Origin of the sequence: Ralstonia sp. 25mfcol4.1 (assembly GCF_900104095.1) — a bacterium.
GTDB lineage: Bacteria > Pseudomonadota > Gammaproteobacteria > Burkholderiales > Burkholderiaceae > Cupriavidus.
Genome location: NZ_FNJO01000010.1, coordinates 76,515 through 133,823 on the forward strand (window position 1 = coordinate 76,515; position 57,309 = coordinate 133,823).

Sequence of the window (57,309 nt, forward strand, 5' to 3'; positions counted from 1 at the left end):
AGCCGCCCGACCTGAAGCCCGACAAGATCGAACTTGACCCCAGCAAGCCCCCGCCGCCGCCGGGGGGCGACAGGATGCAGCAGGGGCTGGTGCAGCAGAACGCCGACATGTGGATGCGCGCGATCCAGACCTCGCCCACGATGCTGCTGGCGCGCAAGTTCGCGCTGCAGGCGCAGGCGCCAGAGACCCGGCCATGATGATGCGCTGGCTCGCCGTCTTCCTCCTGATACTGTCCGGCGTGGCGCAGGCCGCCGCGCCCACGGTGCGCGTGCGGGTGCTGGGCCAGCAGCCCGTGGTGGCTGGCCAGTCGGTCCAGATCGAGGTGACGATCCTGGCGCCGAACTTCTTCCTGTCGGCGCCGGCGTTTCCGGCCCTGCAGGTGCCCGGGGCCGTGGTCACGATGCCCGACGAGCGCGGCGTGAACGCCACCGAAACCATCGATGGGGCCAGCTATGCGGGCATCCGCAAGACCTACGTGTTCACGCCGCAGACCGGCGGCGATTTCACGCTGCCGACGCCCGAGATCCATTTCACATGGTCCGGCGACGATGGCAAGCCGCAAGCCGCCACCGTGACGCTGCCGCCCACCACGATCCATGCCGGCGGGCAACGGAACGCAAGCCAGGCCAACGCCGCACCGGCGTCCGCCCCGGCGCCGCTGCTGCCGGCATCGCCCATCCATATCAGCCAGACCTTCGACCAGGCCATCAGCGGCAAGGACGCCCATTTGCGGGCTGGCGATGCATTGGTCCGCACCATCACGATCTTCGCCCCCGGCACGCCCGCGATGATGATCGAGCCGCCGCAACTGGCCGCGCCACGCGGCGTGCGGCAGTTCCGCGCCGATCCGCAACTGCAGGACGGCGTGGCGGCCACTGGGGACGAGCCGGCAGGCGCCACGGGCGGCCGGCGCGTGGAAACGGTGACGTATGTGTTCGAAGGCAGCGGCCATTACACGCTGCCGGCCGTCTCCGTGGCGTGGTACGACCCGGCCACCGGCAAGCGCGCGCAGTCGTCCGCGCCGGCCGTGACCATCGACGTCGCACGTGCGGCGCCGGGGCTGGGCCTTGCGCCCACGGGTGGCGCGCCGATGCGCCTGCCTGCCTGGCTCGACTGGCGGATGGCGGCCGTGCTGGCCGGCGGGGCGCTGGCAGCGGGCTACGCGGCGTGGCGTTGGCGCAGAGGCTGGCGTCCACGCCGACAGGGCACGCACACGGGCAAGACGCGCCGCAGCAATGCATCGCCGCTGCCTCCGCTCAACCCGTAAATAACAAATCATTCACATCGACGTTCCAAAAGTTTGCATTCCGCTCTGGCAGGGACCCCGCCCATACTGGGATGGCTGGATCAGGTGATGGAGTCGTATCGTGCAAGGAGTGTCGATGGGACGGAAGCAGCAGGGCAGGGTCATTGCCACCGCCACGCCGGTGTGGCGCCAACGCGTGTGGCTGGCGGCGCTTGCACTGGGCATGGTCGTGGCGGGCGCGGGCGGCACGTGGTGGTATCACGCGAAGGACGCGCGCGCCCATGCCCCCGTCTTCCGCGTGGGCGATGGGGTGAACGGTCCGCGCGGCATGGTCCATGTGCCCGGCGGCGACTTCCAGATGGGCAGCGATCACAAGATGGCGCAGCCCAATGAACGGCCGGCGCACAAGGTCCACGTCAACGGCTTCTGGATGGACCAGCACCACGTCACCAATGCCGAGTTTCGCAAGTTCGTCGAGGCGACGGGCTACCGGACGACCGCCGAACGCGCGCCCGACTGGGAAACGATGAAGGTGCAGCTGCCGCCCGGCACGCCGCGCCCGCCCGATAGCGCGATGGTGGCCGGCGCCATGGTCTTCGTCGGCACCAACAGCCCGGTACCGCTGCGCGAGTACTGGCGCTGGTGGCGTTTTGTGCCCGGCGCCGACTGGAAGCATCCGAACGGCCCCGGCAGCCATATCGACGGCAAGGACAACCACCCCGTGGTGCAGGTTTCGTACGAGGACGTACAGGCCTACGCGCGCTGGGTGGGCAAGCGCCTGCCGACCGAGGCCGAGTGGGAATTTGCGGCGCGCGGCGGGCTGGAACAGTCCACTTATGCCTGGGGCGACCAGTTCGCTCCCGATGGCCGCCAGATGGCCAACGTCTGGCAAGGCCAGCAGGTGCAGCCATTTCCGGTGGTCAGCGCCAAGGCGGGCGGCGCGGCGGGCACCAGCCCGGTGGGCACCTTTCCGGCCAACGGCTACGGCCTCTACGACATGACCGGTAATGCGTGGCAATGGGTGGCCGACTGGTATCGGGCCGACCAGTTCCGCCGCGAAGCCCGCGTGACGACGGCCGTGCTGCAGAACCCTGGCGGGCCCTCCGATTCGTGGGATCCGAGCGAACCGGGCGTGCCGGTGTCCGCGCCAAAGCGCGTCACGCGCGGCGGGTCGTTCCTGTGCAACGAGGACTTCTGCCTGAGCTATCGGCCCAGCGCGCGGCGCGGCACAGATCCATACACGAGCATGTCGCACCTGGGCTTCCGGCTGGTCATGGATGACGGCACCTGGGCCGAAGCACGGCGACAGCCCGCACTGGCGGCGCGGCCGTAGGCCCTATCCGTCCGGACAATCGAGGAGGAACGCACAATGCCATTTGCCTTGGCAGAAAGCTGTCGGCTTGCTCACCGTGCGGCGTCCGGCCTGACGACGCTGGCGGCCATGGCCGTGCTGGTAGCGGCTCTTGGCGGGTGCGCGTCGGCACCCGCCGCCGACACCGCCGCTGGCGCGCAGCCGGCGGGCGCGGCCAATGTGGCAGGCGCGGCGGCATTGCCGTCGTGGCGGGATGGCGCGGCGCGCCAGACCATCGTCCGCTTCGTGGAGGCGGTTACCCGGCCGGGCACGCCGCAGTACGTGCCGCCTACCGAACGCATTGCCGTCTTCGATAACGATGGCACGCTGTGGAGCGAGCAGCCGCTGTACTTCCAGTTCTTCTTCCTGCTCGACCAGATTCGCGCCGCCGCGCCGCAGCATCCCGAATGGAATAGCAATCCGGCCTTCAAGGCACTGATGGCGAACGACATGGCCGGGCTGATGCGCGAGGAAAAGCGCCTGCTGCCGCTGATCGCCCAGGCCAACAGCGGGATGACGGTGGACGAGTACGACCGCACGATCCGTGCGTGGCTCGACACCGCGCGGCACCCGAAATTCAACCGGCCCTATACAGACCTGGTGTTCCAGCCGCAGATCGAGCTGCTGAACTACCTGCGGGCCAATGGCTTCAAGACGTTCATCGTGTCGGGCGGCACCATCGAGTTCATGCGGCCGTGGTCCGAGCGCGTGTACGGCATTCCGCCCGAGCAGGTGGTGGGGTCCACGCAGACGGTGACATACGAGCTGCGCAATGGCCAGCCCACGCTGGTGCGCGGCCCCAAGCTCGAATTCATCAATGACGGCGCCGGCAAGCCCGTGGGCATCTATCGGCAGATTGGCCGGCGGCCCATCCTGGCCGTCGGCAATTCCGACGGCGATCTGCAGATGCTGCAGTACACGATGGCCGGCACCGGCCAGCGGCTGGCCGTGCTGGTGCACCACGACGACGCCGAGCGCGAATTCGCCTACGACCGCAAGTCGGGGGTCGGCAAGCTGGACAAGGCGCTGGACGAAGCCGTCACGCGCGGTTGGACGGTGATCAGCATGAAGCAGGACTGGGCGCGTGTTTATCCGGCATCCCAGCCTTGATCCTGTCGATTTCCAGAATCTCCTTACGCCCTGAACCAAACCAGAGGGAGCTATCGATGAGACCAGAAGCGGGAACGCGTCTGACAAGGCTGGCCACCAGCGCGGCGATTGTCGCCATCCTGGCCGTGGCTGGCTGCAAGAAGGCCGACGAGAACAAGGCGGCGCCTGGCGCTGCATCGGCACCGGCCGCCCAGGTGCCGGCCGCGCCGCCGCCTGTGGCCACCACGCCCACCCCGCCGGTGGCCTCGGCACCGGATGCCACCGGCGCGTCGCCGGTGGTGGCGGCGCCGGCCAGCGGCACGGTGGCGCAGGGCAGCCGCGGGGGCAAGCCGAACATCCTCGTGATCTTTGGCGATGACGTGGGCCTGGGCAATGTCAGTGCGTTCAGCCACGGCGTGGTGGGCTACAAGACGCCGAACATCGACCGCATTGCCCGCGAGGGCATGATGATGACCGACTACTATGCCGAAAACAGCTGCACGGCCGGGCGGTCGACGTTTATCACGGGGCAGTCGGTATTCCGCACCGGGCTGTCGAAAGTGGGCCTGCCTGGCGCGCCAGTGGGCCTGCAGGACCGCGACATCACGATCGCCCAGGCGCTCAAGCCGCTGGGCTATGCCACGGCGCAGTTCGGCAAGAACCACCTGGGCGACCAGGACCGCTTCCTGCCCACCAAGCACGGATTCGACGAATTCTTCGGCAACCTGTACCACCTGAATGCCGAGGAAGAACCCGAGCGCCCGTACTGGCCGAAGGACAATCCCGACTTCCTCAAGTTCTACAACCCGCGCGGCGTGCTGCACAGCACGGCGGACGGCAAGATCGAGGACACTGGCCCGCTGAACCGCAAGCGCATGGAAACGATCGACGACGAAACCACGGGGGCGGCCGTCAACTACATCCAGAAGCAGGCGCAGGCCAAGCAGCCGTTCTTCGTCTGGATGAACTTCACGCGCATGCACCTGTTCACCCACGTGCGCCCCGAATACGAGGGCAAGGCCGGGCTCGGCAAGGGCCACGAGTATGCGGACGGCATGTGGGAGATGGACCAGAACGTGGGCAAGCTGCTCAAGGTGCTGGACGACACGGGCATCACCAATGACACGCTCGTGATCTTCACCACCGACAACGGGCCCAACTTCTTCACCTGGCCCGATGCGGCAAACACGCCATTCCGCAGCGAAAAGGACTCGAACTGGGAAGGTGCGTTCCGCGTGCCGGCGATGGTGCGATGGCCGGGGAGGATCCAGCCCGGATCCGTGACGAACGGCCTGATGTCCGGCCTCGACTGGTTCCCGACGCTGCTGGCGGCGGCTGGCGACGGCGACGTCAAGGACCGGCTGCTGAAGGGCACGAGCCTGGGCGGCAAGAACGCCAAGGTGCATCTGGACGGCTACAACCAGTTGCCGATGCTCACGGGCCAGACCGACAAGAGCGCGCGTAACGAGTTCTACTACTTCAATGACGATGCCGAACTGGTGGCCATGCGGTATGACGTAATGACCCAGGGCGCGACGCAGCCCACCGCGTGGAAGATCGTGTTCTGCGAGCAGCGTCAGAACGGGTCGTTCATGGTGTGGAAGGAGCCGTTCACGTGCCTGCGTGCGCCCAAGTATTTCAACCTGCGCATGGACCCGTACGAACGCGCCGACACGGGGCCGACCAACCGGTACTTCGACCTGGAGACGCAGAACCCGTACCTGTTTATCGAGGGTAACCGCCGGGCGATCAACTTCCTGCAGACCTTCGTCGATTACCCGCCGAGCCAGTTGCCGGCCAGCTTCACGATCGACCAGGCCAGCGAGAAGATCAAGCGCCAGGTGGCCGACCAGATGGCCAAGGTCCAGCAACCGCAGCAGAAGAAGTGACGGCAGCCCATCCCAAGCTGGAGCCCGGCGTGAAGCGTCAACGCGTCTCACGCCGGCCGTCGGCCTCCGCCTCCGCAGTAACGGCGGCGGGGGCGCAGGCGCGCCGCGGCACTGCCGGACTCCGGCAGGCCGCGGCCTTGCTGTGTCTGTCCGGCGTGGCCGGCCTTGTCTATCAGGTGCTGTGGATCAAGCAGTTGTCGCTGGTGGTGGGCGTGGACGTACATGCGGTCACCATCGGCGTAAGCGCATTCTTTGGCGGACTGGCGCTGGGCGGCTGGGCGGTGGGCCGGCTGGCGGACCGTACGGCATCGGCCTGGCGTCTCTACCTGTGGCTTGAACTGGCCATCGCCGTGCTCGGCATTGCCGCGACGCTGGCGTTGGCCCGTTCCGCCGCGCCGTTCGCGTGGCTGGAATTGCGGACGGGTGCCGCAGCATGGGTGCTACCGCTGGCACTGGTCGGGCTGCCAGCCATCGCCATGGGCGGCACATTGCCCGCGCTGATGCGTGCGTTGCGCGGCGACGGTGTGGCACTGGGGGCCAATGGCGGGCGGCTCTACGCGGCCAATACCGCTGGCGCCATCGGCGGCACGCTGCTCGCTGCCTTTGTCCTGATTCCGCTGCTGGGCATGACGGGCAGCGCACTGGCGGCGGCCGCGCTCAACGGGCTGGCCGCGCTGGGGGCCTGGTGGTTCGGCCCCTCCTTGACCGATCCTGCCGATGTACCGGCCGCACCGGCGAACGCCCCACGCGCAGCGGGACAGCGCGTGCTGGCGTTGACGCTGTACGCGCTGGCTGGCGCCATTGCGCTGGGCTACGAAGTGGTCTGGTCGCAGGCCATCGTCCAGTTCCTGAGCACGCGAGCATTTGCCTTTGCCGTGATGCTGGCAACCTACCTGGCCGGCCTGATGATCGGCAGCCTTGTCGTGGCCCGCCGCGTGGACCGCGCGAAAGACCCGTGGGGCGTGTTCGCGCTGCTGGTCGTGGGTGCCGGGCTGGTGGCGCTGGTTGAGTTCGCTTGGCTGGGCGAATGGCTGCCCGCCGCGCAGCAGATGGTGTCGCAACGCGTGCTGGGCGCCACCAGCAACCTGCTGGTGGCCACCTGTGCCAGCTTCGCCGTGGCGGCGCTTTGCATCGTGTTCGTGCCGACACTGCTGCTGGGGGCCGCCTTCCCGTACGTGGTCCGCCTGTCCGTCGATCCTTCGCGCACCGGGTCGGGCGTGGGTGCCGTACTGGCGCTGAATACACTCGGCGGCATCGCGGGGTCGGTGCTGGCCGGCGTCTGGCTGGTGCCGACGCTGGGCGTGATCCATACGCTCGGCGTGCTCGCCTCCGCCAGTGGGCTGGTGGCCGTTCTCGCGGTGGCCTTCGGCGACGGCACCGGACGCCGCGCCCGCCTTGCCATCCCGCTGCTGGCCGTCGTCACATTGATCGTTGCCGTGGCCACGCCCGCTGACCGGCTCGCCGCGCTGCTGGCCCGGACGCGCGGCGGCGATCTGGTGTTCTACGAAGAAAGCCGGGGCGCCACCGTGGCCGTGGTGGAGCAGGGCCGCGCCGCGCAGCGATTTCATCGACTCTACATCCAGGGCGTCTCGAATTCGGGCGACACGATGACGTCGCTGCGCTACATGCGCCTGCAGGCGTTGCTGCCGCTGATCGTCCACAACGGCACGCCCCGCGCATCGCTGGTGATCGGCCTGGGCACCGGCATCACGGCCGGCGCCACGCTGCAGTACCCGGGGCTTGAGCGGCGCGTAGTGGCGGAACTGCTGCCCGCCGTGGTGCGTGCGGTGCCCGAGTTCCAGGGCAATTTCGATGTCAGCCGCAGCCCGCAGGTCGATATCCGCCTGCGCGATGGCCGCCGCGAACTGCTGCAGAGCGAGCAACGCTACGACCTGATTACGCTGGAGCCGCCGCCCCCGTCGGCCAGCGGCGTGGTCAATCTGTATTCGCGCGAGTTCTACCGTTTGGCCGCCGCGCGGCTGCAAACAGGGGGCATCGTGGCCCAGTGGCTGCCGCTGCCGACGCAGAATCGCGACGACACCCGGTCGCTGGTACGGAGCTTTCTCGACGTCTTCCCGCATGCCACGCTGTGGACGACCGAACTGCACGAAATGCTGCTGGTGGGATCGCTGCAGCCGATGACGCTGGATGCGGCCGCCATCGCGTCGCGCTTTGACCAGCCCCAGGTGTCGGCGGCGCTGCGGGCGGTGGGCATCGCGTCACCGGCCGCGCTGCTGGCCACCTATGTCACCGATCGTGCCGGACTGGACTGGTTTGCGGGCGATGCGCCAGCCGTGACCGACGACCGGCCGCGAATCGAGTACGCCGGGTGGGTGCGGCGGCAGGACTTTCCGCCGGTGCTGCGCGAACTGCTTGACCTGAGCGCCGATCCGCCGCTGAAGGGCGCCAGCGACGCGCTGTACCAGGACATCCGCCGCGAACGCGCCACGCTGCATACGTTCTACGCGGCGGGGCTCGATGCCTATCGCGGCGACCGGGCGCAATGGGCGCGCGATATCGACACGGTGATGCGCGCGGACCCCGACAACCCCTACTACAACTGGTTCACGGGCGGACGCCCGGTTCACTAGGAGACCACGATGAGTGCGCGCGACGACATCCTGCAGCTTCAGGCGCGCATGGGCGAGTCGATCGTTGGCCAGGCACGCATGATCGAGCGGCTGCTGCTGGGCCTGCTGGCCAACGGCCACCTGCTCGTGGAAGGGCTGCCGGGGCTGGCCAAGACGCGGGCGATCAAGAGCCTGGCCCGGCATCTGGACGCCCGGCTGTCGCGCGTGCAGTTCACGCCCGACCTGCTGCCTGCCGATATCACCGGCTCCGATATCTACGTCACCGACGGCGGCAACGGCGAATTCCGTTTCCAGCCCGGGCCGCTGTTTGCGAATCTGGTGCTGGCCGACGAGGTAAACCGGTCGCCCGCCAAGGTGCAGGCGGCGCTGCTGGAGGCCATGGAGGAACGGCAGGTGACCGTCGGCGGCAAAACGCATCGGCTCGAACCGCTGTTCCTGGTGATGGCCACGCAGAACCCGATCGAGCAGGAAGGCACCTATCCGCTGCCCGAGGCGCAGATGGACCGCTTTCTGATGCACGTGAGCGTCGGCTACCCGCAGGCCGATGCCGAGGCCGAGATCATCCGGCTGGCCCGGGCCGAAGAGGACGACGGTGGGGCTGCAAATCCGCACGGGTCGCAGGCGGGCGAACAGCGCCTGTCTCCCGACGCCATCTTTGCCGCCCGGCAGGCCATTCACCGGGTGACGGTCAGCGAGCCGGTGGAACGCTACATCGTTACGCTGGTACAGGCCACGCGGGATGCGGGGCGATTCGACGACGACCTGAAGCGGTGGATCCAGGTCGGGGTGAGTCCGCGAGGATCGATCGGGCTCGACAAGGTGGCCCGCGCCATCGCGTGGCTGCGTGGCCGCGACCACGTGACCCCCGACGACGTGCAGGCGGTGGTACACGACGTGTTCCGCCATCGGCTGATCCTGTCGTACGAAGCCCACGCCGCAGCCGTGGCCGCCGACGCCGTGATTGACCGGCTGCTCGAACGCGTGGCGGTGGCCTGACCGCGCCGCAGCGCCATTACACACCCGCACCAACCAACGCGCCATGACCCGCGACATCGCCGCGCGCGCCCGCGCCCAGGCCAGCACCAGCGCCACGCCGTCGGCCTCGCAGGCCGTGCCCGGCGTCAGCGTGGACCTTGCCGCGCTGGCCGCCATGGAAGCCAGCGTACGCGACTTCCATTTCCGCACGCGGCAGCCCGTGCACAGCCTGCTATCGGGGCGGCACGGGTCGCGCGTGCATGGTCGGGGCCTGGCCTTCGAGGAACTGCGCCTGTACCTGCCCGGCGACGATGTCCGGACGATGGACTGGCGCGTCACGGCCCGTACCGGCAAGCCGCACGTGCGTCTGTATGCCGAGGAAAAGGAGCGGCCGGTGCTGCTGGTGGTGGATCAGCGCATGAACATGTTCTTCGGCAGCCGGCGGGCCATGAAATCGGTGACCGCGGCCGAGGCGGCGGCCCTGGCCGCGTGGCGGGTGCTGGCCGATGGCGACCGTGTGGGTGGCGTGATATTCGGGGATGCCGACCAGACCAGCATGGCGCCGCAGCGCGGCCGCAACGGCGTGCTGCATCTGCTGGGCGACCTGGCCCGGCACAACCAGCGGCTACGCGCCGATGCCCGGGCGCAGCGCGGCGCCGCCAAGCTGAATGGCGCGCTGGAACGGGCGCTGCGGCTGGCCCACCACGACCACCTGGTCATTGTGATCAGCGATTTCGATGGCGGCGACGACCAGACGCGGCACCTGATGCTGGCGCTGCGTGGCCGCAACGACGTGCTGTCCGTGCTGGTCTACGACCCGTTCCTGCTGGAGCTGCCGGCGTCGGGACAACTGGTGGTCAGCGACGGCGAGTTGCAGGTGGAACTGGGGTTCGGCCACGAGGCGCTACGGCGCAACGTGCGCAGCTTTGCCGATGGCCACAGCGCCACGCTGATGGACTGGCACAAGGCCATCGGCGTGCCGCTGCTGCCGTTGTCGGCGGCCGAGGACACTGCCGCCCAGTTGCGCAGGCTGCTGGGGCGGGCGGCGTCCGGCGCGCCGTAGGGCGGGGTTCAGCCTTCGCCCATCGCCGGGTCGCTGACGGTGTGCCTGCCCGTTTCCACGCGACCGGCAAAGCGTCGGTAGTACGCGGGGTCACTGCTGCACGTGACCGCGAAGTCGTACCACTGCCCGCTATCCTGCAGCTTCCAGTCGAGCGTGGAGGTGGCATTGGCCCCGACGGTGGCCTGCCACGGGCCGTCGGTACGGTAAGCCAGCGGCGTTACCGTGAACGTGCAGGCCTGGGCGCCCTTGTTGATCAGGTCCACGAAGACGTTGCCGTTGGCGATGTCGTAGCAGACGCGGATCTCGGGCGACGCGGCGGCGGCGCCCAGCCGGTTCAGGTCGCCCTTGAAATGGCGGTGGTAGCCGTTCGGGCCGAGCACCCAGAGGTCGTACTTGCCAAAGTTGTCGAGCGCCGCGTCCCAGGCGTCGATCAGTGTCTTGCCGGCTTCCACCATGTAGCGGCGCGGCACGCGGTCTAGCTTGTAGACGTCATAGACGTGGAACACAGCCGCCTGCGCGCCGGTGTTGGCGAAGATCAGTTCGACCTGGCCGCCGTTGTAGCAGCGTGCGCTGGTGTGCAGCTCGTAGGGCAGGGCACGCGACGGGCGGGTGCCCGGCGCCTGCAGCGGCAGCAGCATGTCGCGCGGCACCGGCACGGCAGGCAGGGCCTGCTGCGCCGCGCGCAACTGGTCGGCGGCGGTACGCGTGGAGCGGCCCGACAGCGTCGGCAAGGCCTCGGCGTTCGGCGTCGAGAAGTTGAAGGCGCTGGTCAGGTCGCCACAGACGGCGCGGCGGAACGGGCTGATATTGGGTTCCCGGACACCGAACCGGGCTTCCAGGAAACGCAGCACCGACGTATGGTCGAACACCTGCGAATTGACCCAGCCGCCTCGGCTCCACGGCGAAATCACGTACAGCGGCACGCGCGGACCCGGGCCGTAGACGCGGCCGTCCGGCGCGGGCTGGCCGGTGCTGCCGGCAGGCGCGCCGTGCGTGAAATACTCGGCCTTCAGGTCGGCTTCGGTCAGCGTGGTCTTGCCGGCGTAGCTCTTGTCCGGGTTCAGCGACGGCGCGGACGGCGACGGCACGTGGTCGAAGTAGCCGTCGTTCTCGTCGAAGTTGACCAGCAGGACGGTCTTGCTCCAGACCTCCGGGTTGGCGGTCAGCGCGTCGAGCACTTCCTGCAGGAACCACGCGCCCTGCACCGGGCTGGACGGGCCGGGGTGTTCGCAATAGATCGACGGGGCATTGACCCACGACACCTGCGGCAGCGTGCCGTTCGCAACATCGCGGCGGAAGGCATCGAGGTACTGCTCGGGCTGCGTGCCGGGCAGCGTGTTGGCCACGCCCTTGTAGAGCGGATTGGCCGCGTTGTCGGTGGCGGCGTCATACGCCTTGTACGGCACGGCCTGCCCGGTGTTGGTGTAGGGCACGCCCGGTGCGCCGCCGCTGGACACCGGAAAGCCCGAGTTCAGGTTGGCGCGGCGGAACGACTGGAACGCGCCGAGCATGTTGTCGCCCCATTCGTCGGGCATGTTCTGGTAGCTGATCCAGCTCACGCCGGCCTCTTCCAGGCGCTCGGCATAGGTCTTCCACGTGTAGCCCTTGGTGGCATCGGCCGCGACGCCGTTGATGGCATCCCATTCGTTGTTCACGAACGCCACGTTCTGCGGCATCGCACCATTGGTGCCCGTCATGTGGAACGACCGGTTGGCGTCGGTGCCGGTGTGCATCGCGCAATGGTAGGCATCGCAGATCGTAAACGCATTGGCCAGCGCGAACTGGAACGGCAGTTCCTTCTGCTTGAAATAGCCCATCGACGTGTCGGTCTTGGCCACCGGCCAACGCGACATGCGGCCGTTGTCCCACGCCTGCTGGCTGTCGGCCCAGGCGTGCGGGGTGCCGGACACGCGCTGGGCGTTGTTGGCCGTGCCATCGAGGTGATACGGCGTGATCACCGTGCCGTTGGCGCGCTCCTGCTGCCAGACCTTGCGGCCGTTCGGCATCGGGATCGTCATGCGGTCGCCAAAGCCGCGTACACCGCTGAGCGTGCCGAAGTAGTGGTCGAACGAGCGGTTTTCCTGCATCAGGATGACCACGTGCTGAACGTCCATGATCGTGCCGGTGACGTTGCTGGCCGGAATGGCCAGCGCGCGGCGGATGCTGGGCGGGAAGGCGGCGAGGGCTGCGGCCGAAAAGGCGGCGCCTGCGCTCGTCTGCAGGAATTTGCGGCGGGAGTTCATGTTCTTGCTGTACGAGGAAGAGAAGGGCGGTGCGTGCGATCGGCGCGCATCACGGTGCGCAGCGTTTTTCGACCGGCTGGGCGGGGGTGGACGGGTTGCCAGGCGTCGTCGGATTCGACGGTGCGGCGGGGTCGTCGTTGCCGCCACAGGCGGACAGTGCCGCGGCCGTCAGGCAGACGGCCAGCAGCACCCGGGTCAGGCGCATCGATTGCATGGGGAGTCCTCGGCTGTGATTCCGGAAATGTGCTTCCGGAGGCCCGACAAGACTAAGGACCAAACGTGACAGCGCGGTGACGTAATGGGCGCATCTGGCACCCAGATGTAAAAAGACGTCTTGTCACGGAAATGACAAAAGGGCGCCATGATGGCGCCCTCTGGCGATGCTATTTACCGCGCGTGCACGCCGCCCGCGAGCGGGCGGGGCGGCACGGCCGGGAGGCTTAGTCGGCCGTGATGTTGCCGGTCTGGATCACCTTCTTCCAGCGGGCGAATTCCGACGCCTGGAACGCCGTGAACTGCTCAGGCGTATTGGCCACGACTTCGAAGCCCAGCTCCAGCAGCTTGGGCTTGTTGGCCGGATCGTTCATTGCCGCCACCACCGCGCTGTGCAGCCTGGCCTTGATATCGGCCGGCAGGCCCTTGGGCGCGGCAATGGCCTGCCACGAATACACGGTTACACCCTTGTAGCCGAGTTCTTCCATGGTCGGCACGTCGGGCAGGATCGGCGACCGCTTGCTGCTGGTGATGGCCAGCGCGCGCAGCTTGCCGGCCTTCAGGTGCGGCACGGCGGTGTTGATGTTCATGAACGTGGCATCCACCTGGCTGCCGAGCAGGTCGTTCAGCGCCGGCGCGCCGCCCTTGTACGGCACGTGAAGGCCCGTGGTATTGGTCTGCTGCCAGAACAGTTCGGCGGTCAGGTGGTCGCTGGTGCCATTGCCCGCCGACGCAAACGTCATCTTGTTGGGGTTGGCCTTTTCGTAGTTGATGACGTCCTGCAGCGACTTGTGCGGCGAACTGGCGGGCACGGCCAGCACGTTGGGCGCCTGCACGGCCACGCTGATGTAGTCGAAGTCCTTCGTCGGGTCATAGCCGGCGTTCTTCGTCAGGTGCGGGCCGATCACGAACGGGCCCAGCGACGACACGAACAGCGTGTAGCCGTCGGCCGGCGCGCGCCTGGCGGCCGCCGCGCCGATCATGCCCGCCGCGCCGGGGCGGTTGTCCACCACGAAGCTGCCGCCGAACGTCTGCTGGAACTTGGCGCTCAGAATGCGGGCGATGTTGTCGGTCGATCCGCCCGGCGGGAACGGCACGATCATCGTCACCGGCTTTTCTGGCCAGGCGGCGTTGGCCGCCGCCATGGTGACCCCAAGCAGTAGCGATACCAGCGCTTTCTTCATCATCGTTGTCTCCTTGTGTTTCCGTTTTACTGATGTTTGCGGTGATGGTGTCTCACGACGGCGGACCGTGGATCAGCTGGCGCCGAATTCGGCCTGCTCGCGCGTCCAGGCCCGCGCCTGTTCGCTGACGGTGAGCCCCAGGCCCGGGCGGGTCGGGACGATGATGCGGCCGTTCGCAATGTCGAGCCGTTCGTTGAACAGCGGTTCGAGCCAGTCGAAATGCTCGACCCACGGCTCGCGCGGATACGCGGCGGCCAGATGCACGTGCAGTTCCATCGCAAAGTGGGGCGCGATCATCAGCCCGGCATGCTCGGCCAGCGCGCACACCTTCAGGAACGGCGTGATGCCGCCCACGCGCGGGGCATCGGGCATCAGGTAGTCGGCGGCGCGGTGGCGGATCAGATCCCAGTGCTCGGCGGCGCTGGTCAGCATCTCGCCGGTGGCGATGGGCGTGTCGAACTGCTGCGCCAGCGCGGCATGGCCTTCATGGTCGTAGGCGTCGAGCGGTTCTTCGATCCACACCAGGTTGAACGATTCGAACGTGCGGCACATGCGCTGCGCGGTGGGGCGGTCCCACTGCTGGTTGGCGTCCACCATGATGGGCACGGCATCGCCCAGCTTTTCGCGCACGGCGGACACGCGCTGGATGTCGATCTTGCCGTCCGGCTGGCCGACCTTGAGCTTGATGCCACCGATGCCGCGCTCCACCGACGCGGCCGCGTTGACCAGCAACTGGTCCAGCGGCGTATGGAGGAAGCCGCCCGACGTGTTGTAGCAGCGGACGGAATCGCGATGCGCGCCCAGCAGCTTGGCCAGCGACAGGCCGGCACGCTTGGCCTTGAGATCCCACAGCGCCACGTCGAAAGCGCCGATGGCCTGCGTGGACAGACCACTGCGTCCGACCGATGCGCCGGCCCAGCAGAGCTTGTCCCACAGCTTGGCGATGTCGCTGGGATCCTCGCCGATCAGGGTGGGGGCGATCTCGCGAACGTGCGCAAACTGGCCGGGGCCGCCAGCGCGCTTCGAATAGCTGAAGCCCAGCCCTTCATGGCCGCCGGCGGTGCGGATTTCGGCAAGCAGGATCGCCACTTCCGTCATCGGTTTCTGGCGACCGGTCAGCACCTTGGCGTCGCTGATCGGCGTGGCCAGCGGCAGGTAGCAGGACGACAGGCGGACGGAGGTAATAGCGTCAGAGGCAGGCGAGGCAGTCATAAGGCGGTGGATCCTGATCGAGCGTCGAAGACTTCAGACATCGTATGACATCGTTGTCAAAAAATGGCCGGGAACCGGCCAGTGTGCGTTGCTATAATGCGGGCCGCCGCAGTGGCTAAGCGCAGATTCCTGCGTGATAACGCACTGCAACAGGCTTGAATATGCTTCTCCCCGGGTCGGCTGGATATTGCGCGGGACAGCGGGTGAGAAGAATGCTAACGTTGTCATTTGTCGCGGTCAACCACTGAGGCGGCACTTGGCATCGTCGTTTACCCGCACGCCCAACCATTGATTCGAGCGAGGCATGTCCGATTTATCCGGCGGCAAGTCCGTCACGCTGCACGATGTGGCGCGCGAAGCAGGGGTGTCCCTGATCACGGCATCGCGCGCGCTCAGCAATCCGGGGCTGGTCTCCGCCAAGACGATTGCCCGCGTGCAGCAGGCCGTGGAAGTCACCGGCTATATCCCCAATCTGCTGGCTGGCGGGCTGAAATCGCGCCGCAGTCTGACTGTGGCGGCGCTGGTGCCGAATATCGCCGTCGCGCAGTTCCTCCCCACGGTCAAAGCGCTGACCGACGCGCTGGACGCGGCCGGCTACCAGTTGATCCTGGGGCAGACCGGCTATGACCATGCGCGCGAGGAGGCGCTGTTGGGCACCATGATCAGTCGCCGGCCCGATGGCATCGTGGTGACGGGCCTGGTCCACGCGCAGGCATCGCGCGACCGCCTGCGCCGCTCCGGCATTCCGGTGGTGGAAACGTGGGATCTGAGCGATCGGCCGGTGGACATGGCCGTCGGGTTCTCGCACCTGAAGGTCGGCAGCGCCGTGGCCGGCTACTTTCTGGCCAAGGGTTGGCGAAAGTTCGGCATCGCCACCGGCGACGACCAGCGCGCGGCCGTGCGCCGCGAGGGCTTTATTTCGACGTTGGGGCGCGATGTGCCGACGGCGCGCGTGCCGGCGCCCAGCAGCCTGGGCCTGGGACGCCAGGCCCTGAGCAATCTGCTGGCGCAGGACCCGACCATCGAGGCCATTTTCTGCAGCTCAGACCAGCTCGCCCAGGGCGTCGTCGAAGAGGCCAGGGCGCGTGGCCTGCGCATCCCCGAGGATCTGGCGGTCTGCGGCTTTGGCGACGCCGACTTCGCGGCGGACATGGCCCCGCCGCTGACCACGGTTCAGGTCGATGGCGCCGGCATCGGCACGCTGGCCGCCGGCCTGCTGCTGGCGCGCTGCCGGGGCGAAACGGTGGCAGAGCCGGTGGTCGATTTGGGGTTCAGGATTGTGGAGCGGGGAACGACTTGAGGGGTGCCGCAAACTGGTTCTGCTGATTGCCTCCCCTCGGGCCCGATCAAGCTCCTCTAGTCGCGGCCGTAGCAGCAATCGCCCCCGCCAGCCGCCGCGCCGCTTCCTCGATTTCCCGATCGCCAAATCCACCAAAGCCCAGGATCAGCCCCGCTGGCGGGTTGTCCCCGGCGTAGGTTGGCGACACCGCGCGTACCGCCACGCCGGCCTCGGCGGCGCGCCTGACCACCTCCCGGTCGTCGATGCCGGGCGCCAGCCACAGCACAAGGTGCATGCCCTGGTCCGATGGCTGCAGCCATGCCAGATCGGCGGGGATCTCCCGTTCGACGGTCCGGATCACGAATGCACGCCGCTCGGCATGCACGCCGCGTACGCGACGGATATGGCGGTCGAGATGCCCCTCGGCGATAAAGGCGGCCAGCACGTGCTGGTCTGCCGTGGGCGGATGCCGGTCCATCAGCACCCGGGCGCCGATATAGGCGTCGACGAGCGGCTCGGGCACCACCGCATAGCCCAGCCGCAGCGACGGATAGAGGATCTTGCTGAACGTCCCCAGATAGACGACGCGCTCCGGCGCCAGCCCCTGCAGCGACGGGAACGGATGGCCGGCGTAGCGAAGTTCGCTGTCGTAGTCGTCCTCCACGACCCACGCCTGCTGCCGGTCGGCCCAGGCCAGCAGGGCCTTGCGGCGCGCCATGCCGAGCGGCATGCCCAGCGGGTACTGGTGCGACGGGGTGACAAACGCTGCGCGCGCCTGCGGAGCCATTGCGATGCCGGCTTCGACTTCGATGCCTTCGGCGTCAACCGGCACGCGCACGATGCGCTCGCGCGGCCCGATGCTTTCCAGAATGGCCGTGATGCCACGATAGGCCGGGTTCTCGACCCATACGGTATCGGCGGGGTCGAGCAGTACCTGGCAAGACAGGAACAGCCCCTGCTGCGTCCCGGTGGTGATCACGACCTGGCCAGCCTCGCAATGCACCGAGCGGGAGCGGCGCAGATAATCGGCAATGGCCTCGCGCAATGGCAGCGCGCCCTGGGGTTCGCCATAGCCGGCAGGCGCGGCGGTGCCACCGGCACGCAGGCGGTTGCCGAGCCGGCGCCAGTCTTCATTCGGCGCGGCGGCGCCGGCCGGCACCGAGACCGCGAACGGCACCTGCGGCAGCGCGGTGAATTCCCTGGCGATGGCTGCGAACTTCTGTGCGGCAGGGGGCAGCACGATGCCGTCGCGCGTCCGCCGACGCGTCCGCGGCGCAGGCGCCAGCGGAGCCACACGTGTGCCGGCGCCATGCTGTGCGGTGAACACGCCTTCGGCAACCAGTTGCTCGAAAGCCTCGACCACAGTGCCGCGCGACACCCTCAGCGCTTCGGCCAGCGCGCGCGAAGATGGCAGCGATTCGCCAGGCTTCAGGTCGCCATGCGCGACGGCGTCTCGCAGCGCCTGCACCAGCTGGCGGCCAAGCGGCCCCGCATGGCGGTCGAGCGCGCCAATAAACGGAATCTCGGGCATCTGTGCGGTTCTGGGCATGACTGGCAGCGGGGGAAGGGGGCAAGTGGTCCGGAGGGGCGGGCTGGCGGCCGGTCCGGTAAGTGGTCTGGAAAGTGGTCCGATGAAATCGGCACAAACTGGCCCTACACTGTACTCCAGTTTGTGCCCAGAATACGGCTTCAACGTCCCCCAAGACACCACGCCGGAGCAGTCATGTACGTCCCCGCCCATTTCGAACTGGCCGACCAGCAGGCCATGCACGCGCTGATCGGCGCCAACCCGTTCGGCACGCTGTTCACCCACGGGCGCAGCGGCATGGATGCCAACCATATCCCGTTCGAAATCGACCCCGACCAGGGCGAATCGGGCATTCTCAAGGCGCACGTGGCCCGCGCCAATCCGGTCTGGCAGGACGTCGCCAATGGCGACGAAGTGCTGGTGGTGTTCCGCGCCGGCGACGCCTATATCTCGCCGAACTGGTATCCCAGCAAGCACGAAGCCCACAAGCAGGTGCCGACCTGGAACTACCAGGTGGTGCATGCCCATGGGCGCATCACGGTACATGACGACGAGCGCTACGTACGCGGCGTGGTGGCCCGGCTCACGCGCCATCACGAGGTCAGCCAGCCGCGGCCCTGGAAAATGTCCGACGCCCCCGCCGATTTCATCGACACGCTGCTTCAGGCCATCGTCGGCATCGAAATCGAGATTACCCGTTTGCAGGGCAAGCTGAAGCTGGGCCAGCACAAGGACGCCCGCGATATCCGGGGCCCCGGCGAGGCGCTGATGACCCAGGGCAGTACCGTGATCGGTCAGGCGATGCTGGACCGGGCGGCGGAGAAGGAGCGGGGCTGAGGCTCATCGCCCCAAACCTGAGCCTTACCCCCGCATCACCTCCCGCACACACTCCAGGAATTCCTGGGCCAGCGCAGGCACCGGGTGCTGCTGGTTGATCAGCACGAAGCTTTCGAATTCGATGGCCGGTTCGAATGGCAGCGCCTTCAGGCCCGGGAACCGGAGGGTGCGTACCACCTGCGGGTTGACCACGCTGACGCCGAGGCCCATTTCGACCATCGTGCAGATGGTGGCGGCGTAGGGTGTTTCCAGCGTCAGCACGCGCCGATCCGAGAGGAAGGCGGCATCCACGATGGCGCGGGTGCCGTCGCCGCGCGTCAGCGAGATAAACGGCTCGCCGGCCAGATCGTCGGCACGCACACGTCGTTTTTTCGCCAGACTGTGCGCAGCTGGCACGATGCAGACGCCGGCCTCGCGGTGTAGCGGATCGCTTTGGATCCCTGCCATTTCCACCAGATACGACACCAGACCCACATCGCAGAAGCGCGCCGCCGTCCATTTGGCCACGGTTGGCGAATCGCTCGTGTGCACGGCGATCGGCACGTCGGGATGCTGGTCGCGGAAGCGGGCGATCGCCGAGGGCATCACCGTCATGGCGATCGATGGCACGGCGCCCACGCGCAGCGTGCCGACGCCCACCTCGCGGATCGAGCGCGCGGACGCCTGCAGGCTGTCCAGTCCGACAAAGGCGCGCTCGACATCGCGGAACATCGCATCGGCTTCCACGGTGGGCGTCAGGCGCCCGGCAATCCGCGTGAAGAGCCGGAAGCCACAAGCCTTTTCCAGTTGGGCGATCACCCGGCTGATATTGGGCTGCGAGGTATGCAACTGCGTCGCGGCAACGGTCATCGAACCGGACAACATCACGGCGCGAAAGGCTTCGATCTGCTTGAAATTCATGTGACAGGTGTCAGTGCAACGGGGTGCGAAGGTGCGCCGATGGTATATCAAATCCGCATGGCGACGATGAAACTTCTGATTTGACGATATGACCGCCCGATTCCCATACTGGCCTCCAACATCGAGGAGAACGTTGCATGGAATCGAAGGTCAGCCGCCGCCTGACGCAAGCCACCGCCCCCGAAGTCTGCGAGCACATCTACCTGCCGCGACTGCACCGTGAATTCGCCCCTGGCTTCCGCTATCTCACCGACATCAACCAGGCGCACCTGCTGATGCTCCATGGCGCCGGCCTGATTCCGGACGACGTGGCCGGCACGCTGGCCCGGGCGCTGCGCCAGATCGAGGAAGAAGGCCCGGCCGCCGTGCCGCTGGACCCCGAGCGCGAAGACGCCTATTTCAACTACGAAACTCGCCTGATGGCCGTGGCTGGCGCCGATGCCGGCGGCCGTCTGCACGTGGCGCGCAGCCGCAATGACATCCTCGCCACGCACGACAGGCTGCGCGCCCGCGATACCGTGCTGGCGCTTCTGACCACGCTGACCGATACGCGCGACGTGGTGCTGCAGAAGGCCGCCGCCCACGCCGATGCGGTGATGCCGGGCTATACGCACCTGCAGGCCGCGCAGCCGATCACCTATGGCTACTACCTGTCCGGCGTGGCGCAGGCGATGGGGCGCGACATCGCGCGGTTGCGCCATGCGCTGGACGGCCTGGACGCCTGCCCGCTGGGCGCGGGCGCGCTGGCCGGCACGGCGTTCCCGATCGATCGGGCCGCCACGGCGCGTTGGCTGGGCTTTTCCACCTACGCCCCGAATTCGCTCGACGCGGTGGCCTCGCGCGACTTTGCCTGGGAGATCCTTTCCGCCATCACGATCGCCACCGTCACCTGGGGCCGCGTGGCGCAGGACCTGTACATCTGGGCGACGCCTGAATTCGGCCTGATCGACTTCCCGGACAGCGTGGCCGGCACTTCCAGCATCATGCCGCAGAAGAAGAACCCGGTCGTCCTCGAATATCTGAAGGGCAAGGGCGGGCACATGATCGGCCTCCTGACCGCCTCACTGGCCGCGCTGAAGGGTAGCCACTTCACGCACAGCGGCGATGGCAATCGCGAAAGCATGCGCGGCTTCTGGGAAGCCACCGACGAGGCGCTGCGCTGCGCCAGCCTGCTAAAGCTCGTGCTCGAAAACGCCATGCCACAGCGGGCCAGCATGCTGGCGCGTGCCCGGCGCGACTTCTCTTCGGCCACCGATCTGGCCGACATGCTGGTGCGCGACGCCGGCATGTCGTTCCGCGAAGCCCATCACGTCGTGGGTGCGGTGGTGCGCGAGGCGCTGGACCGGCACATCCCGGCCTGCGAGATCGATAGCGACATGGTGAACCGGGCGGCCGGGCATCACACCGGCCGGACGCTGGCGCTCGATGCGGCCTCCGTGGCGCGCTGCCTGGACCCGGAGCACGGCGTTGCCGCGCGCGTGGCACCCGGCGGCCCCGCGCCAACCCTCGTACGTGACCAGGTCGACGCCCAGCTTGCCGCTCTGGCACAGGACCGCCACGCCATCGACACGCTGCGCAACACCGTGGGGACGCATCGTGCCACGATGAAGCTCGCGGTCGAACAACTCGCCAGCCGGTAGCCATCGCCATATCACCGACGGTCCGAGCCAGTCATCGGCAAGCCGATTTAACCGATATCGATAGACAAAAGTCTTCGTTGTGTGGGAGTGCGGCGCTTCGCAATACTGCGAACGGAACTGCACTCATCACACAACAATATGGCCTCCGAACTTTCCTCTCCCGCGCGCGGTCGCCGTGGCGCGCTCAAGCAACTGGCATCGCTGGCAGTGGCCGGCAGCATGGGTCCGCTGCTGGCCGCGTGCTCGAAGGGCGATTCCCCGGCCAGCCCCGCCGCGCAGGCGGGCGCGCCTGCCGCACCCGCCGTCATCGGCAAGGCCGGCGACAAGGTCAGCTTCAAGTATCCGGACAATCCCACCTTCGACCTGGTCTATCTGGCCGACCAGCTGGGTTACTTCGAGGGCACCAATACGCGGCCGAACTACATCGGCAAGGTGGCGGCGCCGCAGATCATTCCGCTGACCGGCACCGGCGAGATCGATTTCGGCTCGCGCATGGTGCCGCTGGTGATCTCGGCCGTGGCGGCCGGGGCCGACCTGAAGATCGTGGCGGCGGGCAACAAGACGCTGCAGGACGCCCCGCACATGAAGTACTTCGTGCGCAAGGACTCGGGTATCCGGGCGCCGAAGGACCTGGAAGGCAAGACCATCGGCATCAACAGCTTCGGCGCCTGTGCCGAGTTCGTGACCAAGACCTTCCTGCGCCAGAAAGGCGTGGACGTCAACAAGATCAACTTCGTGGTGATTCCGGACGACCAGGCCGAGCAGACGCTGGCCACCGGCAACACCGACCTGGCCATCATCCACGCGCCGTTCTCCGGCCGCGCCGACCATGCCGACAAGCTCACGCGCCTGTGGAGCGATTTCGACCTCGATGGCGGCCTGGGCGGCATGCAGCCGTACAGCGTGCATGGCAAGTTCCTGCGCGAGCACCCGGAGAACGTGCGCGACGTGGTGACCGCGCTGGCCAAGGCTGCCAACTGGGTCAACGCCAACCCGGAAGAGGCGCGCAAACTGGTATCCAAGCGCATCAACCTGCAACTGGAATTCGTCGATCGCTATGCCTACGTGGACAATCTGGTGGTCACCGAGCCGCCGATCCAGTACTACATCGACGTGCTGGAGGCCGAGGGCAAGCTGACGCGCGGCAAGGTGGCCGCCCGCGACATCTACACGAACGATTTCAACCCGTTCGCCAAGGCATAGGACCGACTCCATGAGCCACAAGATCGTGGCGCGCGGTGTCAAGATGGACTATGCCGTGCGCAATGAAGCGGGCCGCGCCGACAACGTGGCCGTGCTGCGCGACTTCGACCTCGATATCCGCGAGGGCGAGTTTCTTTCCATCCTGGGGCCGTCAGGCTGCGGCAAGTCCACCTTCCTGAGCATCCTGGCCGGGCTGACCGAACGCACGGGCGGCGACATCGCCATCGACGGCCAGCCGCTGCGCGGCATCCACCCGGCGCAAGGCGTGGTGTTCCAGGGCTATGCGCTGTTCCCGTGGCGCACCGTGCTGCAGAACATCGAGGTCGGCCTGGAGATTCGCGGCGTGCCGAAGGCGAAGCGCCGCGTGATCGCCGAGGAATACCTGGAACTGGTTGGGCTGACCGGCTTTGGCCAGCGTTATCCGCACGAGATCTCGGGGGGCATGAAGCAGCGCGTGGCCATCGCCCGGTCGCTGGCCTATCAGCCCGAAGTGCTGCTGATGGACGAGCCCTTCGCCGCGCTGGACGCTCAGACCCGGGAAATCCTGCAGGGCGAGCTGCTGCGCATCTGGGAGCAGCGGCGCAAGACCATCGTGTTCATTACCCATAGCCTGGACGAGGCCATCTTCCTGTCCGACCGGATTGCCGTGATGACCCGGCGCCCGGGCACCATCAAGCAGATCATCGACGTGCCGTTGCCACGCCCGCGCGCCGCCGAGGTGCGCAATTCCGAAGCGTTCATCCGGCTGCGCCAGCAGGCGTGGGACATCCTCAAGGACGAAGTGCAGATGGCCAACCCGGCCGCCGTGCCGCGCCCGCTGGGCGCGACGGCCAACCCCGGCGAACGCCTGCACGGCGAGCGCGCGCTGGTGGGCCAGGCCGTGGAGACTGGGCAGAAGACCGCCGAGACAGTGGCGGCCCCCGTGGCAAAGGCGGCATCATGAGCCGCGCCGCTTCGCTTTCGCGCCTGGGGGACCGGGCGCTTGGCCTTCTGGGCATCGTGGCGTTCCTGCTGGTCTGGGAACTGGTGCCGCGCCTGCATATCGTCAGCGACGCCTACCTGAGCCCGCCATCGCAGATCATCGTCACGATCTGGGATCTGGTCAGCAGCGGGGCGCTGTTCAAGCACCTGTTCGCCAGTCTGCAACGGTCGCTGTACGGGCTGCTGTCCGCCATCGGGCTCGGTGTGGTGCTGGGCCTGCTGATGGGGTGGTTCAGCCGCTTCGAGGCGATTGTCGATCCGATTCTGCAATTGTTCCGCCAGACTTCGGCCTTCGCGTTGTTCCCGGTGTTCATCCTGTTCCTGGGCATTGGCGAGATGTCCAAGGTGGCCATCATCTTCTGGGCATCGTTCTGGCCGGTGTTGCTCAGCACGATCAGCGGGGTCAAGCAGGTGGACCGGCTGCTGATCGATTCGGCGCGCTCGATGGGCGCCAACCGCCTGTTCGTGTTCCGCAAGGTGGTGCTGCCAGCGGCTTCGCCGTCGATCTTTACTGGCGTGCGCCTGGCGGGCACCTATTGCATTACGGCGCTGGTGGCGGCCGAGATGATCGGCGCGCATTCGGGGCTGGGCTTCCTGACGCTGAACTCGCAGGAGGTCTTCCAGATTCCGACGATGTACGCAGGCATCCTGCTGCTGGCCTTGCTGGGCCTGGCGCTCAACTATGTGCTCGCGTTGGTGGAACGACGGCTCACGCGCTGGCGCAAGGGGCTGACGCTCAATGGCTAGGTTGCGCCGATACCGCTGGCTGGCCGCGCTGCTGGGGCTGGCCGGCATCGCCACGGCTTATGCCGGTTATTCGGCTTATGCCGCTCACCGGCCCGTCGCGCCTGGGCCGTGGCTGCAAGACGTGCAACAGCGCGGCACCCTGGTGGTGGGCGTGCGCCAGTACGCGCGCCCCGCGCCGCCCAAGGCGCCCACGCCGCCCGAGCCCGACCAGTTTGACGTGGCCATGGCGCGCTATGTGGCGGAGCGTCTCGGGGTGACGTTGAAGGTCGTCGGCCTTCCCGGCGAGCCGGGGTCGCCGGTATGGCAGGCCGCGCAGCGCGATGTGGACGTGGTCATCGCGGGCGCGCGCCCGACGCAGACCGACGAATCCGTGGCGCATGTCGGGCCGGCGTACGCCATCGGCGACGGATCGCTGCTGGTGCTGCGCGGCAGCCGCTACCAGCGACCCGGCGACCTGCGCGGCCAGCCGGTCTGCGTGGGGCAGGGCAGCGCCTATGCCACGCGCATCGCGCAAGACTTCGAAGGCGTGCCGAAGATCTACGCCTCGTCGATTCGCGCTGCCACAGGCTTTCTGGCGGGCGAATGCCAGGCGCTTGCCGACGATGCGCCGGTCGTGGCGCGCCTGCTGACGCTCCAGGAATGGCGCTTCTATCGCAGGCTCGACGGCGACCTGCAGGCGGACGCCGGCGCCGCGCGCATCGGCCTGCATGCCGCCGATCCTCAGTCTGCCGCGTGGTTCGACCAGACCACGCGTGACTGGCGCAACAATGGCGCGCTGCAGCGCGCCCGCGAACAGCGCGCCGGCGACGTGGCCTACGAGGCCAGCCAGCTGCAGGACGGTCTGGTCTGCCATTCCTGAGCCAGCCAGCGGCGTGACACGTCAGGCCTTCACGTAACGCGGGGCTGGCGTGCGGTTCGACAGCACGCCGGCCATTGCACCGCGTGCCGCCTCGTAGGCGTTCCAGTGCTCGATCGCGTGCAGCGAGGGGATCGTGATCAGCTCGCCGTTGTCGAAGCCGACCAGCGCGGCATCGACCATATCGGTCGCCTGCATCACGATGGCCGGGTCCAGGTTCTCCACGGGCAAGCCGCCCGTCTCCCAGAAATCGGTGGCCGTGGCGCCCGGCAGTACCGCCTGCACGCGCACGCCCCGGGCGCCGACTTCATGGTGCAGCGACTGGCTGAACGCGGTCACGAACGCCTTGCTGCCGCCATAGACCCCGTTCAGCACCTCCGGTGCGATACCGACAATCGACGAGATATTGATGACCGAGCCCTTGCCGCGTGCCACGAAGCCCGGCACGGCGGCGTAGGTCAGGCGCGTCAGCGCGGTGACGTTCAGGTCGATCATCTTCGTCATCGCGTCTACGTCGCTGTCCAGCAGCGGCGTGTGCGTGCCGATGCCGGCGTTGTTCACCAGCAGCGTGATGCTCGCATCGTTGCGGAGCTTCTCTTCCACACGGGCCAGCGATGCGCGGTCGTTGAGGTCGGCGGCAAACACTTCGACCGCCCGGCCGGTTTCGTCGGTGATGCGGCGCGCCAGCGCGTCGAGCTTGTCGCGGTTGCGCGCCACGAGCACGAGGTCGTAGCCGCGCCGCGCCAGGCGGTCTGCGTAGATCGCGCCAATACCCGACGATGCGCCGGTGACCAGTGCCGTGCCCAGATGTTGTTGCTGCGTCATGATGCTTCTCCATTCGGTGGTGGGTTCGGATGCGCTGCATCCATGTGAAGCATCGTAGGCCGGATCGCGTTTGGCCGAAATGACGTATATAGTCATGTTTCAGGACATCGGACAAAAACGGAGCGGCGGCATGCACAGGGTGGGATTTCTGCTGATGGATGGCTTCCAGGTGATGGCGCTGGCGGCGCAAAGCGTGTTCGAGTACGCCAACTTGGTAGCGGGCGAGCCGTTCTACCGGATCGACAGCTATTCGGTGGCGGGCGGGCCGGTGCGATCGTCACTGGGCATGGCGGTCGAAACGCGCCACGCCAGCGCACGGATCACCGTGGACACCTGGGTGCTGGCCGGCGCGGCAGACCCCGTGGCCACGCCCACGCCGCAGCCGATACTCGACCTTGTGCGCAAGGCCGCACCCCGGGCACGCCGGGTGGCATCGATCTGTACCGGCGCCTTCATCCTGGCCGAAGCCGGGCTGCTTGACGGCCGCCGCGCCACCACGCACTGGTTCTACGCGCGGGACATGCAGCGCGCCCACCCGCACATCCGGGTGGAAGACGACCGCATCCATATCGTGGACGGACCAATCTGGACGTCGGCCGGCATGACGGCCGGCCTGGACCTGGCGCTGGCGATGGTGGAAACAGACCTCGGTGCCGATGTCGCGCGCTCCGTGGCGCACAAGCTCGTGATGTACCAGCGCCGTTCCGGCGGGCAGTCGCAGCACTCCGAACTGCTGGACCTGGCGCCCAAGTCCGACCGCATCCAGAGTGCGCTCGACTACGCGCGCAAGAATCTGCACCAGCCGCTCACCGTGGAGGATCTGGCCGGCGCCGTGCATCTGAGCCCCCGTCAGTTCAGCCGCGTGTTCACGGCCGAAACCGGGCAGTCACCGGCCAAGGCCGTGGAAAGCCTGCGCCTGGAGGCGGCCCGGCTGATGATCGAACAGAGCCGCCATCCACTGGACGTGGTGGCAAAAGAGACCGGATTCCGTGACCGCCGGCACCTGCGCGAGGCATTCATCCGCGGCTTCGGCATGCCGCCGCAGGCAGTGCGGCGCGAGGCGAGGGGGTAGGGCCTATTCCGGCATCCGGATCGAAGGCTGGACGAAGGCCGCCGGGATCGGCAATCAGGCGCCATCAGAGGGTGGCCCCGCTGTCGCGCGCGAAACGCGGCGACAGGGGACGTCACTGCATGGCAGATCAGCCGTCGATGCGGATCTGCACGCCATTCGACGAGTAGACCGGCGTGGCCTTGTAGCCGTCCACGGTGACCGTGGCGAACTGGCCCTTGATGCTGCTGCCGGTGATGACGGCAATCGTGTCGCCTGCCTTCGGCGCATAGCCATCGACAAACGCGATGCGCAGCGTGCCACCGGCAATGGTCGTGACGCCAGCTACCGTCATGCGGCCCCGGCCATTGGGGCCGACGCGCAGATCGAGCGTGGTGTCGGCCAGCTGTGTGTACTTGCCGGCAATCGCCACGCTTTGCGGTGCGTTGATGATGACCGACCCGGCGCCCAGGTAGACATCGCCCGTGCCGAACGCCTTGGCCGACACCGCCTCCAGCGCACCGCCTGCCACCTGCGTGCCGCCGGAGTACGTGTTGGCGCCGCCGAGCTTGAGGTTGCCGGTGCCGGATAGCGTGAACTTGCCCGCGCCCGCGATATCGTTGCGCCAGATGTCGCCGGCGTTGAAGCCTCCCTTGCTGGCGTCCATCGACACCACGACGTTGCCGTTGAACGCGCCATAGCCGTCGCCGGCTGCGAACAGGTTGAGCCGTCCCCAGCCTTCCGCGTCGTCCATGACCGGATAGCCCGATGCAATCTCGGTGGTCTTCAGCACCACGCGACGCTGGTCGGCGCTCAGGTACGGGAAGCGCGTTTCCAGCATCACCTCGGCGCCCTTGGGCACCACGGGGTCCGCAGTGGCCGAGCCGATCTGCGCGAAGCCGAACGTCATGCGTCGCATGAAGTTGGCCTTGTTCGCGGCGTAGTCGGTGAAGCGGTCGTTGCTGGCGGTGCCCGACTGCGCGAAGGTGCGGAAGGTGGCCGGCGTGGTGCCGGTGGCCGCCATCAGCGTGGTATGGGCCTGGGCATAGGCCGAGGCCTTCAGCGTGGCGTTGGCCGGTGCAAAGAGGTTGGCCGCCGCCGAAGCAATGCCGAGCATGCGGCCGCCGATCACGTCGAGCGGCGAATGCATGCCGGCGAGGATGCGGTTTTCGCCCAGCTCCATGCCGCGGCTCAGCATTTCCTGGAACCGCTCGGGAACCAGGTAGGCCATGACCACGGCATTGCGCAGGGCCTCCGCCGTGTGGCCGCTGATGAAGCCACCGTCGGTCGTGGGATCGGCACTGATGGCCGGCACCAGCGTCGGCGCCAGGATCACGCTGGAACTCCAGCGGTAGGGACGGGCGTACTTGTAGAAGCGCTTGGCCGGCTCGGTCGACGCATTGTCGCCCACCTTGTTGACCATCGTGATCACGTCGCCGAACGCCGCATTGCCGGCACCGGCCACGCCGGCGTTGTTGCCGCCATCGTCATATTTGACCATGGTGGCGTCGGCCGGGATGCTGGTGATCGTCGTGGTCTGCTGGGCAGCGGCTCGCCATGCCGCCGTAAGCGGGCCCATGCCGTCCGTCACGCTGTAGTTCTTGCCGCGACGGTCGTCGTAGTACGCAGCCTCGGCCTGCGCGGCGGTGCGCTGCGTGGTAGCGTTGATGACGTACTGGATGTTCGCGTTGTGCGCGGCGGCGTTCGTCACCGAACCACCTGCCGTGCCGTCGTTCGGCAAGCCGGTCCACGTAGACGCCGCGACCGCCGGGAAGCTCCCGTTGGCCGCTGCCGGCGCACCGGCGTCGACCAGGCGCGTCAGCGGTTCCCACACATCGAGGAAACCCTTGACCAAACGGACGCCGGCATTGGTCTCGACGGTCGCGTAGCGTGCGTCACCGCGCTGGTTGGTGGCGATGTTGTCGACAAACGGCAGCACCGACGCCTGCACGGGGGCACTGTCGACAAACCCGGGGTCAGCCGGCGGCGCCGGTATGGCAAGCGGCGTGACAGTGGAGGCGCTTTGGCTGTGGTTGTCGTCGCCGCCGCCGCAGGCGCTGAGCAGAAGCGCAAGGCAGGCGACCGCAATGGCCGATGGAATCCCGGGCCGGGAAAGAGACATGACAGGGTCCTCTGAAGAAGGACGGCGGGCAGGCCGTCGAAAGAGGACGCAGTCTAAGGACGTCTCATGTCATACATGTGAAACATGGGCCGCCGAATATCGATGGATTATTCGGTCCGCGTACATAGTGGCGACATATTCGTGCTGGGCGATCGGCCCGCACGGCACCTAGCCCCAGCGCCGTACGCGCCCCGTGTCCAGGTGGACGAAGTTCTCGGCCTTGTAGAAGCCGACACCCCCCAGCTGCAGCGTCTGCGCCGCATCGCGCAGGTCAGCCAGCGCCACGCCGGGCAGGCGGATGTCGATGGCCATGCCGTCCATGTGGAGGCTGTGCCTGGCGACACCACCGCCACGGGTCTTGCGCAGCCGCTCGTTGGTAATGGGGCAGCGGTAGCCCGAAATCACCTGGAACGGGGCGTCGCTGCCCACTTCGCGCCGCAGCGCGAACAGCAGGCCGAACAGCTTCGGATCGATTTCACCGACCGTGCCCGAGTAGTGATCGCGCAGGAAGTGGTTGAGCGAGGTCTGCGCCTGCGGCAGCACCTGATCGCCCATGGCATACACCAGCGACAGATGTTCGCCGGTGTGGGTGTGTTCAAAGGACAGCGAGCGGGCATCGGGCCCCAGCGCCGCCAGGGCGGCGCGAGGCGCCAGCGTCGACAGGCCCGCGCCTAGCGCGATGGCTCCTGCACGATGAAAAAAACGGCGACGCTGGCTGGAACTGGATTCGGACATGGAAACTTTTACAACGGCGCGGCATTCATGAAGGCCGTACGGCTGGCTTGGCACCCGTGCGCTGCCGCAGCGCCTGGTCCAGCAATTTGTCCTGTCCGTAAATGTCAGGCACAAAGTATACCCGTCCATCGGCGCGCGCAATGGCTGTCCCGTAGGCCAGCACCACGGGCACCGGTTGCTGAAGCGCAATGGTCTTCGACTTGCCCGCCGTCATTGCCTCACGGATACGCGCCGGGGTCCATTCGGGCATGCCCTGAAGCGTGAACTGCGCCAGCGCGACAGGATCTTCGACGCGGATGCAGCCGTGACTGAAATCGCGCCGGCCGCGCTTGAACAATTCCGGCGTGGGCGTGTGGTGCAGATAGATGGCCTGGTTGTTCGGGAAGATGAACTTGATGTCCCCCAGCGCATTGAGCGGGCCTGGCCTTTGCCGGATGCGCGCCTGCCCGCTCAGCACCGCATCGACATTGGCCTGGCTGAACGTGGCATTTGCCTGGGTGCCATAGACGAACTCGAAGCCCTGGCGCGTGAAATAGCCGGGATCGCGCTGGGATTTCGGGATGACTTCCTTGCGCGCGATCGACGACGGCACGTTCCAGTACGGGCTGAACTCGATATAGCGCATGTCCTCCTTGAACAGCGGCGTGCGCGTATCGAGCGCCTTGCCCACGATGACCTTCATCTCCAGCTTGATGTCGAGCCGGCCTTCGTCGTAGTCGTAGGCGCGCAGCACGAATTCGGGCACGTTGACCACGATCATGCGCGGGCCCTCGGCCAGCGGCGTCCAGCGCAGGCGCTCCATCGTCAGCACGATCTGGTCGACGCGCGCGGCGGGCGTGACGTTGAGCTGGGCCAGCGTGCCCGCGCCGATCACCCCATCGGCATCGAGCGCATGGCGCGTCTGGAACGCCTTGACGGCATCGACGAGTGCGCCTTCGTAACGCTGTGGTACCGGCGCGCCTGGGGACAGGTCGCCCAGGGCTTGCAGCCGTTGCGCCAGTTGCGGCAGACCGGCGTAGGACTGTCCGGGCGTCAGCTTGCCACCGGCAACGGCGGGCAGCGGGGTCTTCCAGAACGGCTCGGCTGCGAGCTTGCGATACTTGGCCAGCGCGTCGCGCAGCGTGCCGTAGAGCGGAAACGACGGCGCGGCTTCGCGCATGGCGTCGGCCAGCCGGTTGGCGGCCATGGCGTTGCGCAGGTAGCTTTCCGGATCGAACGGGGGCAGATTGCCGACCGAGAAATTCGCGTGGACCTTGCGCGGATCGACGCGACCCCGATGCAGATCGGACAGATATCGCTTCATGGCACTGGTGAGCGCCCCGTCAAAGCGCTGCGCCGCGTCCGACGCCGGCGTCGGGGCATCGACCAGCTGCGCCAACGCGCGCTGCAGGCCATCGGCATCGTAGTCTCCCGGCTCCAGACCATCGGTACCGGCACCGTTCAATGCCTTGACCGCGGCTTGCGCCGCCTGCGAGGGACGCCCATCGGCAAACCAGAGCAGGTCCTGCGGCGGCTGGGCCCACGCCGGCGAAGCACTGCACAGCAGCCAGGCCGCGCCGACACTGGCAAGGCCTGCGATTCGGGCGGGGACACGCGCGCAAACGCGCGAGGCAATGTGTGGAAGGCGGCGCGGACGACGGGCCTTGGCGGTCGCCGTCGGGGCTGGCATGGCTGCAGGGGCAACAGTCATCGTATGAAGGTCGATAGCGTTTGTCCTTTGCGTATCGTATCCGAACATCGTGACGTATCCCTCCCTTGCTACATCTGAAAACAAAAGTTTCTACTATTAATGAGCGTTTGATACAGGTCAATTAATGAGCCACGCCGCGAACTATGCTGTCTACAGCGACAACGTCAATGCGGAGGTGAATCGATGTACGAACGGATTCTCGTGGCAGTGGACGGCGGCCCATCATCGGAGCTGGCCATTTCGCAGGCAGTGGGGCTGGCCAAGCATCTCTCGGCCGAAGTCAAGGTGCTGTTCGTGGTGGACGACAGCGAACTGTTCTTCGAGTACGCCCATATTGACCCCAGCCAGATCGTGGGCGGCATGATCGAGGTGGGCCAGAAGGCTCTGGCTTCCGCCGCACGACGCTTCGCCAATGCCAACGTGCGCTGCCTGACCGAACTCGCAGAAAAGCCAGTTTCGCCCGGCAATATCTCGGGGACCATCGTCAAATGCGCCGATCATTGGCCGGCCGACCTGATCATCATGGGCACCCACGGCCGGCGCGGCATGCGGCGTGTGATCATGGGCAGCGTGTCGGAAGGCGTGATTTCGAAGTCCAGCAAGCCGGTCCTGCTGATTCGCGGCGAAACCGTGCACTGAAGTTTCCACCCGCCGGCCCGGCACGCCGATTGACGACCATCCGGGCTAGCGTTTCAACGATTCCTGCACGCTGAGCAGGTTCTGCGGCATGACCCGGATCAGCCCGCCCCGGGGGCTGTCGATATCGGCGATCAGCGCCAGCGACAACGACACGGTCAGCGGCACCACCAGCAGCAGTACGATCTTGGTGCTCTCGGTGCGCGCGCCGTAGCCCTGCATGAGGCTGCTGCAGAAGGCGATGATGATCATCAGCCCCCAGGCCGCCAGCGGTATGTGATTGCGCCATGCCGCTTCCGAATAGCCCTGGGAATTGATCACGTCGTTCATGCCGGCCACCGCCAGCGCCGTGATCGGATTGGGCGCCGTGCGCGCGCCGTCACGCACCAGCTTCCACATCTGGTCTTCGATCTGCGCCGTCGCGGCCTCGATGTCGTCGACTTGCGCATCGTCGCGGGTCAGGTAGTAGTGGATACGCTGATCCAGATAGCGCACCAGCAACGACTTGAGCGCCTCGGTGTCACGTTCGAGCAACTCCACGCGCAGGTACTCGGTGCCGATCGCATTGGCTTCCTCTTCCTCCAGATTCTTGCGCTGGTCGTACCGGCCGACGGCCATCGACAGCGTGAACCCTATCAGCAGCGCCAGCAGCGTCAGCGTGGCCCCTTGGATGATGTTGAAGTCGTCGCGGCCGTCGCTGCTGAGCGGACGCATGCGGCGCAGCACCAGCGCGCCGATGGCGGTGGCAATGCCCATCAATACCAGCAGCACGACAAACAGCAGGCCCGGATGGCTGATGAGCGGTCGCATGGATCGTCCCTGAGCGGTGGTACGCAAATGCTGCCCAAGGCGGTCCGGCGGATCAAGTGAAAGCTTCTTTTTCCCACTTAAACGGATTCTCCCGGGGCCGCCGCCGTAGCTTCCGCCGGCACGCAGTTCCCGCTTTTCGTCGATCTCATTGCGATAACTTTTTTTATCGCAATATATCGATGCGGGTGCTAAACTTCGCCGCATGAAAAACCGCCCGTCCCAGCCGTATGCCTTTCCCGATGCCGATTCGCTTGCCGCGCTGCGTGCGTGGCACGCCGGCATGTCGACACGGGCTGCCGTGACGCAGTATCTCGATGCCGACCGCTCGCACGGTGAGTCGTCGCGGGGCATCCTCGGCGGCATACGCCGGCAACTGGCCGCTTACGCGCGCTACCGGCGCCGCGAGGACCTGGCTGTCCTGTTCGAATTCACGGCGGCTGACCGGGCGCAGCAGGGCAGGGCAGCGGACCAGGCCATTGAAACGCTGCGTACCATGCCGCCGCCCGCGCCGGCCATCGCCGACGACATCGGCATGTGGCTGGCGCCCGCCGCCGTGGCGGCGCTGCGCGCGCAGGACATCCACACGCTGGCCGACCTGACCGTACGTATTCCGCGCCGCCGCCAATGGTGGGCCACGATCCCGGGCCTGGGCGTCAGCGGCGCCAGGCGGATCGAGGCGTTTTTCGCGGAATGGCCCGAGCTGACCGCGCGCGCCCGCGCGCTGATCGCCACGGAACCGCGCGGCGCGATCGTGCCGTGGGAGCAGATGGGACGCCTGCCGCATGAAGTGGATGGGTCGCTGGGCCAGTTCCGGGCCCCGCGCGAGACCTGTTCGCTCAATGCCGACAACGACTATGCCGCCGTGCAGGCGTGGCTGGGCCTGCACGAATCGCCGGCCACGCTGCGCGCCTATCGCAAGGAGGCCGAGCGGCTGATCCTCTGGGCCATCATCGAGAAGGGCCGGCCGTTGTCGTCGCTGACGACCGAAGACGCCACCGCGTACCGCAATTTCCTGCGCCAGCCCTCCCCGCGCGAGCGATGGGTCGGACCGGCGCGGCCACGCAGCGCGCCAGACTGGAAACCGTTCACCGACGCACTGTCGCCGCGCTCGGCTGCCTATACGCTGCAGGTGCTGGGGGCGCTGTTCCGGTGGCTCGTGCAGCAACGGTATGTGCTGGCCAACCCGTTTGCGGGCCTCAAGGTGCGGGGCGGGGCCAAGACGGCCGCGCTCGACGTGTCGCACGCATTTTCGGATGGCGAATGGATGCTGATCCGCAGCATCGCCGACGGGCTGGAATGGTCATATGGCTGGGAAGCCCCGGCCGCGCAGCGGCTGCGTTTCATCCTGGATTTCACCTATGCCACCGGCCTGCGCGCCAGCGAACTGGTGGGCGCGACCCTGCGCAATATCGAGACCGATATCCACGGCGACCACTGGCTGCACCTCGTGGGCAAGGGTGCCAAGGCCGGCCGGGTTGCCCTGCCGCCGCTGGCGCGCAACGCGCTGGATCGCTACCTGGTGGAGCGCGGCCTGCCGGTCACCCGCGCGCAGTGGGACCCGTCCACGCTGATCGTCGGCAACCTGGGGCCGGACGAAAGCGGTGGCATTACCGGCGCACGGCTCTGGATGATCATCAAGCGGTTCTTTGGCACCGCAGCGGACCAGCTCGATGCCGAGCGCCCGGCCACCGCCGAAAAGCTGCGCCGCGCCAGCCCACACTGGCTGCGCCACACCCACGCCACCCATGCGCTCGCCCGGGGTGCGGAACTGACCACGGTACGCGACAACCTGCGCCATGCGTCAGTGTCGACCACATCGCTGTACCTGCACGGCGACAGCGTCAAGCGCGCCCGGCAGATGGAGGATGCGTTCGGCGGGTGAACGGGGCGCGGCCAGCTACGGCGTCTTGCCGATGTCGCCCGCCGCCAGCGCCAATGTGGCCGCGGCGGCCAATGCCGCGCTGTAGGCATCGGCCGACGCATTGCGCGCCAGTAGCAGCTGGTTCTGCGCCAGGTTAGCTTCGGTCACGGTGCCCACGCCCTTGCGATAGGCGGTAAACGCCGCGTCGTAGGTAATCTGCGCGGCATCGGCCAGGGCCCTTGCGGCGTCGTAGGCGGCCAGGCTCGATTCCAGCGCGCTCTGGCTGACTACCACCTGGCGCACCGATTCCTCCTTGGCCCGTGTCAGCCTGGCCTGCGCGCTGTCCACGTCGTTGCGAGCCTGCGCCAGCACCGCTGAGCGCATGCCGCCGTCGTAGATCGGCAGCGTCACGCCCAGAAACACGCTGTTGCCATACCGGTTTCCGTTGAGGTTGACCGTCGGCGGCTGCTGGCCGACCGGCGGAATCGCGGTAATCGCCGATCCGCCCGACGCATACGAGGCAAACGCCGACATGAAGACCTTGGGCAGGAAGGCCGCTTCGGCCGCCTTCACACGGGCCTGGTTGGCGCGTTCCAGTGCGTAGGCGCCCAGCACGTCTGGCCGCTGGGCAATCGCCCGCTCCACGATCTGCTCGACCGAACTGCGCAAGGCCGGCGACAACGGCCGTACCGGCATCTCTGCAATCAAGGGCTTCGACAGCGGCGAGATGCCGATGGCCGTGACCAGTCCCAGATAGGCATCGGTCTCCGCACCTTGCGCCTGCACCCTTGCCAGATTGGTCTGGGCCCGGTTCTGCGTGGCCTGCGCCACCTCCACCACCGTCCCCACGCCACGCGCATAGCGCGCCTTGGCGGCCGTCATCACCGCATCGGCATTGGCCATGGCCTGATCGACCGTGGCGCGGCGCGAGCGCGCGGCCTGGTAGCGGTAGTAGGCCACGCTAACATCGTGAATGATGCGCTGGTGCAGGGCCGTAAAGGCGATGTTCGCGGCCACCGTGGCCTGTTCGGCCGCTTCCACCAGGCCGGCGCGCTCGCCGAAGTCGAACAGCAGCCATTGCAGCGATACCACCGAGATCGCGCCGTGGTGCGACGTATCCGCACCGGCCGTGCCCAACGCCGTGTTGCTGGATAGCCGGCCGTTCGTCCAGCCGCCCATCGCCGCCACCGAAATCTGCGGCAGATAGGTGCTGCGGGCGATGCCGGTGGCCAGCGCCGCGTTGCGCGCATCGTTCCAGGCCACACGTGTCAGCGGGTTCGACGATTCCGCCAGGTCGATCAGTTCGGCAAGGGTGTACGGGTGCGTAGCGTCGAGCTGGGCGGCTGGCGCGATGGTCGCCAGCGCCGAATTGGCAGGCAGCGTGTAGTCGGATGGACGATCTTGCGGTGCGGCCCGGCTGGCCGCACCGGCCACGATCTCGCCATTGGCCGTGGTTTGCGGCTGCCAGGGACGGTCAGCCTGCGGCGGGGCCAGATCCAGCGCCGACGTGGCGCAGCCAGACAGCGCCAGCGCGGTCGCGACCAGCGCGAGGCCCGTCGGCGGGCGAGCCAGCGGATCAGGTATGTGCATGTGAAGCAGGGGGATGGGCAGGCCCGGACGACGCGCCGGCCAGCTGTTTGTCGACGATGGCCAGCAGGGCATCGCGTGTACGGGCATCGGCATTGGTCTCCAGCGGTGCGGGCGAGGCCGGCGCCAGCGGCTCCGCCGTCTTCACGGCATGGAGCCGCGCAGCCACGTCGGGATCGCCCGGAAAGCGCTCCGCCAGCAGGAACAGCGGGCCCGCCACGGCATCGAGCACGCCCAGTCGCCGCCGGTGACGATCGATCCACGCCGGTCCGGGGCCGACCGAGGCGGGCTCGTAACGGGCCAGCGCCAGATCTTGCGCGATGGCGCCCTGCAAACCTAGTGCGGTGGCGGCGTGCTGACGCCGCTGGTCCGGCTGGCGGGCCGCCGCCAGTTCCTGCCACTGGCTCACCAGGGTAGCCAGCGCAGTCTCGATACGGGCAGCAATGCTCACGGGCCAGATGCGGGTGAACACCAGATACACGACGAGATTGCCGATCAGGATGCCGATCACGCGATCGCGGGCAATCGTCAGGTCGAACCCCGGCGCCGCCCCCTGAATCACGCAGAGATAGAACGCGAACGCAATCTGAAAACCGGCGTAGGCAATGCGCGGCGAGCCCATGGCCACCCACGCCGACAGCCAGGTGCCGGCGAACACCAGCGCCAGCAGGCCGCCTACCGAATCGAGCGCCGGCACGACAAAGACGATGGCCGCCGTGCCCAGCACCGCGCCGACCAGGCACCCGGCCAGCCGCAACACGAGCTTTTCGACCGATTCGGCTGCCGTGCCCAGCGACACCAGATAGACGGTGATAAAGCAGGTATGGATGCCCGGCCAGTCAAGCTGCTGGTAGAGCAGATAGCAGAACATGGCCGCGCCGGTGGTCTTCAGGGCGTAGTGGATGTGCGAGCGGTTGGTAAAGGCATCGGCGTCCAGAAATCCGCCACGCTGCTTGCCGGCCGCGGCAGGTTCGGCATCGGCATGTTTGGCTAGAGCGACCGCTGCGGCGGCTTCGGGCTCGGCATAGTGCGCGATGGCCAGGCGCAGTTCGGCCATGACCGACTGCTGAAGCGGCGACAGGTCGGCGGCCGTATCAGGCAGCGTCACCGCAATCTCCACCGGATAGCCGCCCGCATCGAGCATCCGGGCCATCGCATCGAGGATATCGGCCAGCGCATCGGCAAGCGGAGCCGGAAGGCGCGCACCGGGCTGCCGGCACGCCACATCCGCAGCCATCAGGATTGCCATGGTCGACGTCATCGCCTGGCGCAATGCCGCGACATCGGCGGCATTCGCGCTGCCTTCGAGCTTCGCCAGTTTCAGCCAGCCGGCCACGGGCTGCACGCCGTCGCGCAAGGTCTCGGCGATGGCGGGGGCGCCCGCTTCGGGGTGCCGCAGACCGTGCGCGGCCACCCGTACGCAGTGCGCCAGGCGTGCGCCGGCCAGGCGACGCGGAGATGGGCCCATCAGCAGGTTGACCACGACATTCGCTCCGATCGGGATCGCCACCATCAGCCAGGCGTAAAGCAGCGCCCGGGTAGCCACCTCGCCGCCGGGCACCAGGCCCAGTTCGTCGAGTCCGAAGCCGATGATCATGGCCACGATGGCGCCCACCGGCCGCAGCTTGCTGGCCGAGGTCAGGAACAGCAGCGCGGCGGACGCGACGGCCATGCAGGTTACGCGCAGCAGCGCGCTGTCGAGCGTGAACCCTGCCAGCACGATCACCAGCCCCACGATCAGGCTGACCAGCACCAGCATGCCCACGCTCATCACGATGCTGCTGGTACGGTCGGCACGGTTGATGAAGAAGATCACGTAGGCCGAAATGGCCGCTTCGGGTGTGCCATAGATGGCCGCGATCAGGCAGGTCAGTGTGCTGGCCGCCGCAACGCGCGTGGTGGCGGCGGCACGCCCTGGGAACGGGGCCAGCAGGGCGCCGATATCGGCAAGCCCCAGGCGCGATGCCTCAGCGGCAGGCCGCGCCATGCCGCACCTCCACCGTTGCGCTGGCCCCCACCCGGGCCAGCGTTTCCGGCGGTTCCTCGAGCTTGATCCGCACCGGGAAGCGGTGCGCCACGCGCACCCAGTTCACCGATGGCTGGACATAGGGCAGGGCGCGCGGCAGGTTGAGCCTGTCTGTATCGGTAATGCCCACGCCGATGCCCTGCACCGTGCCGCGCAGCGCGTGGCGCCGGTCGATCATCGAATAGACGGTGGCGCAGTCGCCGACGTGGATGCCGGCCAGCTCGGTCTCGCGGAAATTGGCCACCGCGAACCATTCGCCGGTATCGACCAGCAGGAACAGCGACTGGTTCGGGATCACGACCTCGCCCGGCAGCGACCGCAGGCTGCTGACGCGGCCCGCGTGGGGCGCGCGCACCACGGTATCGTCCAGCGCGCGCTGGGCGATGGCTACGGCGGCCTCGCGTGCCTGCACGGTCGCCAGGGCATCGTCCTCGCTGCCCACGGCCTGCGCCGTCGTGGCGCGCTGCAACTGCGCCTGCTTCAGGGTTACGGCCGCATCGCGCCAGGCCACCTCCGCCTGGTCAAGCTGCTGCTTCGGGACATAGCCCGCGGCGGCCAGCGGGCGAAGGCGTTCCACGGTTCGCGCCGTCAGCGCGTAGTTCTGCTCGGCGCGCGCAATCTGTTCCGATGCCACCGACGCCGTGCCGCGCTCGGTGCCGATGGCACGGCGGCGCGTCCCCAGCATGGCCTTTGCGAGCGCCAGGTCTGCCTGCGCCTGCGCCAGGGCCAGGCGATATGGCACGGGATCGATCTCGAACAGGACCTGGTTTTTGGCGACGTGCTGGTTTTCGGTCACCAGAATACGGGCGATGCGCCCGCCCACCGGGGAGGCCACATGGACGAAATCGGCATCGAGCGCCGCATCGTCAGTGGAGGGGTAGCGAACCGCGCGCTGCCACGCGAAAATGGAAAGCAGCACCGCCAGCACGATAATTGCAAGGGCAATCCATTTGCCGCGCAGCGGCGCCCGGCTGATACCTGCCATTTTCATGGAAAATGCCCCGTGCCGATTAACCAGATGATTTCGGCAATCATGAGTCCGATTGCCGTATTGACCAGCAGTTGCCAGCGGACGGTTTCCGCCCAGCCGGTTGTCACGAATATTCGCCAGGCCACCAGGGCGCCCGCGATGCCGACCAGCGCGCTCAATAGCCAGAGCGGAAAATAAGCACCGAAGAGCGGCACGGCCGGCGCGCCCGCGCAACCATGCAGCGGGACGGCCAATACAGCGAGCAGAAGCAGGCGTCGCAAACGTACCATGGGCAGGATGGCATGGACGGGCCGGAAAATGGTCACGCCAATATAGCAGCGCCGAATCGGGATTGTCCAAGGGGCAAAGAAAATTTAAAGTGGCGGCTGAAAAATGCCAAATCGGAAAGGCAACCCATGCGCAGGGAAGTACAGGCTGACGATATCGAGCTGGGGAATCCGCTCAAATCGGCCCTGGTCGACGAACTTGGTTTTCCCGTGGCCGACGAGGGGACCGTTTTCAACACGGCCGAGGAACGCACGCTTGCGTTACAGGGCGGCCGCTGCTTCTGGGCTGACGACCTGGCGCCGTTGCGGGCCGACGTTCCCAATGCCGCCTGGCACGACCGCTATGGCCTGCTGGTCGGCACGCTGCTGCACGTCAAGCGGCCCGGCGACGCCAACCGCGCGGCGGTCAGCCGGCTGATCGGCTTCAACGACGGCGCTGCCTTCATTGGCTGGCCGAGCCTGGCGGGTATCCCCGCCGAGATCGACGACGGAGAAACCGTGCTGTTTCGCGGGTTCTCCGGCACCAACATCCACAGCTTTTCGGCCCGGGTCCAGGCTACGTCGCGCACGCCGTTCCCCTATTGGATGCTCGACGACATCCGGCATCTGGAAGCCCGTGAACTGCGCGGCAGCATCCGCGTGCCAGCGCGCCTGGTGGCGTCGCTGTCCCTGATGGACGGCCAAGGCAAGCCGCAGACCGTGCTGATTACCGATCTGAGCACCGGGGGTGCGTCGATTTCCACGGCATCGAGCCAGTTCGGCACGCCCGGCCAACAGGTGCTGCTGGAATTCACGCTACGCGCGGCGGGCCTGAAAAAGAAGCTGTCGATCGAGGGCTGGACGCGCGAAGACCCCGACGCCGATGCCGCCGAGCCATTCCACCATGTGGGCATGGCCTTCGATGCGTACGGCGAGCGCGAATCGCTGCTGCTATACGCGTTTATCCACGAACAGTTGCTTGAGAGCGCAACCATGCGGCCGGGCGGCAAAGGCGGCGAGGGGTAGGCGATGGGTCGGCGCCGGTTTGCCGCGCGGCTTGAGCCGTCAGGTCTGCTCGTCGAACGGCTTGCTGCCCAGCACACCAACCACATGATCGACAAAGCAGGTAATGCGCGAGGCGAGGGCGGTGTTGCGGTAGTAGACCGCGTTGATGGATTGCCGCACGTCGAGCGTCTGCCGGGCGAACAGCGGCACCAGGCGCCCGGCCTGACGGTCGGCACGCGTCATGAAATCGGACAGACAGACGATGCCCTGGCCCGCCAGCGCAAGGCTGCGCAGCGTCTCGCCGCTCGATGAGGCAATGGTCGGCTTGATATGGACGGTGTCGCCGTCGTTGTCGCGCAGCGGCCAGTCGTTGAGCGAATCGGGCTGCGTAAAGCCCAGCAGCGCGTGGCCGGCCAGTTGCTCCACCTTGGTCGGCGTGCCGTGGCGCTGCAGATAATCCGGGCTGGCCAGCACCCGGATGCGGCTTGTGCCGATGGGACGCGCATGCAGCGTGGAGTCTTTCAGCGCGCCGATCCGGAAGGCCACATCGGTCCGTTTTTCGATCAGGTCGATGATCCCCTCATTGGAATTCAGCTCCAGTTCCACCTCGGGATAGCGCAAGCGGAAGCCTTCCACCAGCGGCACGATCACATGCAGCATGAAAGGCGTGGCCGCGTCCACGCGCAGCCGGCCGAACGGACGCATGCGGCGGGCCGCCATCTGTTCTTCGGCCTCGTCCATCATCGACAGGATGGCGCGCGCATGCTGCAGGAAGGCGGCCCCCTCCTCGGTCAGTTCGAGCCGGCGCGTCGTGCGACGCAGCAGGGTGGTCTGGAGCTTCTCTTCGAGACGGCTCAGCGTGCGGCTGGTGGCCGATACGGTCAGCCCGAGATGTTCGGCAGCGGCCGTGATCGAGCCGGTATCCACGACGGCCGCGAAGGCCAGAAGTTCGTCGATGGTCGTTTTCATTCTTGATTCCGCATCAAATGAAACCGACTTATACACGGCATTTTTCGCAAAGGTAAGGCTATCCGGCGTCGCATTGCGCCCGGGTTGGGGCGCATCACCGGGCCGGCACGGTCGTATGCGATCGTCCGCGCCGGACGCAAGTCACGAAAAGCACGACGATGGGCAACGCCACCGCGGCATAACCGAACCGCGTGTAGGCCAGCGCGCCCAGGATCGCACCCACGGCGAAGGACAGTACGCTGGGCACCATCTTTCCAAGCCTGGCGCGAATCGGGCCGCGTGCCTCCGGCGGGGCAGAGGGCAGGTCCACCAGATCGATAATCACCTGCGTGCTGTTGCCCGTCATGATCGTGGTCGGGCCGAGATCCGCCAGCGACGTGCGCGACAGTGCGTTCTGGATCGCCATGGCCGCCACGGCCAGGAAGCCGGCAAGCATCGCCGGGCTCGAATCCGGTCCGGCACCCAGCGCCTGCATCCGCAGGCCCACCCCGGCAAACGCGGCCAGTAGCAGGGTCTCTGCGGCAATCAGCGGCACCACCGCGTCGCGACCGCGTTGGATGAGACGCTTCTCGGTCAACCGGGCAAGGGCGACCGCGCCAACGAAGACCGGCAGCGCCAGCACCTTCAGGAACAATCCCTCGGTGCTGCCCACCGATTCCACGCCGATCATGATGAGGTTGCCGGTTACGTGGGCCGTGAACAGGCCCGCCAGCGCAATAAATCCGATCACGTCCGTATAGCCGGCCACGAAGGCGAACGCCCCAATATCCCACTTGCCCGCGCTTGCTGCCTTGCCTGCGTTGCCTGCGTTGGCTGCGTTGCCGACGCTACCGTTTGTGGTCATGCCAACTCCTTGTTCAAACCGTCCGGACGGCCCAATAAGGTCTTGCGCGTCCCATGTGCCGAACTATAGTGATTTGCCGGGCCGCACCACGGCGCCGGTGCAGTCAGAGTCATTCAAATTTCCTGAAGCAGGGAGACGATATGAAAAAGGGCTACTGGGTTGCAGCGGTAGACATCGCCGACGCCGCTGGCTATCAGGGCTACATCACCGGCAACAAAGCGGTCTTCGACAAATACGGCGCCCGGTTTCTGGTCAGAAATGGCGAAAAAACGGTGGTCGAGGGCGCGCCGCGATCCCGCATCGTCGTGATCGAATTCGACAGCTATGCCCGCGCCCTGGAATGCTACCGATCACCGGAATACCAGGCACTGATCGCGCTGCGCGCGCCGTACTCCCAGGCCGATATCGTGGTGATCGAGGGGTATGAGGATGTGGGCGGGTGATTGGGAAGATGTCGTTGCCGTGTTGCCGGACCCGGAAGACCGTAGATGGTCATCTACTATTTAACATAATCTATATTCTTACCAAAACACATACTGGCGGCAGCAAGATCAACCTCGGTGATGCCAAATGCCATACGTCGTCCGGATTCAGCCACCCATGCGGCCTTTCCCCAGAGCCAGCACCATCGACCGCCGAAGACGTTGCAAGCGTCATCTCGGATGGCACGCGAAATGCGTGCCCCGGGTTGCTAAAGGCCTATGTGCAGGCGTGCAAGCTCTCCCCATAGGCGTTGTGGGACGAAATGGCTATGTCTACGCGCGATGGCAATCTGTGGAAGCGGTTTTTGAACGTCGCCAAGCCATACTGGCTGTCACGGGAAAAGTGGAAGGCCTGGGCGCTGCTGGCGATACTGGCATGCCTGTTGTTTGGCCAGACGTGGACCAATGTGCTCTTCAACAGGCAAACCGGTGAGTTTGCCTCGGCGCTCGCTGCCAGAGACGCCGACCGGTTCTGGTACGCCATCAAGGTATTCGTCTACGTCCTGATAGCGGCTGTCCCTGTCTACGCCTTTTACTACTACATCCGGCACAAGCTGTTCATTCAGTGGCGAGCGTGGATGACGCACCGTTATCTGGACAAGTACTTCGGCGGCTGCGCCTTCTATACGCTCAATGCGAATACGGCCATCGACAACCCGGACCAGCGTATTTCGGAAGACATCAGCACCTTCACGCAGCAGTCGCTGTACTTTCTGCTGTTGATGCTGGGATCAGTGCTGCAGCTGATCGGGTTTAGCAGCGTACTGTGGTCGATATCCCGCGAATTGGTCGCTTTCCTCGTGCTCTATGCCATCTGTGGCACGGTGATCTCGGTGCTGTGCTTTGGCAAGGTTCTGATCGGGCTGAACTTCTACCAGCTCAAGTGCGAAGCCGACTTCCGCTTCAGCCTTATCCGGGTGCGCGAGCATGCCGAATCGATTACTTTTCATCGCGGCGAGCAGCATGAGTCCGATCACGTACGCAGCCGGTTTCAGCATGTCTTCGCCAACTTCAACAAGTTGATCCGCTGGGAGCTGAATCTCTACTTTTTCCAGTATGCCTATGCGTTCCTGACCCTGATGTTGCCCAGCGTAATCGTCGCCCATCGCGTACTGGACGGCGAGCTCGAAGTTGGCAGCGCAATCCAGGCCGCAGGTGCCTTCGCGGCCGTGTTGGCGGCCCTGACGGTCATTGTCGACAACTTCGAAAGCCTGAGCCGCTTCCTGGCAGGCGTGGACCGCCTCACTGCCTTCGCTTCTTCGCTGGCATCCACGCGCATCGTTCGCCGCAAACCTGGCAGCCACATCGAGCATCGGCGGGGCAACACGCTGTCTCTGGAGCACCTGACACTGCATACGCCCGACTATCAGCGCACCCTGCTCAATGACCTTACCGTCACGGTAGCGCAAGGCAGGAACCTGCTGATCGTGGGGCCCAGTGGCGGAGGCAAAAGCTCGATATTGCGGGCCATTAGCGGCCTCTGGAATTGCGGAAGCGGCCGGATCGTGCGCCCCGATGCCGAGCACATGATGATCGTGCCCCAGCGCCCCTACATGGCGGTCGGCAACCTTCGCTGTCAGTTGCTCTATCCCGCTTGCGCGGGGCGGCGCATCCCAGATGGCGAGCTGCTGAAGCTGCTGGACATGGTCAACCTGCCCGACATGGTGGAACGGTTCGGCGGGCTCGATGCGGAACTGGACTGGGGCAAGGTCCTGTCGCTCGGCGAGCAGCAACGCCTGGCATTCGCCCGGCTGCTGTTGGCGCGTCCGCGCTACGCCCTGCTTGACGAAGCGACCAGCGCGCTGGACATCGGCAATGAGACCCGCCTCTACAGCCAGCTGGTCACCGGCCCGACCACAATCGTCAGCGTCAGTCACCGCCCCACCCTGCTGCCATATCACTACGAGGTGCTGGAGTTGTGCGGCAATGGCGACTGGCAGCTATACCCCACGCACGACTACCGGTTCGCACGGTAGCCACGCGGAGCGTCTTATCAGACTGCCGCGCCCAAGCCTGCTGCCGGAACGTTCTTCGCGACGCAGGTGCCCCGTCGTACAGCTGGTCTCCTTGCAGCTTTACAAAACAGGAAGTTCTGTCTTGGTCGGGATTGCTTTTTGGAGGGCGTGTGGCCTTCAGGTGTTGCGGTCAGGGCCGGCATGCCGTTTGCTGACCTTTCCCCAATGCGTTGGACTGCTGGCATGGGGAGAGGCATCGAAAATGAGAATTGCACAAATCGCCCCACTGCACGAATGTTGCCCCCCGAAGCAGTACGGCGGCACCGAGCGCGTCGTCTCCTACCTGACGGACGAGCTGGTCCACTTAGGCCACGACGTCACCCTGTTCGCATGCGGCGATTCGTCGACACCCGCGCGGCTGATCAACTGCGCGGACCAGTCGCTTCGATCCAACCCCACCGTCAAGGATCCGTTGCCCTATCACATCATGATGCTGGATGAGGTATGCCGGCGCGCAGATGAATTCGACGTGCTGCACTTCCACACCGAGATGTTGCATTTCCCGCTCGTTCGGCGCCTATCCCAGCGCACCGTCACCACGCTTCACGGCCGGCTGGATCTGCCTGACCTCAAGCCATTCTACGAGAAGTTCTCCGATGTGCCGCTGGTGTCCATCTCGCTGGCCCAACGGCTGCCCATGCCGCCGGTCGCCTGGGCCGGAAATGTCTATCATGGGTTACCGGAGGGCTTGCTGGCTTTTCATTCCGTAGCACGGGGCGGTTACCTTGCTTTCCTGGGCCGGATTTCACCGGAGAAACGCCCGGACCGCGCCATCGAGATTGCCGTACGCTCAGGGATTGCGCTCAAGATTGCGGCAAAGGTTGACGCGGTTGACCGCGCTTATTGGGACACCACGATCGCACCGTTGATACGGCGCCACCGGAATGTCGAATACCTGGGAGAGATCGGGGAACGCGAGAAGGGCCGGTTCCTGGGTGACGCCCGCGCATTGCTGTTCCCCATCGATTGGCCCGAGCCTTTCGGCCTGGCCATGATCGAGTCCATGGCGTGCGGCACGCCCGTCATCGCATTCCGTTGCGGTTCGGTACCGGAAGTCGTGGAGGACGGCGTGACAGGCTTTATTGTCGATTCCATGGACGCCGCGGTGGACGCCGTGCGCCACATCGGCGGGATCGATCGCGCTGGTGTCCGCCGCAGGTTCGTCCGGCGATTCAGCGCGACCCGCATGGCGCAAGATTATGTTGCGCTCTATAACGGCACCAAATGCGCCCCGGAACCTGCCAGGCAGGTGGCGTTCCCGGCCCCACCCGCAATCACCGGCCTCGCGGCCTGATCTTGGAGGGCGAACGATGCTAGATACTCCGGAAGACGGCGGAAATCAGACCCCCGATGCCGCCCCGGCCACGCCCATCATCGTCGCGGCCTCACGCTCGCTGCGGGAAGGCCACACGCGCACGCTCAAGCACGGTGACGTCTTCGCGGTATTCGACCAGCGCGGCGATGCCGTATCCGGGGGAGGCGGGTCAGATGGCCTGTACTACCGGGATACCCGTCACCTGTCGCACTTCCACCTCACCTTTGGCGGCTGGTGTCCGATACTGCTCAGTTCCGTGCTGCGCGACGACAATGCCGCACTCACGTTCGACCTCACGAATCCCGATCTCTTCGATGCCGACGGACGGCTGACGATGGCACACGATCTGATTCACCTGCGTCGATCGAGATTCCTCTGGGACGGCACATGTTATGAACGCCTGGCCCTGAGAAACTATGACGAGCGACCGCGACGGATCGCGATCGAGCTGGCCTTCGCCGCCGACTTTGCCGATCTGTTCGAGGTGCGAGGCGCCCGCCGCGCCAGGCGAGGCCAGCTGCAAGCGACGTCAATGTGCGCAAATGGGGCGACGCTCGCCTACACCGGCCTGGACGGATACGAACGCGCCACGCACCTTCGCTTCGACCCGCCTCCCACGCGCCTGAGCGAGAACGAGGCCGTGTTCGAACTGGAGTTGCCGCCGCTGAAGACCCATTTGTTGTATATCGAAATCTGCTGCGCCAGCACCCGGCAGGACGGCCCCTCGCCACGTCGGGCGTTTCCCACGGCATTGCGCGCCGCGCGTCGGTCCCTGCAGACGCTGTCCAGCCGCGCGGCACGTGTAATCACATCGAATGACATCTTCAACGAGGCGACGGGCCGCAGCATTTCGGACCTCTATATGCTGAGCACCGGCACGCCATACGGCCCGTATCCGTATGCCGGCATTCCATGGTTCAGCACCTTCTTCGGCCGCGACGCTCTGATCACGGCACTCGAAACCCTTTGGCTGGATCCTGACATATCGCGGGGTGTGCTGTGCTATCTGGCCGCGAATCAGGCCACAACCGTGGACCCGGCGGCCGATGCGGAGCCCGGGAAAATCCTGCACGAAAGCCGCCAGGGGGAAATGGCCAATCTCGGAGAAGTGCCGTTCCGACGTTACTACGGCAGTATCGATTCCACGCCGCTGTTCGTCATGCTGGCCGGTGCCTATATGGACCGCACCCACGATCGGGTAACGATTCAGGGGCTGTGGCCGCATATTGAAGCTGCGCTTCAGTGGATCGAGAAATACGGCGACCGGGACGGCGATGGCTTTGTGGAGTACGGCCGCTATTCGTCCGACGGGCTGCTCAATCAAGGGTGGAAGGACAGCCGCGATTCGATCTTTCACAAGGATGGCACGCTCGCACAAGGGCCCATCGCCCTCGTGGAAGTCCAGGCGTACGTCTATGGGGCTTGGATGGCGGCCGCCGGCATCGCGCGCCACCTGGGACATTGCGAACGGGCGACGGCGCTGGAGGCGAAAGCACACGATCTGCGCACGCGATTCGACCAGGCATTCTTCGATCCCGAACTCGGCACCTACGCATTGGCGCTCGACGGTGACAAGCAGCCTTGCCGTGTGCAAACCTCCAACGCAGGCCACGCGCTATACACCGGCATCGCCCTGCCGGAACGCGCCGTGTCCGTTGCGGCCGTCCTGATGGGAAGCGCGTCGTTCTCCGGCTGGGGTGTGCGCACGGTTGCCTCGACAGAGGCGCGCTACAACCCCATGAGCTACCACAATGGATCGGTATGGCCGCACGACAACGCTATCGTGGCCGCCGGGTTCGCGCGCTACGGGATACACGAGGCCGCTTTGGGCATCTTCGACGGATTGTTTGCCGCCGCGACGCATATTGACCTCCGGCGATTGCCAGAACTCTTCTGTGGCTTCGCGCGTCGGCGCAATCGCGGGCCGACCCTATATCCGGTGGCTTGCAGCCCACAAGCCTGGGCTGCCGCCACGCCGCTGTCCCTGTTGCAGTCCTGCCTGGGACTCGATTTTGACCTGGCCGCCAGCGAGATCAAGTTTCGTCATCCGCGTCTCCCTGATTTCATGGACGAAGTCGCGCTGTATGGACTGACACTTGGCAAGGAATCGGCCGACGTTCTGCTCAAGCGTGCCGCGGGAAGCGTAATGGTAAGTGTCCTGGGCCGGCGCGGAAATGTGGTGGTCACCACCACAAACTGAGCAAGGTGTCGGCGGCGATATTCAACGAACTGGCGCCGTTGCATGGCCAAAAAAGCCGCCGCACTAATCGTCGCCTGTTTCGCCCTCGGCAGCCGCCGCGGTGCAAATGGACCCGCACGCTTCATCGCTGAAACATACTTCTGAACGATTTAGCCGGCCCGGCCTTCGGTGCTAATCTTCCCGTCGAGCGCCGATTATTCAGAGGATTCACTGCCGTGAGTGGCGAGATCAGATCGTTGACCGGCTTGCGGGGGATCGCTGCGCTGATGGTGGCGATCCTCCATATTCATCAGCCCGGTGGCGATAACTGGCTGTCGGCGTTGTTTCGCCATGGGTACCTTGCCGTTGACCTGTTCTTTGCGCTCAGCGGCTTTGTCATGGCACTCACCTATGGATCCATGTTCGAGCATGGATTTTCCCGGAAGGCCTATGGCACCTTCCTGGCGAAGCGCCTCGCGCGCATTTATCCGCTTTATTTTCTCGTGACCGGCGTTATCGCGATAATCGGCTTCATGGCCGATGTCCACGCGATGCATGGCAAGAACTTTGTGGCCGTGGTCGTCATGAATCTGGCCATGGTGCAGGCGTGGGGCATGGCGCCCTCCCTGATGCCTGTCGCGTGGTCGATCAGTACCGAGTGGGCGGCCTACCTGCTGTTTCCCTGGCTCGCCGCCAGCCTTCTCCAGGGACGAGTCGGCTATCTATGTGCTGTTATAATCACCTGTATCATCTGTGTCCTGGTACTTTCCTGGAGCAACACGAATTTCTTCGTCGCGAACGCACCGGGAGGCTATGGGCCGCTCGATGTCACGAAGTTCGATTCCGTCGGCCCCGTGGCGCGGTGCATTGCCAGCTTCTCGCTGGGCATCGTCGCCTATCGATTAGCCAGCGTTCCGGCAATTGGAAAATGGCTCGGAAAACCGCATGCATCGATGCTGCTGAGTATTGCCGTACTGGTCATGGCGTGCATCCCAACTGCGGACCCGTATATAGTGCTGACCTTTCCGACGCTGGTCGCCAGTCTGACGCTCCACCAATCTGGCGTTTCCCTATTCCTGGGCAGCAAGGCCGTCCATTCTCTGGGCGTCTGGTCCTATTCCATCTATCTGGTACACCGCCCCTTCGGCCCGGTTCAAGAGGTCCTTGCCAGGCAGCTTTCGATCATCTTTCCCTGGGGTGCGAGCGCGCTCGCAAGCGGTCTGACCCTGCTTATTGTTCTGGCCGTATCGGCGACGACTTACCGCGTCATTGAAAAGCCGTGCCGGTCCTTTCTGCAATCCATGCTCGGTGTCCGGGCCAGCAGAGGCCCGGGAGAACGGAATCGTTTGGCCGACATCGGAGGTCAGCGGGGTTACTGACCGGCAATACTTTCCGACGTTGCCTTACCACGCAGACTTGACCCCGACTCGCACCGCGTATTGACGCCAGCATTATCGTAGTTCCTCTAAGAAACCGTCAAAAGCGCACCGTCGCCATGCGCAAATGATGGAGCAGCGCCACGCTGTGCTGCCCGTAAAACCACAGATCGTCGGAAACCAGAAAGGCGATCAGCCATGAGGCGGCGACGACAAACACGTCACAGCGCCCGCTTTTCCACCAGTTCAGCGAATGGCGCCCGGCGATCCACGGCACGCCCAGCGGATTCGGCCAGTCGGCCAGCAGGTGCATGACACCGCCGCAGGCAAAGCCGAATGCCGGCGCCGCCAGCCCATGCGTGCCAAGCGCGTGCCAGGACCACCCCAGAAGGCCGATCCATGCGACGCCCCAATGCGTCCAGGACCGGTGGGTAATCCAAAGGCGCCGCGACCTTGACCACCAGGCAACTTCCAGCCAGTCGGGCGCCGTGCTGCCGCACAACGCGGCCACGAAACCGAGCCCGCCCGCCCAATACCACCCCTCCCCGCCATGCTTGGCGATGACGGCAACGGCGATAACGGCCGCCGCCCATCCGGTGGCGTGATGTGCCTTGTTTGAAGCCATGGTGAAGCGATGCGTCGTCGGCGGCAGTGGTCAGGGGGGCGCAATCTTGGCAGATGTCCATGGGAAACGCCAGCGATGCAGGCAAGGCCCGCCCTGATTGTCTTGACCAGCGAGCAACCAGGCCCGGCGATCGTAGGACCTTGGTCCAATGGAACACGCCGCTTGATCGGACTACCGTGAGCAGACCCTACCCTGGAGCCCAAGCATGAAGCCCATCGTGATTCTGACCAGTGCCGTCCTCGCCCTGTCTGCCCTGCCCGCCATGGGTCAATCGGCAAGCGGGCCGAAAGCCCAGCCACCCAGCGACGAGATTGTCCATATGCGGCAGGAAATCGCCGCCGCACGCAAGACATACGACACCAAGGTCGCCGAGGCAAAGAAGGTCTACAACGAGGCAAAGGCCGCGGCGGCCAAGGAACGTGATACGGCGATTGCCGCCGCGCGCGCCACGGCAAATCAGAAGAAGTCCTAGCCCCAGCGCATCCCTGGTGGCGCGCCCGGTCTCCGGCCGGCGCGCCCACATCCCGCGCAGGGCATCGTCCGTGACGCCATGCCGATCCGCGACGATCTGAGCCGAAACCCTGCGTAAGTCCGGCCGGATTCACCAGCGACATCCCCGCCCCCCTTCGAACCAACGTGTCGATGCGCCGATGTGCCGCCAGCCGGTACAATCGCCCGGCGGCTATCGCAGCACTCGCTCCCCACCAACAAGATCCATCGCCTGTCCGGCTGGCAACGCGGCCCGCATCGTGCCGCTGCGCCAGTATTTCCATGAGAACAACCCGCATCGATTCCACCACGCTGTTCCTGCTGACGTTTCCGCCGCTGGCCTGGGCCGGGAATGCCATTGTCGGGCGCCTGGCAGCCGGCAGCGTGCCGCCGATCACGCTGAATCTTGTGCGCTGGCTCATTGCGGGCCTGCTGCTGGCACCCTACGCGTGGCCAGGCGTGATAGCCCATCGCGCGTCTCTATGGCGGCACGCGGGCATGCTGGCCGCCATGGGCGTACTGTCGATCGCCAGCTACAACGCGTTCCAGTACCTGGCGCTGACCACCTCCACGCCGATCAACGTCACCCTGATCGGCGCATCGACGCCGCTCTTCCTGCTGGTGATCGGCGCCTGCTTCTTCCGGGAACGACTGCGGACGTGGCACGTGGCCGGCGCCCTGCTGTGCCTGGTGGGCGTGTCGTTCGTATTGATGCGTGGCGAGCCGGCCCGGCTGGCCCAGATGGAATTCGTCGCGGGCGATCTGTTCATGCTGGCCGCAACGATTGCGTGGAGCATCTATACCTGGCTGCTCCGCAAGCATCGCCCCGACCTTCCGCTGCAGGTATTGCTGTTTGCCCAGATCGTAGCCGGGGTCATCGCCAGCCTTCCGCTGGCCGCGTGGGAAATTGGCACGCTCGGCCAGCCGCTGCAATGGCGCAGCAAGATCGGCTGGATCCTGCTCTATGTGGGCACCGTGCCGTCGTTGCTGGCGTACTTTGCGTGGGATCGCGCCATTGCGCGCGCCGGAGCCCAGTTGCCAGTGTTCTTCATCACGCTGACACCGCTGTTTGCCGCCGTGCTGTCGACCGTGCTGCTGGGTGATTCCCCGCATTGGTATCACGCCGTCGGCCTGGTCTGCATTGGCGCCGGCATCTGGCTGGCCCAGCGCCGCTAGGCCGCACGCACAAAAAAGCCCAGCCGGAAGGCTGGGCCAAAAAGCGGGTCAAGGCCGGCGCAGCATCGCTTTACCGCACCGGTTTGAACGCCGCCCGGAGTTCCTCCGCAAACAGCTGAGGCTGTTCCCACGCCGCGAAATGGCCACCCTTGGCCACCGCGTGGTAGTAGTACAGCGACGGGTATGCCTGCTTGCTCCAGCTTTCAGGCGCCTGGTAGATCTCGTGCGGGAACACGCTGATGGCCACCGGCACCTTGATGTCGCGCGTCTTCTGCGTCTCGGCGCTGAAGTTGTTATTGTTGTTCTCCCAGTAGAAGCGCGACGACGACGCGCCGGTATTGGTCAGCCAGTAGAGCGTGATGTCGTTCAGGATGGCGTCGCGCGACAGCACGCGCTCGGGCACGCCGCCGCTGTCGCTCCATTCGGCGATCTTCTCGTACGTGAACGATGCAAGGCCCACTGGCGAATCCGACAGCGAGTAGCCGATGGTCTGCGGACGCGTGACCATCATCGCGCCATAGGCCGCATTGCGGCCGAAGAAGCTGCTCAGCGACTGGTAGGCCCGGCGCTCCGGATCGGTCAGCTCGGAGGGCGCCGCATCGCCGGCCAGGATCGACTTCATCAGCGGGCCCGGCACCGTGGCAGGCATGTTCAGGTGGATGGCCTTGAGTCCCGGCGGCGCCTGGCGGGCGAGCGCGTCGGAAATGACCGATCCATGGTCGCCGCCCTGCGACACGTAGTGCGTATAGCCCAGCCGCTTCATCAGGGTGTCCCAGGCTCGCGCCGTACGATCCGGGCCCCAGCCCAGTTCCGCCGGCCGCCCTGAGAATCCGTAGCCGGGAATCGACGGAATGATCACGTCGAACGCATCTTCGGCGCGGCCGCCATACGCGGTGGGATCAGTCAGCGGGCCGATCGTCTTGGTGAACTCGAAGACCGAACCCGGCCAGCCGTGGGTCAGGATCAGCGGCAGCGCATGCGGATGGCGCGACTTCACGTGGATGAAATGGATGTCCAGCCCATCGATCTTCGTCACGAACTGCGGCAACGCATTGAGCTGCGCCTCGGCCTTGCGCCAGTCGTACTGGGAGCCCCAGTACTTGACCAGTTCCTGCACACGTGCGGTCTGGATGCCCTGGGAATCGTCGCTGACGGTTTCCTTGTCGGGCCAGCGCGTGGCGGCGATGCGGCGGCGCAGGTCGTCCAACTGGGCCTGCGGCACATGCACGTGGAACGGGCGGATGCTCTCGTCGGCGTTGGCCTGGGCGGCGTTGGCCTTCGCCGTGGGAGCGGCGTCCGCGGCCTTGGCAGGCTGCAGGTAGCCGGCGAAGGCGATGGCCGCCAATGCGGCCGCAGTGGCAACGGTCCGGCGGGCCGTCGGGAAATCTCGGGTCAAGGCATGCGACATGATGGTTCTCCTGGTGGGCGCCGCCTCTTGCCTGACGGCAGGCAAGAGCAGCGGGCGTGAACGAACCATCGAAGTCTAGAAATCGAATGCACGCGTTAGATGTCGGCCCAGGCACGCTTTTGGATCGCCATGTATCGCCTGGCCCCGGCGATACAAGAGGATACACATCGCGCAGCGTGTCCGACGCTCCGTAACGCTGGAACTGCAATCGGCGATCGCCGGCGTGCTCGGCGTTTTCCATAGCGACGTGCAATGGCGAAGAATGCTGCCAATGCCAGTACGTGGGTGGAGCGGCCCCAGGGGGGCGATTCGGCGTGCGAGGACCGGCGGGCTTGCAGCCAGCCGACCCGGATCCACTGTCATGGCGCCGACGCAATGACCTGCGCGGCGTACAGGCGCCGCGAGTTCGCACGCCTTGAGCCGATGGAGGAAGGGGCGGACCTGCCGGCCCGCCGAAGATCACGTCACGCCCTGGCCCGCCAGGGCTTGCATCATCCGGACGACTTCCGCGACGGAGCGCGCGTTCATCTTGCGCATGGCGTGCCCGCGATAGATCTTCGCGGTGATCTCGGCCACGCCCATGGCGGCGGCGATCTGCTTGTTCATCAGGCCGGTCACCAGGTGACGCAGCACCTCGCGCTCGCGCTCGGTCAGCGTCTCCCAGTTGGCGCGCAGACCGCGCAGCGACTGCTCGGTCTCCAGCCGCTTCATGTCGCGGTCCAGCGCCGCGATCACGGCGTCGATCATCTCCTGGTCGCGGAACGGCTTGGCCAGGAAATCGACCGCCCCGGCCTTCATCGCGGCGACGGTCATGCGGATGTCGCCGTGGCCGCTCATGAAGATGATGGGCATGTGCGGCAGGCCCTTGTCCACCACCGACTTCTGGAAGGCCAGGCCACTCTGCCCGCGCAGCCGCACGTCCAGCACCAGGCACGCCGGACCTTCGGCTTCGGGGGCGCGCAGGAATTCCTCGACCGATGAGAAAGTCCGGACCCGCAGATCGATCGATTCCAGCAGGCCGACCAGCGCGCCGCGCACCAGTTCGTCGTCGTCCACCACATGGACGGTGCCTTCCACGCAATCCAGCGCATCCGACTGGGGGCCGAGGTCAATGGTGGACATGGTCGCCCCTCCTGGCGCGTACGCCGTCAATCATGGCAGCGGCCAGCGCGCGCCGCACCACGTCGGGCGAGGCCGGCGCCTGCCGGATGCGCACGCCGATGGCATCGTGGATGGCGTTCAGGATGGCGGCCCCGGTGGGCACCAGCGCCGGTTCGCCGATCCCCTTGGCACCATACGGCCCCAGCGCCGTGGGCGCCTCGATGAAGATCGCCCGCACCTCGGGCATGTCGTGCACGGTCGGGATCAGGTAGTCGTGCAGGTTGTTGTGCTTGCCGGGATGGTATTTCTCCATCAGCGCCAGCCCCACACCCTGCGCCACCGCGCCTTCGACCTGTCCTTCCAGCAGTGTCGGATTGACCATGCGGCCCACGTCATGCGCGGCCACCACCTTCAGCACCCGCACGCGCCCGCTTTCGCAATCGACCAGCACCTCCGCCATCTGCGCGCCGAAGGCATAGGTGGCATAAGGATTGCCCTGGCCCGCGCCGTCCAGCGCCGTGATCGGCGGATCGAAACTTTCCTCGGCGGCCACGGCGTAGCCGTGTGCGTCCGCCGGCCGTGCGCGCAGGTCCAGCGGACGGCCATCGACGCGCAGCCCGTCTGCGTGGGCGGAAATCGTGGCATCGGCAGGGGCGTTCGCAAGCTGCAGCAACTGCTGACGTAGCGCCGTGCCCGCCAGGAACGCGGCGCGGCCCGTGATGAACGTCTGCCGCGATGCCGACGTGCGGCCGCAGTCCGGCGTCAGGAACGTGTCCGGGCCGACGATGTGCAGCCGGTCCACCGGCACGCCAAGTGCATCGGCCGCGATCTGCGGAATCACGGTGTTGGCCCCCTGCCCGGCATCGACCGCGCCCTGGTGCAGCACGATGGTGCCGTCGGGGCGCACGCCGAATCGCACCGTGGACGGATTCGGCAACGCCGTGTTCCCGCACCCGTAGAAGAACGCGGCGATGCCCACGCCGTACCGAAGCGGTCCGGGTGACGACGCATTGAGCGTGGCAACGCGCGCGCGCGCTTCGCGCCATGCCGGGCGCAGCGCATCCAGGCATTCGACAAGCCCGACGCTCTGGTCCAGCACCTGCCCCGTCGGCAGAGAATCGCCAGCGCGCAGCGCGTTCATCGCACGGAATTCCAGCGGGTCGATGCCGGCCTGGTGCGCCAGTTCGTCGATCAGCTGTTCCTGCGACATCATGGTCTGCGGCACGCCAAAGCCCCGGAACGCCCCGGCTGGCGTGATATGCGTATGGACGGCGCGCGAGTGGGCCCGGTAGTGCGGAACGACATACGGGCCGCCAGCGTGCACCGGCACCCGGTTGGCCACGGCGGTGCCCCACGACGCAAATGCGCCGGTGTTGTAGTCGCCCTCGAACTCCACCGCGCACAGGCGCCCGTCGGCATCGGCCGCCATCGTCGATACGATCCGGGCCGGATGCCGCTTGGTGGAAGTCGCCATCGATTCCTCGCGCGAGAACACCATGCCGACCGGGCCATCCACATGCCAGGCGGCGAGCGCCAGCCATGGCTGGACGCTCATGTCGAGCTTGCCGCCGAACCCGCCGCCCACGGCGGTGGCTACGACGCGCACCCGTTCCGGCGCCACATCGAGGATACGGGCCAGATCCGCACGATGCGGATGCGGTGCCTGCGTGGACGAATGGATCTCCACCCTGTCGCCCACGCGCTGCGCCCAGCCGGCTTCCGGCTCCAGGTAGGCATGCTCGACGAAACTGGACGTAAACGTGGCGCTGGCGACGTAGCGCGCATCCCGGAGCGCGGCGGCCGCGTCGCCGCGGTGTACCAGCCCTTCGATCAGGATATTGTCAGGTCGTCCCGGATGCAGCACCGGCCTGCCGTCCTGCGTGGCGTCCTCCACGGTCAGCACTGGCGTCAGCGGCTCCCAGGTCACCGGAAAACCCTGCAGGTCCAGCGCAGTGATGGCCTCGCGCTCGCCGACGATCAGGGCGACGGCTTCCAGATAGTGCCGCGTCTCGTGGACCGCCAGCACGGGCTGGTCCGCGTAAGGCGTGGCCACGCCATGGAGATTCAGCCCCGGCACATCGGCATGCGTCAGTACGCGTTTCACGCCGGGATGCGCCGCGCGCCAGGCATCGAGATCGCCAAAAGCAAAGCGCGCGCGATGATGCGGGCTGCGCACCGCGCGTAGCACCAGGCTGCCGACTGGCCACCCGTCGGCGCCAAAGTGCTGGCTGCCGTCGACCTTCTCCGGACCATCGAGCCGGGTCAGCGGCACCCCCACTGCCGGACCCTGGCCGGGCGGGAAGGTGCAGGGCCGGGCGGCGGCGCCGCATCCCACCTCGGTCACGGCGTCGACGATCTTCTGGTAGCCCGTGCAACGGCACAGTACGCCGTCGATGGCGTCGCGCGCGCTCGCGCGGTCCGTGACGCGGCCGGCGTCGATGGCGGCCGCCGACGCCAGCAGCATGCCAGGCGTGCAGAAGCCGCATTGCACGGCCTGATGCGCAAGAAATGCCTGCTGCAGGCGGCCGCCACATTGCGTGCCCTCGGCGAGGCCTTCGACGGTCACCACGCTACGGCCGGCCACCTGTGCCACCGGCACCAGGCAGGCATAGCGCGGCTCGCCATCCACCAGGACGGTACAGCTGCCGCAGTCGCCCTGACGGCAGCCTTCCTTGGTGCCGAACTGGCGCAGGTCGGCGCGCAGGTGGTCGAGCAGCCGCAG

General features: G+C 66.5%; 47 protein-coding genes (2 of these 47 running past the window's edge). 26 read left to right on the forward strand and 21 right to left on the reverse strand.

Translation table 11 applies throughout. From position 1 onward, the window contains the following. The 8 genes from BLQ58_RS18255 to BLQ58_RS18290 all read left to right on the forward strand — a co-directional run. Window positions 1–197, forward strand: the final stretch of a protein-coding gene (locus BLQ58_RS18255; RefSeq protein WP_092600868.1) for a vWA domain-containing protein. 1,408 nt of this gene lie to the left of the window's left edge; 197 of the gene's 1,605 nt are visible here — the last part of the coding sequence; the start codon falls outside the window, past its left edge; its stop codon occupies window positions 195–197. Next, window positions 194–1,267 (forward strand): BatD family protein, encoded by a 1,074-nt coding sequence (locus BLQ58_RS18260; protein ID WP_092600870.1) that lies wholly within the window; start codon window positions 194–196, stop codon window positions 1,265–1,267. The genes BLQ58_RS18255 and BLQ58_RS18260 overlap by 4 nt, the downstream gene beginning before the upstream one ends. Window positions 1,268–1,382: 115 nt before the next feature. Further along, on the forward strand, window positions 1,383–2,579 hold the full coding sequence (locus BLQ58_RS18265; protein WP_092600872.1) for a formylglycine-generating enzyme family protein: 1,197 nt from the start codon (window positions 1,383–1,385) through the stop codon (window positions 2,577–2,579). Between the two features lie 108 nt (window positions 2,580–2,687). After that, entirely contained in the window at window positions 2,688–3,707 is a 1,020-nt protein-coding gene (locus BLQ58_RS18270; protein WP_254776021.1) for an HAD family hydrolase, read from the forward strand. A gap of 56 nt (window positions 3,708–3,763) precedes the next feature. After that, window positions 3,764–5,575 carry an arylsulfatase gene (locus BLQ58_RS18275; protein WP_092600876.1) on the forward strand — a complete coding sequence of 604 codons (1,812 nt, stop codon included), beginning with the start codon at window positions 3,764–3,766 and terminating at the stop codon, window positions 5,573–5,575. Window positions 5,576–5,712: 137 nt separating this feature from the next. After that, window positions 5,713–8,166 carry a fused MFS/spermidine synthase gene (locus BLQ58_RS18280; RefSeq protein WP_254776022.1) on the forward strand — a complete coding sequence of 818 codons (2,454 nt, stop codon included), beginning with the start codon at window positions 5,713–5,715 and terminating at the stop codon, window positions 8,164–8,166. A 9-nt stretch (window positions 8,167–8,175) separates the two neighbouring features. Then, complete coding sequence (locus BLQ58_RS18285; RefSeq protein ID WP_092600878.1) at window positions 8,176–9,162, forward strand: AAA family ATPase; 987 nt, start codon at window positions 8,176–8,178, stop codon at window positions 9,160–9,162. A gap of 43 nt (window positions 9,163–9,205) precedes the next feature. Then, window positions 9,206–10,204, forward strand: a complete 999-nt coding sequence (locus BLQ58_RS18290) for a DUF58 domain-containing protein (RefSeq protein ID WP_092600880.1) — start codon at window positions 9,206–9,208, stop codon at window positions 10,202–10,204. A gap of 8 nt (window positions 10,205–10,212) precedes the next feature. On the opposite strand, the gene BLQ58_RS18295 is transcribed toward BLQ58_RS18290, so the two are convergent. From BLQ58_RS18295 to BLQ58_RS18305, 4 genes are all read right to left on the reverse strand, one after another. Next, on the reverse strand, window positions 10,213–12,447 hold the full coding sequence (locus BLQ58_RS18295) for a phosphocholine-specific phospholipase C (protein ID WP_092600882.1): 2,235 nt from the start codon (window positions 12,445–12,447) through the stop codon (window positions 10,213–10,215). 49 nt (window positions 12,448–12,496) lie between these two features. Beyond that, complete coding sequence (locus BLQ58_RS29195) at window positions 12,497–12,661, reverse strand: hypothetical protein (protein WP_175459948.1); 165 nt, start codon at window positions 12,659–12,661, stop codon at window positions 12,497–12,499. A gap of 226 nt (window positions 12,662–12,887) precedes the next feature. Beyond that, window positions 12,888–13,844 (reverse strand): Bug family tripartite tricarboxylate transporter substrate binding protein, encoded by a 957-nt coding sequence (locus BLQ58_RS18300; RefSeq protein ID WP_175459951.1) that lies wholly within the window; start codon window positions 13,842–13,844, stop codon window positions 12,888–12,890. 72 nt (window positions 13,845–13,916) lie between these two features. Further along, a complete protein-coding gene (locus BLQ58_RS18305) occupies window positions 13,917–15,056 on the reverse strand; it encodes an L-talarate/galactarate dehydratase (RefSeq protein ID WP_092600886.1) in 1,140 nt (379 codons plus the stop codon). 304 nt (window positions 15,057–15,360) lie between these two features. Between BLQ58_RS18305 and BLQ58_RS18310 the strand changes: the two genes are divergently transcribed. Beyond that, entirely contained in the window at window positions 15,361–16,356 is a 996-nt protein-coding gene (locus BLQ58_RS18310; RefSeq protein ID WP_092600888.1) for a LacI family DNA-binding transcriptional regulator, read from the forward strand. Window positions 16,357–16,402: 46 nt separating this feature from the next. Here the strand turns inward: BLQ58_RS18310 and BLQ58_RS18315 are convergent, their stop codons facing one another. Beyond that, a complete protein-coding gene (locus BLQ58_RS18315; RefSeq protein ID WP_092600890.1) occupies window positions 16,403–17,884 on the reverse strand; it encodes a MocR-like pyridoxine biosynthesis transcription factor PdxR in 1,482 nt (493 codons plus the stop codon). 174 nt (window positions 17,885–18,058) lie between these two features. Between BLQ58_RS18315 and BLQ58_RS18320 the strand changes: the two genes are divergently transcribed. Continuing rightward, a complete protein-coding gene (locus BLQ58_RS18320; protein WP_092600892.1) occupies window positions 18,059–18,700 on the forward strand; it encodes an FMN-binding negative transcriptional regulator in 642 nt (213 codons plus the stop codon). A 24-nt stretch (window positions 18,701–18,724) separates the two neighbouring features. Here BLQ58_RS18320 and BLQ58_RS18325 read toward each other — a convergent pair whose 3' ends face one another. Continuing rightward, window positions 18,725–19,600, reverse strand: coding sequence for a LysR family transcriptional regulator (locus tag BLQ58_RS18325; protein ID WP_092600894.1), 876 nt, complete (start codon window positions 19,598–19,600; stop codon window positions 18,725–18,727). Between the two features lie 137 nt (window positions 19,601–19,737). Here BLQ58_RS18325 and argH point away from each other — a divergent pair, with 137 nt between their 5' ends. The 5 genes from argH to BLQ58_RS18350 all read left to right on the forward strand — a co-directional run bounded on the left by argH (window position 19,738) and on the right by BLQ58_RS18350 (window position 25,030). After that, window positions 19,738–21,240: an argininosuccinate lyase gene (argH, locus tag BLQ58_RS18330; RefSeq protein WP_092600896.1), complete on the forward strand. Its 1,503-nt coding sequence runs from the start codon at window positions 19,738–19,740 to the stop codon at window positions 21,238–21,240. 138 nt (window positions 21,241–21,378) lie between these two features. Beyond that, entirely contained in the window at window positions 21,379–22,443 is a 1,065-nt protein-coding gene (locus BLQ58_RS18335) for an ABC transporter substrate-binding protein (RefSeq protein WP_092600898.1), read from the forward strand. 10 nt (window positions 22,444–22,453) lie between these two features. Next, a complete protein-coding gene (locus tag BLQ58_RS18340; protein ID WP_092600900.1) occupies window positions 22,454–23,386 on the forward strand; it encodes an ABC transporter ATP-binding protein in 933 nt (310 codons plus the stop codon). Continuing rightward, window positions 23,383–24,171, forward strand: coding sequence for an ABC transporter permease (locus tag BLQ58_RS18345; protein ID WP_092600902.1), 789 nt, complete (start codon window positions 23,383–23,385; stop codon window positions 24,169–24,171). The genes BLQ58_RS18340 and BLQ58_RS18345 overlap by 4 nt, the downstream gene beginning before the upstream one ends. After that, complete coding sequence (locus BLQ58_RS18350; RefSeq protein WP_092600904.1) at window positions 24,164–25,030, forward strand: transporter substrate-binding domain-containing protein; 867 nt, start codon at window positions 24,164–24,166, stop codon at window positions 25,028–25,030. The genes BLQ58_RS18345 and BLQ58_RS18350 overlap by 8 nt, the downstream gene beginning before the upstream one ends. 21 nt (window positions 25,031–25,051) lie before the next feature. Here the strand turns inward: BLQ58_RS18350 and BLQ58_RS18355 are convergent, their stop codons facing one another. Further along, window positions 25,052–25,852 carry an SDR family NAD(P)-dependent oxidoreductase gene (locus tag BLQ58_RS18355; protein WP_092600906.1) on the reverse strand — a complete coding sequence of 267 codons (801 nt, stop codon included), beginning with the start codon at window positions 25,850–25,852 and terminating at the stop codon, window positions 25,052–25,054. 130 nt (window positions 25,853–25,982) lie between these two features. Here BLQ58_RS18355 and BLQ58_RS18360 point away from each other — a divergent pair, with 130 nt between their 5' ends. Beyond that, window positions 25,983–26,924 (forward strand): GlxA family transcriptional regulator, encoded by a 942-nt coding sequence (locus BLQ58_RS18360; RefSeq protein WP_092600908.1) that lies wholly within the window; start codon window positions 25,983–25,985, stop codon window positions 26,922–26,924. A gap of 127 nt (window positions 26,925–27,051) precedes the next feature. Here BLQ58_RS18360 and BLQ58_RS18365 read toward each other — a convergent pair whose 3' ends face one another. The 3 genes from BLQ58_RS18365 to BLQ58_RS18375 all read right to left on the reverse strand — a co-directional run bounded on the left by BLQ58_RS18365 (window position 27,052) and on the right by BLQ58_RS18375 (window position 31,426). Continuing rightward, window positions 27,052–29,022 (reverse strand): acid phosphatase, encoded by a 1,971-nt coding sequence (locus BLQ58_RS18365; protein ID WP_092600910.1) that lies wholly within the window; start codon window positions 29,020–29,022, stop codon window positions 27,052–27,054. 168 nt (window positions 29,023–29,190) lie between these two features. Then, complete coding sequence (locus BLQ58_RS18370; RefSeq protein ID WP_029051651.1) at window positions 29,191–29,757, reverse strand: YcbK family protein; 567 nt, start codon at window positions 29,755–29,757, stop codon at window positions 29,191–29,193. A 25-nt stretch (window positions 29,758–29,782) separates the two neighbouring features. Beyond that, entirely contained in the window at window positions 29,783–31,426 is a 1,644-nt protein-coding gene (locus BLQ58_RS18375; protein WP_092600912.1) for a L,D-transpeptidase family protein, read from the reverse strand. A gap of 204 nt (window positions 31,427–31,630) precedes the next feature. Here BLQ58_RS18375 and BLQ58_RS18380 point away from each other — a divergent pair, with 204 nt between their 5' ends. Next, a complete protein-coding gene (locus BLQ58_RS18380) occupies window positions 31,631–32,086 on the forward strand; it encodes a universal stress protein (RefSeq protein WP_029051653.1) in 456 nt (151 codons plus the stop codon). Window positions 32,087–32,131: 45 nt separating this feature from the next. Here the strand turns inward: BLQ58_RS18380 and BLQ58_RS18385 are convergent, their stop codons facing one another. Then, window positions 32,132–32,893 (reverse strand): bestrophin-like domain, encoded by a 762-nt coding sequence (locus tag BLQ58_RS18385; RefSeq protein ID WP_029051654.1) that lies wholly within the window; start codon window positions 32,891–32,893, stop codon window positions 32,132–32,134. A gap of 202 nt (window positions 32,894–33,095) precedes the next feature. Between BLQ58_RS18385 and BLQ58_RS18390 the strand changes: the two genes are divergently transcribed. Further along, window positions 33,096–34,775 carry a site-specific integrase gene (locus tag BLQ58_RS18390; protein ID WP_092600914.1) on the forward strand — a complete coding sequence of 560 codons (1,680 nt, stop codon included), beginning with the start codon at window positions 33,096–33,098 and terminating at the stop codon, window positions 34,773–34,775. A 15-nt stretch (window positions 34,776–34,790) separates the two neighbouring features. Here the strand turns inward: BLQ58_RS18390 and BLQ58_RS18395 are convergent, their stop codons facing one another. From BLQ58_RS18395 to BLQ58_RS18410, 4 genes are read right to left on the reverse strand one after another with little or no spacing between them, the layout of a single operon-like run. Continuing rightward, on the reverse strand, window positions 34,791–36,344 hold the full coding sequence (locus BLQ58_RS18395) for a TolC family protein (RefSeq protein ID WP_029051766.1): 1,554 nt from the start codon (window positions 36,342–36,344) through the stop codon (window positions 34,791–34,793). Beyond that, complete coding sequence (locus BLQ58_RS18400) at window positions 36,331–38,328, reverse strand: FUSC family protein (protein ID WP_092600916.1); 1,998 nt, start codon at window positions 38,326–38,328, stop codon at window positions 36,331–36,333. Before BLQ58_RS18400 ends, BLQ58_RS18395 begins: the two co-directional genes overlap by 14 nt. Then, window positions 38,309–39,358: a multidrug transporter subunit MdtN gene (mdtN, locus tag BLQ58_RS18405; RefSeq protein WP_029051767.1), complete on the reverse strand. Its 1,050-nt coding sequence runs from the start codon at window positions 39,356–39,358 to the stop codon at window positions 38,309–38,311. The genes BLQ58_RS18400 and mdtN overlap by 20 nt, the downstream gene beginning before the upstream one ends. Beyond that, the gene (locus BLQ58_RS18410) at window positions 39,355–39,627 is read right to left on the reverse strand and encodes a hypothetical protein (protein WP_092601165.1); all 273 of its coding nucleotides are present in this window, start codon (window positions 39,625–39,627) and stop codon (window positions 39,355–39,357) included. The genes mdtN and BLQ58_RS18410 overlap by 4 nt, the downstream gene beginning before the upstream one ends. A 126-nt stretch (window positions 39,628–39,753) precedes the next feature. Between BLQ58_RS18410 and BLQ58_RS18415 the strand changes: the two genes are divergently transcribed. Then, entirely contained in the window at window positions 39,754–40,629 is an 876-nt protein-coding gene (locus BLQ58_RS18415) for a flagellar brake protein (protein WP_029051297.1), read from the forward strand. A gap of 39 nt (window positions 40,630–40,668) precedes the next feature. Here the strand turns inward: BLQ58_RS18415 and BLQ58_RS18420 are convergent, their stop codons facing one another. Both BLQ58_RS18420 and BLQ58_RS18425 read right to left on the reverse strand, forming a co-directional pair. Next, on the reverse strand, window positions 40,669–41,577 hold the full coding sequence (locus BLQ58_RS18420; protein ID WP_029051296.1) for a LysR family transcriptional regulator: 909 nt from the start codon (window positions 41,575–41,577) through the stop codon (window positions 40,669–40,671). 94 nt (window positions 41,578–41,671) lie between these two features. Continuing rightward, window positions 41,672–42,421, reverse strand: coding sequence for a YoaK family protein (locus BLQ58_RS18425; protein ID WP_092600918.1), 750 nt, complete (start codon window positions 42,419–42,421; stop codon window positions 41,672–41,674). A 140-nt stretch (window positions 42,422–42,561) separates the two neighbouring features. On the opposite strand from BLQ58_RS18425, the gene BLQ58_RS18430 reads away from it, so the two are divergent. From BLQ58_RS18430 to BLQ58_RS18450, 5 genes are all read left to right on the forward strand, one after another. Then, the gene (locus tag BLQ58_RS18430; RefSeq protein ID WP_029051295.1) at window positions 42,562–42,864 is read left to right on the forward strand and encodes a DUF1330 domain-containing protein; all 303 of its coding nucleotides are present in this window, start codon (window positions 42,562–42,564) and stop codon (window positions 42,862–42,864) included. Between the two features lie 302 nt (window positions 42,865–43,166). Then, entirely contained in the window at window positions 43,167–44,879 is a 1,713-nt protein-coding gene (locus BLQ58_RS18435) for an ABC transporter ATP-binding protein/permease (protein ID WP_049815915.1), read from the forward strand. A 241-nt stretch (window positions 44,880–45,120) separates the two neighbouring features. Further along, the gene (locus tag BLQ58_RS18440; RefSeq protein ID WP_049815914.1) at window positions 45,121–46,212 is read left to right on the forward strand and encodes a glycosyltransferase family 4 protein; all 1,092 of its coding nucleotides are present in this window, start codon (window positions 45,121–45,123) and stop codon (window positions 46,210–46,212) included. Between the two features lie 16 nt (window positions 46,213–46,228). After that, complete coding sequence (locus BLQ58_RS18445) at window positions 46,229–48,433, forward strand: amylo-alpha-1,6-glucosidase (RefSeq protein ID WP_029051293.1); 2,205 nt, start codon at window positions 46,229–46,231, stop codon at window positions 48,431–48,433. Between the two features lie 215 nt (window positions 48,434–48,648). Continuing rightward, window positions 48,649–49,791, forward strand: a complete 1,143-nt coding sequence (locus BLQ58_RS18450) for an acyltransferase family protein (RefSeq protein ID WP_092600920.1) — start codon at window positions 48,649–48,651, stop codon at window positions 49,789–49,791. A 97-nt stretch (window positions 49,792–49,888) separates the two neighbouring features. On the opposite strand, the gene BLQ58_RS18455 is transcribed toward BLQ58_RS18450, so the two are convergent. Then, entirely contained in the window at window positions 49,889–50,413 is a 525-nt protein-coding gene (locus BLQ58_RS18455) for a metal-dependent hydrolase (protein ID WP_029051292.1), read from the reverse strand. 205 nt (window positions 50,414–50,618) lie between these two features. Between BLQ58_RS18455 and BLQ58_RS18460 the strand changes: the two genes are divergently transcribed. Next, window positions 50,619–50,885, forward strand: a complete 267-nt coding sequence (locus tag BLQ58_RS18460; RefSeq protein ID WP_029051291.1) for a hypothetical protein — start codon at window positions 50,619–50,621, stop codon at window positions 50,883–50,885. A 299-nt stretch (window positions 50,886–51,184) separates the two neighbouring features. Next, window positions 51,185–52,078: a DMT family transporter gene (locus tag BLQ58_RS18465; RefSeq protein ID WP_029051290.1), complete on the forward strand. Its 894-nt coding sequence runs from the start codon at window positions 51,185–51,187 to the stop codon at window positions 52,076–52,078. Window positions 52,079–52,148: 70 nt separating this feature from the next. Here the strand turns inward: BLQ58_RS18465 and BLQ58_RS18470 are convergent, their stop codons facing one another. The 3 genes from BLQ58_RS18470 to BLQ58_RS18480 form a co-directional block, all read right to left on the reverse strand. Continuing rightward, entirely contained in the window at window positions 52,149–53,486 is a 1,338-nt protein-coding gene (locus BLQ58_RS18470) for an epoxide hydrolase family protein (RefSeq protein WP_049815912.1), read from the reverse strand. Window positions 53,487–53,945: 459 nt separating this feature from the next. Continuing rightward, window positions 53,946–54,608: a response regulator transcription factor gene (locus BLQ58_RS18475; protein WP_049815911.1), complete on the reverse strand. Its 663-nt coding sequence runs from the start codon at window positions 54,606–54,608 to the stop codon at window positions 53,946–53,948. Further along, a protein-coding gene (locus BLQ58_RS18480) for a molybdopterin-dependent oxidoreductase (RefSeq protein WP_092600922.1) crosses the window boundary here: on the reverse strand, window positions 54,595–57,309 show its 3' portion. 120 nt of this gene lie beyond the right edge of the window; the window shows 2,715 of its 2,835 coding nt (coding positions 121–2,835); the start codon falls outside the window, past its right edge — the gene reads right to left on this strand; it ends in the stop codon at window positions 54,595–54,597. Before BLQ58_RS18480 ends, BLQ58_RS18475 begins: the two co-directional genes overlap by 14 nt.

Bases quoted from the DNA above. Each gene is read 5' to 3' on its own strand.
- BLQ58_RS18275 (WP_092600876.1), top strand. From the start codon at position 3,764: ATGAGACCAGAAGCGGGAACGCGTCTGACAAGGCTGGCCACCAGCGCG.
- BLQ58_RS18430 (WP_029051295.1), top strand. From the start codon at position 42,562: ATGAAAAAGGGCTACTGGGTTGCAGCGGTAGACATCGCCGACGCCGCT.
- BLQ58_RS18390 (WP_092600914.1), top strand. From the start codon at position 33,096: ATGAAAAACCGCCCGTCCCAGCCGTATGCCTTTCCCGATGCCGATTCG.
- mdtN (WP_029051767.1), bottom strand. From the start codon at position 39,358: ATGAAAATGGCAGGTATCAGCCGGGCGCCGCTGCGCGGCAAATGGATT.
- argH (WP_092600896.1), top strand. From the start codon at position 19,738: ATGGAATCGAAGGTCAGCCGCCGCCTGACGCAAGCCACCGCCCCCGAA.
- BLQ58_RS29195 (WP_175459948.1), bottom strand. From the start codon at position 12,661: ATGCAATCGATGCGCCTGACCCGGGTGCTGCTGGCCGTCTGCCTGACG.
- BLQ58_RS18460 (WP_029051291.1), top strand. From the start codon at position 50,619: ATGAAGCCCATCGTGATTCTGACCAGTGCCGTCCTCGCCCTGTCTGCC.
- BLQ58_RS18370 (WP_029051651.1), bottom strand. From the start codon at position 29,757: ATGTCCGAATCCAGTTCCAGCCAGCGTCGCCGTTTTTTTCATCGTGCA.
- BLQ58_RS18415 (WP_029051297.1), top strand. From the start codon at position 39,754: ATGCGCAGGGAAGTACAGGCTGACGATATCGAGCTGGGGAATCCGCTC.
- BLQ58_RS18435 (WP_049815915.1), top strand. From the start codon at position 43,167: ATGGCTATGTCTACGCGCGATGGCAATCTGTGGAAGCGGTTTTTGAAC.
- BLQ58_RS18425 (WP_092600918.1), bottom strand. From the start codon at position 42,421: ATGACCACAAACGGTAGCGTCGGCAACGCAGCCAACGCAGGCAACGCA.
- BLQ58_RS18320 (WP_092600892.1), top strand. From the start codon at position 18,059: ATGTACGTCCCCGCCCATTTCGAACTGGCCGACCAGCAGGCCATGCAC.
- BLQ58_RS18380 (WP_029051653.1), top strand. From the start codon at position 31,631: ATGTACGAACGGATTCTCGTGGCAGTGGACGGCGGCCCATCATCGGAG.
- BLQ58_RS18445 (WP_029051293.1), top strand. From the start codon at position 46,229: ATGCTAGATACTCCGGAAGACGGCGGAAATCAGACCCCCGATGCCGCC.
- BLQ58_RS18395 (WP_029051766.1), bottom strand. From the start codon at position 36,344: ATGCACATACCTGATCCGCTGGCTCGCCCGCCGACGGGCCTCGCGCTG.
- BLQ58_RS18365 (WP_092600910.1), bottom strand. From the start codon at position 29,022: ATGTCTCTTTCCCGGCCCGGGATTCCATCGGCCATTGCGGTCGCCTGC.
- BLQ58_RS18325 (WP_092600894.1), bottom strand. From the start codon at position 19,600: ATGAATTTCAAGCAGATCGAAGCCTTTCGCGCCGTGATGTTGTCCGGT.
- BLQ58_RS18315 (WP_092600890.1), bottom strand. From the start codon at position 17,884: ATGCCCAGAACCGCACAGATGCCCGAGATTCCGTTTATTGGCGCGCTC.
- BLQ58_RS18440 (WP_049815914.1), top strand. From the start codon at position 45,121: ATGAGAATTGCACAAATCGCCCCACTGCACGAATGTTGCCCCCCGAAG.
- BLQ58_RS18470 (WP_049815912.1), bottom strand. From the start codon at position 53,486: ATGTCGCATGCCTTGACCCGAGATTTCCCGACGGCCCGCCGGACCGTT.
- BLQ58_RS18260 (WP_092600870.1), top strand. From the start codon at position 194: ATGATGATGCGCTGGCTCGCCGTCTTCCTCCTGATACTGTCCGGCGTG.
- BLQ58_RS18295 (WP_092600882.1), bottom strand. From the start codon at position 12,447: ATGAACTCCCGCCGCAAATTCCTGCAGACGAGCGCAGGCGCCGCCTTT.
- BLQ58_RS18465 (WP_029051290.1), top strand. From the start codon at position 51,185: ATGAGAACAACCCGCATCGATTCCACCACGCTGTTCCTGCTGACGTTT.
- BLQ58_RS18300 (WP_175459951.1), bottom strand. From the start codon at position 13,844: ATGAAGAAAGCGCTGGTATCGCTACTGCTTGGGGTCACCATGGCGGCG.
- BLQ58_RS18355 (WP_092600906.1), bottom strand. From the start codon at position 25,852: ATGACGCAGCAACAACATCTGGGCACGGCACTGGTCACCGGCGCATCG.
- BLQ58_RS18285 (WP_092600878.1), top strand. From the start codon at position 8,176: ATGAGTGCGCGCGACGACATCCTGCAGCTTCAGGCGCGCATGGGCGAG.
- BLQ58_RS18305 (WP_092600886.1), bottom strand. From the start codon at position 15,056: ATGACTGCCTCGCCTGCCTCTGACGCTATTACCTCCGTCCGCCTGTCG.
- BLQ58_RS18290 (WP_092600880.1), top strand. From the start codon at position 9,206: ATGACCCGCGACATCGCCGCGCGCGCCCGCGCCCAGGCCAGCACCAGC.
- BLQ58_RS18410 (WP_092601165.1), bottom strand. From the start codon at position 39,627: ATGGTACGTTTGCGACGCCTGCTTCTGCTCGCTGTATTGGCCGTCCCG.
- BLQ58_RS18360 (WP_092600908.1), top strand. From the start codon at position 25,983: ATGCACAGGGTGGGATTTCTGCTGATGGATGGCTTCCAGGTGATGGCG.
- BLQ58_RS18420 (WP_029051296.1), bottom strand. From the start codon at position 41,577: ATGAAAACGACCATCGACGAACTTCTGGCCTTCGCGGCCGTCGTGGAT.
- BLQ58_RS18375 (WP_092600912.1), bottom strand. From the start codon at position 31,426: ATGCCAGCCCCGACGGCGACCGCCAAGGCCCGTCGTCCGCGCCGCCTT.
- BLQ58_RS18310 (WP_092600888.1), top strand. From the start codon at position 15,361: ATGTCCGATTTATCCGGCGGCAAGTCCGTCACGCTGCACGATGTGGCG.
- BLQ58_RS18400 (WP_092600916.1), bottom strand. From the start codon at position 38,328: ATGGCGCGGCCTGCCGCTGAGGCATCGCGCCTGGGGCTTGCCGATATC.
- BLQ58_RS18350 (WP_092600904.1), top strand. From the start codon at position 24,164: ATGGCTAGGTTGCGCCGATACCGCTGGCTGGCCGCGCTGCTGGGGCTG.
- BLQ58_RS18475 (WP_049815911.1), bottom strand. From the start codon at position 54,608: ATGTCCACCATTGACCTCGGCCCCCAGTCGGATGCGCTGGATTGCGTG.
- BLQ58_RS18455 (WP_029051292.1), bottom strand. From the start codon at position 50,413: ATGGCTTCAAACAAGGCACATCACGCCACCGGATGGGCGGCGGCCGTT.
- BLQ58_RS18345 (WP_092600902.1), top strand. From the start codon at position 23,383: ATGAGCCGCGCCGCTTCGCTTTCGCGCCTGGGGGACCGGGCGCTTGGC.
- BLQ58_RS18265 (WP_092600872.1), top strand. From the start codon at position 1,383: ATGGGACGGAAGCAGCAGGGCAGGGTCATTGCCACCGCCACGCCGGTG.
- BLQ58_RS18385 (WP_029051654.1), bottom strand. From the start codon at position 32,893: ATGCGACCGCTCATCAGCCATCCGGGCCTGCTGTTTGTCGTGCTGCTG.
- BLQ58_RS18340 (WP_092600900.1), top strand. From the start codon at position 22,454: ATGAGCCACAAGATCGTGGCGCGCGGTGTCAAGATGGACTATGCCGTG.
- BLQ58_RS18335 (WP_092600898.1), top strand. From the start codon at position 21,379: ATGGCCTCCGAACTTTCCTCTCCCGCGCGCGGTCGCCGTGGCGCGCTC.
- BLQ58_RS18270 (WP_254776021.1), top strand. From the start codon at position 2,688: ATGGCCGTGCTGGTAGCGGCTCTTGGCGGGTGCGCGTCGGCACCCGCC.